This is a genomic window from Bradyrhizobium sp. UFLA05-125, from assembly GCF_059803515.1.
In genome coordinates this window covers 1-41,882 of sequence record NZ_JBANBJ010000078.1, presented here as the reverse complement: position 1 = coordinate 41,882, position 41,882 = coordinate 1, and the positions used below count along the sequence as shown (strand labels likewise).

General features: G+C 62.2%; 51 protein-coding genes and 1 tRNA gene. 34 read left to right on the top strand and 18 right to left on the bottom strand.

Features of this window, described 5'->3' with window-relative positions; genetic code table 11:
* The first annotated feature begins 155 nt into the window (after positions 1–155).
* The 6 genes from SO156_RS38525 (at position 156) to SO156_RS38500 (ending at position 9,737) form a co-directional block, all read left to right on the top strand.
* A complete protein-coding gene (locus tag SO156_RS38525; RefSeq protein ID WP_498538411.1) occupies positions 156–1,508 on the top strand; it encodes a transposase in 1,353 nt (450 codons plus the stop codon).
* 216 nt (positions 1,509–1,724) lie between these two features.
* Positions 1,725–3,032, top strand: coding sequence for a sensor histidine kinase (locus tag SO156_RS38520; protein WP_458148055.1), 1,308 nt, complete (start codon positions 1,725–1,727; stop codon positions 3,030–3,032).
* Positions 3,033–3,565: 533 nt separating this feature from the next.
* Complete coding sequence (locus SO156_RS38515) at positions 3,566–4,588, top strand: SphA family protein (protein WP_498538410.1); 1,023 nt, start codon at positions 3,566–3,568, stop codon at positions 4,586–4,588.
* A gap of 1,160 nt (positions 4,589–5,748) precedes the next feature.
* Complete coding sequence (locus SO156_RS38510; RefSeq protein WP_498538409.1) at positions 5,749–7,422, top strand: arylsulfatase; 1,674 nt, start codon at positions 5,749–5,751, stop codon at positions 7,420–7,422.
* A gap of 50 nt (positions 7,423–7,472) precedes the next feature.
* On the top strand, positions 7,473–8,102 hold the full coding sequence (locus tag SO156_RS38505; protein ID WP_458148058.1) for an alpha/beta hydrolase: 630 nt from the start codon (positions 7,473–7,475) through the stop codon (positions 8,100–8,102).
* A gap of 309 nt (positions 8,103–8,411) precedes the next feature.
* A complete protein-coding gene (locus tag SO156_RS38500; protein ID WP_498538408.1) occupies positions 8,412–9,737 on the top strand; it encodes a sensor histidine kinase in 1,326 nt (441 codons plus the stop codon).
* A gap of 247 nt (positions 9,738–9,984) precedes the next feature.
* Here the strand turns inward: SO156_RS38500 and SO156_RS38495 are convergent, their stop codons facing one another.
* From SO156_RS38495 to SO156_RS38445, 11 genes are all read right to left on the bottom strand, one after another.
* Positions 9,985–10,281 (bottom strand): hypothetical protein, encoded by a 297-nt coding sequence (locus SO156_RS38495; protein ID WP_498538407.1) that lies wholly within the window; start codon positions 10,279–10,281, stop codon positions 9,985–9,987.
* 76 nt (positions 10,282–10,357) lie between these two features.
* A complete protein-coding gene (locus tag SO156_RS38490) occupies positions 10,358–10,996 on the bottom strand; it encodes a hypothetical protein (protein ID WP_458148061.1) in 639 nt (212 codons plus the stop codon).
* Between the two features lie 9 nt (positions 10,997–11,005).
* The gene (locus SO156_RS38485; RefSeq protein ID WP_458148062.1) at positions 11,006–11,515 is read right to left on the bottom strand and encodes a hypothetical protein; all 510 of its coding nucleotides are present in this window, start codon (positions 11,513–11,515) and stop codon (positions 11,006–11,008) included.
* A 5-nt stretch (positions 11,516–11,520) separates the two neighbouring features.
* On the bottom strand, positions 11,521–11,766 hold the full coding sequence (locus SO156_RS38480) for an HNH endonuclease (RefSeq protein WP_458148063.1): 246 nt from the start codon (positions 11,764–11,766) through the stop codon (positions 11,521–11,523).
* Positions 11,767–11,823: 57 nt separating this feature from the next.
* Positions 11,824–13,338, bottom strand: a complete 1,515-nt coding sequence (locus SO156_RS38475; protein WP_458148064.1) for an AAA family ATPase — start codon at positions 13,336–13,338, stop codon at positions 11,824–11,826.
* A 92-nt stretch (positions 13,339–13,430) separates the two neighbouring features.
* Positions 13,431–14,372, bottom strand: coding sequence for a DUF1376 domain-containing protein (locus tag SO156_RS38470; protein ID WP_458148135.1), 942 nt, complete (start codon positions 14,370–14,372; stop codon positions 13,431–13,433).
* The gene (locus tag SO156_RS38465; RefSeq protein ID WP_498538406.1) at positions 14,372–14,920 is read right to left on the bottom strand and encodes a hypothetical protein; all 549 of its coding nucleotides are present in this window, start codon (positions 14,918–14,920) and stop codon (positions 14,372–14,374) included. The genes SO156_RS38470 and SO156_RS38465 overlap by 1 nt, the downstream gene beginning before the upstream one ends.
* Positions 14,917–15,423, bottom strand: coding sequence for a hypothetical protein (locus tag SO156_RS38460; protein WP_458148066.1), 507 nt, complete (start codon positions 15,421–15,423; stop codon positions 14,917–14,919). The genes SO156_RS38465 and SO156_RS38460 overlap by 4 nt, the downstream gene beginning before the upstream one ends.
* Positions 15,413–16,492 (bottom strand): MT-A70 family methyltransferase, encoded by a 1,080-nt coding sequence (locus SO156_RS38455; RefSeq protein ID WP_458148067.1) that lies wholly within the window; start codon positions 16,490–16,492, stop codon positions 15,413–15,415. The genes SO156_RS38460 and SO156_RS38455 overlap by 11 nt, the downstream gene beginning before the upstream one ends.
* 14 nt (positions 16,493–16,506) lie before the next feature.
* Entirely contained in the window at positions 16,507–16,875 is a 369-nt protein-coding gene (locus SO156_RS38450; RefSeq protein ID WP_498538405.1) for a GapR family DNA-binding domain-containing protein, read from the bottom strand.
* A 60-nt stretch (positions 16,876–16,935) separates the two neighbouring features.
* Positions 16,936–17,346 carry a GcrA family cell cycle regulator gene (locus tag SO156_RS38445; RefSeq protein ID WP_498538404.1) on the bottom strand — a complete coding sequence of 137 codons (411 nt, stop codon included), beginning with the start codon at positions 17,344–17,346 and terminating at the stop codon, positions 16,936–16,938.
* 385 nt (positions 17,347–17,731) lie between these two features.
* On the opposite strand from SO156_RS38445, the gene SO156_RS38440 reads away from it, so the two are divergent.
* The 24 genes from SO156_RS38440 to SO156_RS38325 all read left to right on the top strand — a co-directional run bounded on the left by SO156_RS38440 (position 17,732) and on the right by SO156_RS38325 (position 31,513).
* Positions 17,732–18,658, top strand: a complete 927-nt coding sequence (locus SO156_RS38440; RefSeq protein ID WP_498538403.1) for a PD-(D/E)XK nuclease-like domain-containing protein — start codon at positions 17,732–17,734, stop codon at positions 18,656–18,658.
* On the top strand, positions 18,658–19,602 hold the full coding sequence (locus tag SO156_RS38435; RefSeq protein ID WP_458148071.1) for a recombinase RecT: 945 nt from the start codon (positions 18,658–18,660) through the stop codon (positions 19,600–19,602). The genes SO156_RS38440 and SO156_RS38435 overlap by 1 nt, the downstream gene beginning before the upstream one ends.
* Positions 19,603–19,618: 16 nt before the next feature.
* Entirely contained in the window at positions 19,619–20,062 is a 444-nt protein-coding gene (locus tag SO156_RS38430; protein ID WP_458148072.1) for a helix-turn-helix domain-containing protein, read from the top strand.
* A complete protein-coding gene (locus tag SO156_RS38425) occupies positions 20,062–20,271 on the top strand; it encodes a hypothetical protein (RefSeq protein WP_458148073.1) in 210 nt (69 codons plus the stop codon). Before SO156_RS38430 ends, SO156_RS38425 begins: the two co-directional genes overlap by 1 nt.
* 112 nt (positions 20,272–20,383) lie before the next feature.
* The gene (locus SO156_RS38420; RefSeq protein ID WP_458148074.1) at positions 20,384–20,734 is read left to right on the top strand and encodes a hypothetical protein; all 351 of its coding nucleotides are present in this window, start codon (positions 20,384–20,386) and stop codon (positions 20,732–20,734) included.
* Positions 20,735–21,095: 361 nt separating this feature from the next.
* Positions 21,096–21,171 (top strand) — tRNA-Phe (locus SO156_RS38415).
* Positions 21,172–21,264: 93 nt separating this feature from the next.
* Positions 21,265–21,507 carry a hypothetical protein gene (locus SO156_RS38410; RefSeq protein WP_458148076.1) on the top strand — a complete coding sequence of 81 codons (243 nt, stop codon included), beginning with the start codon at positions 21,265–21,267 and terminating at the stop codon, positions 21,505–21,507.
* Positions 21,507–21,764 carry a hypothetical protein gene (locus SO156_RS38405; RefSeq protein ID WP_458148077.1) on the top strand — a complete coding sequence of 86 codons (258 nt, stop codon included), beginning with the start codon at positions 21,507–21,509 and terminating at the stop codon, positions 21,762–21,764. The genes SO156_RS38410 and SO156_RS38405 overlap by 1 nt, the downstream gene beginning before the upstream one ends.
* Positions 21,764–21,976: a hypothetical protein gene (locus SO156_RS38400; protein WP_458148078.1), complete on the top strand. Its 213-nt coding sequence runs from the start codon at positions 21,764–21,766 to the stop codon at positions 21,974–21,976. The genes SO156_RS38405 and SO156_RS38400 overlap by 1 nt, the downstream gene beginning before the upstream one ends.
* Entirely contained in the window at positions 21,976–22,170 is a 195-nt protein-coding gene (locus tag SO156_RS38395) for a hypothetical protein (RefSeq protein ID WP_458148079.1), read from the top strand. Before SO156_RS38400 ends, SO156_RS38395 begins: the two co-directional genes overlap by 1 nt.
* A gap of 27 nt (positions 22,171–22,197) precedes the next feature.
* Positions 22,198–22,383 carry a hypothetical protein gene (locus SO156_RS38390; protein ID WP_439372962.1) on the top strand — a complete coding sequence of 62 codons (186 nt, stop codon included), beginning with the start codon at positions 22,198–22,200 and terminating at the stop codon, positions 22,381–22,383.
* A 68-nt stretch (positions 22,384–22,451) separates the two neighbouring features.
* Complete coding sequence (locus SO156_RS38385) at positions 22,452–22,592, top strand: hypothetical protein (protein ID WP_458148080.1); 141 nt, start codon at positions 22,452–22,454, stop codon at positions 22,590–22,592.
* Positions 22,589–22,912, top strand: a complete 324-nt coding sequence (locus tag SO156_RS38380) for a TSCPD domain-containing protein (RefSeq protein ID WP_458148081.1) — start codon at positions 22,589–22,591, stop codon at positions 22,910–22,912. The genes SO156_RS38385 and SO156_RS38380 overlap by 4 nt, the downstream gene beginning before the upstream one ends.
* Entirely contained in the window at positions 22,909–23,577 is a 669-nt protein-coding gene (locus SO156_RS38375; RefSeq protein ID WP_458148082.1) for a hypothetical protein, read from the top strand. The genes SO156_RS38380 and SO156_RS38375 overlap by 4 nt, the downstream gene beginning before the upstream one ends.
* Positions 23,574–23,939 (top strand): hypothetical protein, encoded by a 366-nt coding sequence (locus SO156_RS38370; RefSeq protein ID WP_498538402.1) that lies wholly within the window; start codon positions 23,574–23,576, stop codon positions 23,937–23,939. The genes SO156_RS38375 and SO156_RS38370 overlap by 4 nt, the downstream gene beginning before the upstream one ends.
* The gene (locus SO156_RS38365; protein WP_458148084.1) at positions 23,936–24,127 is read left to right on the top strand and encodes a hypothetical protein; all 192 of its coding nucleotides are present in this window, start codon (positions 23,936–23,938) and stop codon (positions 24,125–24,127) included. The genes SO156_RS38370 and SO156_RS38365 overlap by 4 nt, the downstream gene beginning before the upstream one ends.
* A 10-nt stretch (positions 24,128–24,137) precedes the next feature.
* A complete protein-coding gene (locus SO156_RS38360; protein ID WP_458148085.1) occupies positions 24,138–24,317 on the top strand; it encodes a hypothetical protein in 180 nt (59 codons plus the stop codon).
* 56 nt (positions 24,318–24,373) lie between these two features.
* Positions 24,374–24,700 carry a hypothetical protein gene (locus tag SO156_RS38355; RefSeq protein ID WP_458148086.1) on the top strand — a complete coding sequence of 109 codons (327 nt, stop codon included), beginning with the start codon at positions 24,374–24,376 and terminating at the stop codon, positions 24,698–24,700.
* A complete protein-coding gene (locus SO156_RS38350; RefSeq protein ID WP_458148087.1) occupies positions 24,697–24,885 on the top strand; it encodes a hypothetical protein in 189 nt (62 codons plus the stop codon). Before SO156_RS38355 ends, SO156_RS38350 begins: the two co-directional genes overlap by 4 nt.
* A gap of 1,028 nt (positions 24,886–25,913) precedes the next feature.
* Positions 25,914–28,070 (top strand): TonB-dependent receptor, encoded by a 2,157-nt coding sequence (locus SO156_RS38345; protein ID WP_498538401.1) that lies wholly within the window; start codon positions 25,914–25,916, stop codon positions 28,068–28,070.
* Positions 28,071–28,116: 46 nt separating this feature from the next.
* Entirely contained in the window at positions 28,117–28,932 is an 816-nt protein-coding gene (gene exbB / locus SO156_RS38340) for a tonB-system energizer ExbB (protein ID WP_458148089.1), read from the top strand.
* Between the two features lie 4 nt (positions 28,933–28,936).
* Complete coding sequence (exbD, locus tag SO156_RS38335; protein WP_458148090.1) at positions 28,937–29,371, top strand: TonB system transport protein ExbD; 435 nt, start codon at positions 28,937–28,939, stop codon at positions 29,369–29,371.
* Positions 29,368–30,096: an energy transducer TonB family protein gene (locus tag SO156_RS38330; RefSeq protein ID WP_458148091.1), complete on the top strand. Its 729-nt coding sequence runs from the start codon at positions 29,368–29,370 to the stop codon at positions 30,094–30,096. The genes exbD and SO156_RS38330 overlap by 4 nt, the downstream gene beginning before the upstream one ends.
* A gap of 454 nt (positions 30,097–30,550) precedes the next feature.
* A complete protein-coding gene (locus SO156_RS38325; RefSeq protein ID WP_458148136.1) occupies positions 30,551–31,513 on the top strand; it encodes a hypothetical protein in 963 nt (320 codons plus the stop codon).
* 40 nt (positions 31,514–31,553) lie between these two features.
* Here the strand turns inward: SO156_RS38325 and SO156_RS38320 are convergent, their stop codons facing one another.
* The 7 genes from SO156_RS38320 to SO156_RS38290 all read right to left on the bottom strand — a co-directional run bounded on the left by SO156_RS38320 (position 31,554) and on the right by SO156_RS38290 (position 37,159).
* Positions 31,554–32,228 carry an aquaporin gene (locus tag SO156_RS38320; protein WP_458148092.1) on the bottom strand — a complete coding sequence of 225 codons (675 nt, stop codon included), beginning with the start codon at positions 32,226–32,228 and terminating at the stop codon, positions 31,554–31,556.
* Positions 32,228–32,752 carry an arsenate reductase ArsC gene (locus SO156_RS38315; protein WP_458148093.1) on the bottom strand — a complete coding sequence of 175 codons (525 nt, stop codon included), beginning with the start codon at positions 32,750–32,752 and terminating at the stop codon, positions 32,228–32,230. The genes SO156_RS38320 and SO156_RS38315 overlap by 1 nt, the downstream gene beginning before the upstream one ends.
* Positions 32,753–32,760: 8 nt before the next feature.
* A complete protein-coding gene (locus SO156_RS38310; protein ID WP_458148094.1) occupies positions 32,761–33,234 on the bottom strand; it encodes an ArsI/CadI family heavy metal resistance metalloenzyme in 474 nt (157 codons plus the stop codon).
* 12 nt (positions 33,235–33,246) lie between these two features.
* On the bottom strand, positions 33,247–33,591 hold the full coding sequence (locus SO156_RS38305) for an ArsR/SmtB family transcription factor (protein WP_458148095.1): 345 nt from the start codon (positions 33,589–33,591) through the stop codon (positions 33,247–33,249).
* 69 nt (positions 33,592–33,660) lie between these two features.
* Positions 33,661–34,203, bottom strand: a complete 543-nt coding sequence (locus SO156_RS38300) for a hypothetical protein (protein WP_498538400.1) — start codon at positions 34,201–34,203, stop codon at positions 33,661–33,663.
* A 27-nt stretch (positions 34,204–34,230) separates the two neighbouring features.
* Entirely contained in the window at positions 34,231–35,472 is a 1,242-nt protein-coding gene (locus tag SO156_RS38295) for a site-specific integrase (protein WP_458148137.1), read from the bottom strand.
* Between the two features lie 376 nt (positions 35,473–35,848).
* Positions 35,849–37,159: an ABC transporter substrate-binding protein gene (locus SO156_RS38290; protein ID WP_458148097.1), complete on the bottom strand. Its 1,311-nt coding sequence runs from the start codon at positions 37,157–37,159 to the stop codon at positions 35,849–35,851.
* Positions 37,160–37,614: 455 nt separating this feature from the next.
* Between SO156_RS38290 and SO156_RS38285 the strand changes: the two genes are divergently transcribed.
* From SO156_RS38285 to SO156_RS38270, 4 genes are all read left to right on the top strand, one after another.
* Positions 37,615–38,745, top strand: coding sequence for a sugar ABC transporter substrate-binding protein (locus SO156_RS38285; protein WP_498538399.1), 1,131 nt, complete (start codon positions 37,615–37,617; stop codon positions 38,743–38,745).
* Positions 38,746–38,809: 64 nt separating this feature from the next.
* Positions 38,810–40,357: a sugar ABC transporter ATP-binding protein gene (locus SO156_RS38280; RefSeq protein ID WP_498538398.1), complete on the top strand. Its 1,548-nt coding sequence runs from the start codon at positions 38,810–38,812 to the stop codon at positions 40,355–40,357.
* Positions 40,350–41,462: an ABC transporter permease gene (locus SO156_RS38275; protein ID WP_458148100.1), complete on the top strand. Its 1,113-nt coding sequence runs from the start codon at positions 40,350–40,352 to the stop codon at positions 41,460–41,462. The genes SO156_RS38280 and SO156_RS38275 overlap by 8 nt, the downstream gene beginning before the upstream one ends.
* Positions 41,459–41,882, top strand: a 424-nt coding sequence (locus SO156_RS38270) for an ABC transporter permease subunit (protein ID WP_498538397.1), incomplete at its 3' end; no start/stop codon positions are given. The genes SO156_RS38275 and SO156_RS38270, both read left to right, overlap by 4 nt.

Genomic DNA, 41,882 nt, shown 5'->3' with positions numbered 1-41,882 from the left:
CGGACACATGACTTGCACCCGACCGCAAGCCGAACGCCAGATTCTTCTTGCAACGCGGGCGTCGTCCACACATGACCGATTCCGTTGAAAAAGGCGGCTGTTGCGACTCAGAGATACCAGTGATTCAGTCTGCTTAGTTGGCAGGACTGAAGATCATGATGGGGCATCGGCAAGTCGAACAGGCTGCGTTGTTCTATGAGTTCTCGCTCGAGAAGCATATTCCCGCCGACCACCTGCTTCGGTCGATCGACAGGTTTGTCGACCTCGAAGAGGTCCGGCTGGGCCTGGCGCCTTTCTACAGTAGCATCGGTCGACCTTCGATCGATCCGGAGCTCATGATCCGGATGCTCCTGATCGGTTACTGCTGCGGCATCAGATCGGAGCGGCGCCTGTGCGATGAGGTCCACCTCAATTTGGCCTACCGGTGGTTCTGCCGGCTCGGCCTGAACGGTTCGGTGCCGGATCACTCGACTTTTTCCAAGAACAGGCATGGTCGCTTCCGGGAGAGCGATCTCTTCCGTCGAGTGTTCGAGAGCGTCTTGCGCCGCTGCATCGAGGAACGACTTGTCGGTGGTGAAGGATTTGCGGTCGATGCGAGCTTGATCAAGGCCGATGCCAATCGGCAGAAGGGGATCGAAGGCGACAAGGGTCTTCCACCGGAGGCCGCCGGCCGAGCGATCGATGAGTATCTGGCCGTCCTCGACGATGCCGCTTTCGGAGCAGCGACCGAGGTCACGCCGAAGTTCGTGTCGCCCTCCGACCCAGCGGCGCGCTGGACGGGAGCGCACGGCGGCCAAGCCTTCTTCGCCTACTCGACGAATTACCTGGTCGACGTCGAGAACGCGATTATCGTCGATGTCGAGGCAACCACGGCAATCCGACAGGCGGAGGTGTTGGCCGCCAAGCGCATGATTGAGCGCTCGCTCGACCGGTTCGATCTCTATCCGAGCCGGCTCCTCGGCGACAGCGGCTATGGCTCGGCCGAGATGCTCGGATGGTTGGTCTACGAGCACGGCATCGAGCCACACGTCACAGTGTTCGACAAGTCGGTCCGCACAGACGGGATATTCTCGCGCGAGGACTTCACCTATGACCACGCAGGTGACGTGTATCGCTGTCCTGGCGGCAAGGTACTCACCACGACCGGAGCGCTGGTGAACGATGGCGCCACGATGCTTTACATGGCCAGCAAGCGCGATTGCGATCGGTGCGCACTGAAGTCCCGGTGTTGCCCCAAGCAGCCCTCACGGAGGGTGCCGCGCTCAATCTATGAGGGCGCTCGCGACATGGCCCGCCAGATCGCAAGGTCGTGGGAAGGAGGCACCTCGCGTCGGCTCCGCAAAAAGATCGAGATGCTGTTCGCGCACCTCAAGCGCATTCTCAAGCTCGACCGTCTGCGTTTACGAGGTCCAAACGGTGCTCGTGATGAGTTCACCCTCGCAGCCACCGCCCAGAACCTTCGCAAGATGGCCAAGCTGATCCCAACACAATCCCTCAAACCCGTATAACGGCCGTTGGGCCCCATCGGCGCTGGCGCTAATACATCAGGACTACTGCCGCCTTTTTCAACGGAATCGACCCAAAGCGGACATTGTACGTTTTTGCCATTCGTGGAAAGCTGCGATAGCGGCAGGGCCAGCGCAGTGAATAGCCGCAACGCGGTGTTAGCTTCCGACCGCTCGCCGGGGAGAGGCGGCGCACCGAAGTCGACGGAACGACGCCGCATGACAAAAAGAGACACCCGCCGAGGGGAAAACGCGGCGACGCCAGGCGCTCTTTCCAGCTCCGAGCTACAGGTGCAGGTGACTGAACTCACCGCACAGCGGGCAGCTATCTCGGAGGTGCTGCGCGCCATTGCCTCCTCACCACACGACTTGCAGCCCATATTCCATGCCATCCTCGACAACGCCAATCGCCTCTGCCGGGCAGATGTGGGCTTCGTCCGCCTTGCCGAGGAAGCAGGCCTTCGTCTCGTTGCGCGCACACAGAGCCCCGGCACGTATTCACCGTCAAAGCTAATCGGACCCGGTAGCCTCTATGGTCCCCTCATCGCAAACAAGGCGCCGATCCACGTCCCCGACCTCGCCACGCATGAACTCTATCGCGCGGGAGAGGTTGGCGCAGTGGGTTTGGTTAAGGCGGGCTACCGGACGCTCCTCGTGCTGCCGATGCTAAGAAACGACGAGCTAATCGGAACGATTGGTCTTTCACGGCTGCGCCCAGAGCCCTTTACTCAGAAAGAGATCGAACTGGTCACAGACTTCGCCGCGCAGGCGACCATTGCCTTGGACATTACGCGTCGCGAGCGCCAGTATCGTGAGGTGCAGACCGAGCTGGCTCATGCAAACCGCGTCGCTGTTATCGGGCAACTCACCGCCTCGATTGCCCACGAACTCAGACAGCCCCTCGGTAGCGTTGACGTCAATGGAAGCGCCGGTCTGCGGTGGCTTGCAATGCAGCCGCCTGATCTCAGAGAGGCGAAGCTTTGTTTCGAGAGGGCCGTTGAGAGTGCGCGCCGTGGCGGCGATATCATCAGCGGCTTGATGGACCTTACAAGGAAGCAGCCGATAAAGAAGGAGCCGGTGGATATCAACGAGGCCATCCAAGAGGTGATCGTGTTGACCCATGGCGAGGCCGGGAAACACGGAGTGTCCCTCCGCACGCAACTGGCGCCTCGGTTGGCGCACGTCGAAGGGGATCGTCTCCAACTTCAACAAGTTGTGCTGAACCTGACCGTCAACGCCGTACACGCAATGAGCGCCACTGATGGTGGGCCACGCGAGTTGCTGATCTGCACCGAGAGCATCGAGAGTGAAGGCATTCGCGTTGGCGTCCGGGATACCGGTCCGGGGCTGAGCCCAGAGAGCCTTCCGCATCTCTTTGAACCATTTTACACGACCAAGGCTGGCGGCATGGGTATGGGATTGGTGATCTGCCGCTCGATAGTCGAAGCGCACGGGGGACGGCTGTGGGCCACTCAGTGCGAGCCAAGAGGAGCCCTTTTCCAGTTTGAGATTATTCCTGGCCGTTAAGGCGCAGTCCCGTGATCAAGCAATGTCGGCTATTGGCCCTTCGCGTCATTTACTGCGTCTGCTCAAAAGCGGTCGCTATCGGGACCGAAGCGGACATCGATTGGTAGCGAGCACGCCCGGCTCAGTCGCGAATGACCCAACTCGGAAGTGCTGTCTGCGAATCCCTAGGAGCCACCGCGCACGCTTGGTGGTCATCCGAACGGCGACCCCTCGCCACGAAGACTCGCCTCTAGTGTTCAACGAAGCCGACAGCCCGCGCGCGCTTTTTAGCCGTTGTTCTTGTCCGAGGCCCGGCTGGCAGGCTGTGGCGCTCCAGGCACAGTCTTCCGATAAACATCGAGCGAACGGGCGGCTTGCCGATTCTGCATACGAAAGAGTGGCGGTGCAAAATATGATTATCTCGAGTTGAGTCTCCTAAGCCGGCCGCCTTGGAGATCGCTGTAGGCAAAAAAATATGAAGGGGTGCCAAAATGCGATGGCTTCGATTGGGGTTGGAACCCAGTTTTTCTCGGCGGTATTTTCCTATTGGGGTATTGGCCGCGCTACTCGCGCTTCCCACTCAAACCGCTCGCGCTGATGAAGGCGGCGTCAGCTTTTGGATACCCGGATTCTTTGGCAGCCTCGCGGCTGTCCCAGCGCAGGCCCCGGGATGGTCAGTGACCTCGATCTATTATCATGACTCGGTCTCCGCCGGCGCTGACGTGGCGCGGGCACGCGAGATCACGCTTGGTCGCATTCCCGCGAATCTGAACGTCAACGTGAACGCGAACGTCAATGCGAATGTGAATCTTGGCTTTCTGGCCGGGACCTACACCTTTGCGACGCCGGTGCTGGGTGGTCAGGCCTCTGCCAGCCTGCTAGCGGCCTACGGTTCCAACTCCACGTCGCTGGCGGGATCGCTTGTGGGGACATTGACGACACCGGGCGGCGCTATCCCCTTCTCGCGCTTCGACAGCATCGACAGCTCGATCATTGCATTTGGTGATCTGGTCCCGCAGTTCGCGCTGAAGTGGAATGCCGGTACCAACAACTACATGACCTACATTACCGCCGACCTCCCGGCCGGCGCCTACCAGTCAACCCGCCTTGCGAATTTGGGGATCGGGCACTGGGCAATCGATGCGGGCGGCGGCTACACCTATTTCGATCCAAAGACCGGGCATGAATTTTCGACGGTGCTGGGATTCACATACAACTTCGTCAACCCGGCCACTCAATATCAAAGCGGCGTCGACATGCACCTCGACTGGGGCGCGTCGCAATTTCTGACCAAGCAGTGGCAGGTCGGCCTCGTGGGTTACCTCTATCAGGAGATCGGCTGCGACAGTGGCTCCGGCGATCGCGTCGGCTGCTTCCGGTCGCGGGTGCAGGGCATCGGACCGCAGGTTGGTTACATTTTCCCGGTCGGAGACATGCAGGGCTATCTGAACCTGAAGGCCTACGGTGAATTCGCCAATGCCAATCGCCCAGCAGGCTGGAACCTCTGGCTGACGTTCAATCTTTCGCCCGCGGCGGAAACGCCACCGACATCCTCAAGGCCGAGGTTCACGAAATAGGAGCGCCGGCGCACCAGCACTCTTGCACGCTGAAGTCGGCTTCCCGCTTGGCCAAAGGCTTGACCGCCGCCGGGGTCGGCATAGCCTTCACCACCGCCATCATTGGTCTTTACTGGAACTAGCTCGGTCGGATTTCATCACGCCAGTTTAGTCCAGTATGCCCAAGCAAGTGGGAGAATTGTGCCATGCCGAAGCGCTCTTCCATAGGCAAGCGTCGGAGCAAAGCCTTACCCGCTCTAGGGTTTGCCGCCATGTCTCTCTCGGCGGCAAGCGGTGCGTGCGCCTCAACTAGCGAAGCGTCGGCGAATACATCACCGCCCTCGCAGAAGCACGAACTCTTTCTTGGTGAGGAGGAAATCTCCGACGTTAGTTTGGCGACGTTCCATGTCTTCGACAAGGAAAATGCTGGACCACCACCGCTCTTCCAAAAACCAAGGCTGGCCAGAGGCTGTGGCTGTGCCTGTAGCTGTGCGCCTTGTGCCTACTGGCCGCAAGCTCCGCAGCCTCCAAAGGCAACGCAGCCGACACAGCATCGAAAGAAGAAGCCTCCACACCGCACGAACTAAATAGCGTCCGGCACAGCTGCCTCAGTCAAGCTTTGCGCGACAGGCTTACAACGTCCTAGAGTCCTCACCTTCAAAATTCGCAGGGGTAGAGCGGAAGTCGTCGGTATGCGGTTAGATCGACGCGAATGACCGCAAACCGACATCGTTCGTCCAAGCGACTTATGCGACCCGTTGGTGTCGCTTCATCAATTCGACGTCGCCAGGCTACCAGCTCTTGTTTAGGGTGGCTTTGGCGTCGCGCGCCTGTTGGTCGCTGACGGGCCGCGTGATCAGCCATGCCGAAAAGGCGCCGGTGACAGCCGGCGCCCTCGAAGGTGAGCATATTCAGAAACGCGCTAGCACCGTAACGGAAAAAGATCAAGAAGATCGGGTCCGCCGAGTGCTGCGAAGCCATAACGCCGTCAACTCCCAGCACCGGCGTTTCGCAGTTATCCTAGCGGCCGCGCCACGAAGGCTCGGCTGGCTTGTCTGGATGTCCGCGACCGTCTCTCTACCTCACAATTCAATTTGATCTGCCGAAAATGCATAGCATCGGACGTTCCTCTCCAGCTGAACTCCGGACCACTCGGTAACGTCAAACGGAGGAACCGACCCATGAAAATCGGACGAGCATTGCGGCATGGCCTGTTGGCAGGCGTCGCCGTCACGGCGCTTACGAACGTGCCGGTATACGCGCAACAGCAGAAGCGGCCCAACATCGTCATGTTGATGACAGACGACACTGGCTGGAACGATTTCGGTGCTTATTCGGGAGGCGGCACCGCCCTTGGCCATCCGACCCCGAACGTCGACCGGATCGCCAAGGAAGGCGCGGTGTTCACCAACTGGTACGGGCAAGCAAGTTGCACCGCGGGCCGCGCCTCCTTCATAACCGGGCGCGTCCCGATTCGTACCGCGCTCTCGATCGTAGTCGCTCCAGGCGACGAGAATGCGCTGAAGAAGGAGACGCCCACCATCGCGGAGTTCTTTAAGAAGAACGGTTATGGGACTTACTTCTCCGGTAAATGGCATCTCGGGGACAAGCCGGAGTCTTATCCGATCGAGCACGGCTTCGATGAGATGAAGGCGTTCGGCGCCTACTATCCGGGCGTCTACACCTACGCTGACACATCCCGGTACTTCCATCCCTGGTTCCCGTCGTATAACCCGGAGTTCAAGAAGGCCTACTTCGACGTCGTGAACATGTACGAATGGGAGGGCGTGGCCGGCCAACCAGCTAAGAAGGTCGCCGACATCAGCTACGAATACTTGGCGAACTTCGACGTCCGGCAAGCCGATTACGCGATCGACTACATCAAGAAGCACGCCAAGGACGACAAGCCGTTCTTCGTGGACGTGAACTTCATGCACATGCACAACCCCACTAATCCGGCAACCAGGTTCGCCGGGAAGTCGCGCCTCGGTGACTACTCGGATTCGCTCATGGAACTCGATGACGACATCGGCCGGATCATGGATGCAATCCGCGCGGAGGCGCCAGACACGATCGTCATCGTGACGGCGGACAACGGCGCCTGGCAGGATGCCTACCCCGACGCCGGCACCTCGCCGTTCCGCGGCGAAAAGGGTTCGGCGTTCGAAGGCGGCTGGCGGGTGCCGGGTTTGATGTGGTGGCCCGGACACATCCCGGCCGGCGCGAAGTACGACGAGATGATGTCGCATATCGACTGCTGGGCGACGCTCGCCAAGATGGTCGGTCTCACCCCGCCGCCGCACGGTGCGTGGGTCGATAACAACAACAAACCGATCTACTTCGACAGCATCGACAACAGCGAGTACATCCTCGGGCAGGCCAAGCATTCCGCCCGGAGATCGTGGATCTACATCGATGGCGAAAACTTCATGGGAGCACGCGCCGACGTCGCCGGCGATCCCGAGAACCCCAATCTCTCCATCGCGTGGAAATATTTGTGGACGGCCAAGGATACCTGGCTCGGGTCGGAGCAGAACCTCGGGTCAATCGGCGCGATTTACAACCTCACCATGGACCCGTTCGAGAAATATGACATGACGTTCAACGGCGCCATGTCGGCACGGCTGGCGCAGTCCTCACCGGGCAAATGGTCGGGACAGGACAACGGCTGGGTCCTTGCGCTGATTTCTGCGGTCGTGATGGACTTCAACAAGTCGATTGTTGATTTTCCGAGCATTAAACGGCTCCCCGGTGGCGCCTCGAACGACTGGAGACCCAATCTTCAGCAACCCGACAATCCGGTGCCATTAATCGACATGAAGCATCCGCCACAAGTCAAGGCCAGCGGCGGCTAGTCGAGGCGGGCCCAAGACGGAGCGGGGCGTGCGCAATCGCACGTCCCCGAGTGATCCCGCTGCTCTTGGCGGATGGCTTTCAAGTGATCTCGACGCAAAACCATCTCAACACCGTTGCTGACGACGCGGCCGCAGTTCGGACCTCGTTCGCCCGCGCCAGCGGTCCTGTCGTTCTCGTCGGTCATTCTTACGGTGGCGCTGTCATCACGGCAGCCGGGACTGACAGCCGGGTGGCAGCGCTCGTTTATATATGCGCGTTTGCACCGGAGGACGGCGACACAGTGCTTGTCGACCAAAACAAGTACCCGGCCACGCCGATTTTCCAGCACGTCGAAGTGACAGACGGGCGCATATGGCTTCGTCCATCCGGCGTTCCCGAATTTGCAGGCGACCTGCCGGCACCCGAGCAGCAACTGGTTTGGGCTACGCAAATGGCACCACTGGCTGATCTTTTCGGTCAACCCGTTCCGGGTGCCGCCTGGAAACACAAGCCGACATCTTACATTGTCGGTTCTGAGGATCGGACCATACAGCCCGAGCTGGAGCGCTTCCTGGCCAAGCGCATGAACGCCAAGGTTACCGAACTTGCATCAAGTCACGTGCCGATGCTTTCCCAGCCTCGGCGCGTGTATGAAGTTATTCGGGACGCAGCCGGCAACATCCAGCGACGGGCCGCATAGCAACGGCGAAGCCCTTGCTCTTGGCGTCCATGCTTCGCGACGTTTCCGTTGAGGAAGTCGTCGAGTTCGATGCTGCTTGTGAACGTCAGCTATTGTTGGCCCTCAGCAGTAGTTGGCGAAGCGTGGCGCCATGTCCGTAGTTGGTGCAAAACCGGAGCGTTCAGAGCGAAGGGAATGACCCAGGGCGGTCATGGACCAATGCAGTGAAATGGTCGTAACGCTGCGATAGCGGCGGGGCCAGCCTAGCGAAAGCCGCAACGCCGTGTTAGCTTCCGGCTGTCGCCATGGAACTCGACTGAATGATGCCGCATGACCAAAGGGGACGCCCGTGCGCCAGATCCTCTCTCCCGCTCGGAGCTGCAGGAGCGGGTAACTGAACTCCGGGGGCAGGTAACTGAACTCGCCGCACAGCGGACAGCTATCTCGGCAGTGCTGCGCGCCATTGCCTCCTCACCAAACGACTTGCAGCCCATATTCCAAGCCATCCTGGACAACGCCGCACGCGTGTGCCGGGCCGACGCGGGTGGCTTCCGGCTCGTCGAGGAAGCCGGCCTTCGTCTCGTTGCCCATAAAGGCTTGGTGTTAAAGCAGTATCCACCGCCAATGCTTCTGGAATACAGCAGCTTTATAGGTCGCTTCACCGCAAGCAAGTCGCCGGTCCACATCCCCGACTTAGCCGCACATGAAGTCTATCGAGCGGGCGAGGCCTATCTAGTGGCTTTGGTCAAAGCGGGCTTTCGGACGGGCCTTTACGTGCCAATGCTGAGAAACGACGAGCTAATCGGAGTGCTTAGTATTGGGCGGCGGCGCGTAGAGCCCTTTACGGAGAAAGAGATCGAACTGGTCACAGATTTTGCCGCGGAGGCGACCGTTGCCTTGGAGATTACCCGCCGCGAGCGTCAGTATCGTGAGGTGCAGACCGAACTGGCTCACGCAAACCGTGTCGCCGTTGTCGGACAACTCACTGCCTCGATTGCCCACGAACTCAGACAGCCGCTCACTGCCGTCAAGGGCAACGGAGACGCCGGTCTGCGGTGGCTTGCGATGCAGCCGCCTGATCTTGAGGAGGCGAAGCTTTCGCTAGAACGGGTCATTAACGATGCATGCCGAGGCAGCGATATCATCACCGGCCTGATGGATCTTGCCAAGAAGCAGCCGCCAAGGAAGGAGCCGGTGGATATCAATGAGGCCATCCAGGAGGTGACCGTATTGACCCACGGCGAGGCCTTGAAACACGGGGTGTCGCTGCGGGCACAACTGGCACCTGAGTTGCGGCATGTCGAGGCGGACCGGATTCAGATTCAACAGGTCGTGTTGAACCTGACCATCAATGCCATTCAGGCAATGAGTGCCGTGGATGGTGGACCACGCGAGTTGCTGATCAGCACCGAGGGCATCGTCGGCGAGGGCGTCCGCGTTGGCGTCCGGGATACCGGTCCGGGGCTGAGCCCAGAGAACCTTCCACGTCTCTTTGACCCATTTTACACGACGAAGGCTGGCGGCGTCGGTATGGGATTGGCAATCTGCCGCTCAATTATCGAAGCGCATGGTGGACGGCTGTGGGCGACTGCGTGCGAGCCAAGGGGGGCTCTCTTCCAGTTTGAGATTCCTGCACGTCAAGGCGCAGTCTTGTGATCAGGTGATGTCGCCTGTTGGCCCATCGCGTCATTTCGCCGCTTCGCAGCAACCGCGTCATTTTAGGAGCAAAGCGGACATGACGAGATTGGAGTGGACCCCTCGGTACGAAAAAACAACCGGCGTCCGTTAACCGGGGCCGGTTGATCCAAGTCTCTGTGCTAGATGAAACCACGGCCTCGACCCGAGAGCGCCGGGCTCTGGCGTCGAGCTGTGCTGCGATCAAGCGCAGGCCCGGACTTAGCCGTCAACGTAAATTTCTGGCGAGCCACGCATTCCAGTCGAGCGTCGGATCGGCGATGCGCTGCTGTTTGAAGCGGCTGGCCAGGCCCTGGCGCGCTGCTTTCGATAGCTGCCGGTAGAGAAAGCGAAGCTCGACCACAGTCTCGCGACGGTTACGTTTGGTCAGATTGCTGTCCGCCTCGCGGCGCTTCATCTTTCCGATCAATCCAATCGGCCCAGCGGGTGCAAGACGCTCTCCGCGTAGGAGCGCAGTCGCCTGCTTCTCCAGTTCTTTGCGCTTCTGGTGCTGGGTGATTGTCATTCGGGCAACCGATGGGCCCGCTCGCCGTCGCGCGATAGATGGGCGGGATTTTTTGCGGCGTCAACGTAAATCTTCATCAGCTAGTCGGACATTTTTCGGCTGGTTCTTGTCCGACGCTTCCAAGCAGCGGGAAAATGTCCGGCAACAGATGTTCGCTGCAATCGAGAACGTCCAACGTAATCAGCTGCTTGGTAACAGCCTTGCGCAGCCGCGCCCTCGCTTCAGCGTAGCTCATCCCCGCTCCGGTTTTTTTCGCATCGAGACGCCAGGCCCGATAGGCAGCGTTGAACCAGGCAAGCTCGCCGGTCGCGTTCGCCGCATCGATCACCTCCTGGACATGCCTGACCGCCGATTTCACGCGCGACATCGCTGCGTCGTGATTGGTCAGCGGGATATGCCAGGAGCGAGCGACTGCCTCGATCTGCCGCGCTGCGACTTCGGCGCGCACAGCGAGCCGACCGTCCTGGTCATGCGGCAGCACGCTGTCAACCTCAGCCGCGATTGCCTCGGCGGTGTCGCGGTCCTTGACCCAGTAGGCGCGCGAGATTTCCGACCGTAGCCATTTCCCCTGCATTGCGTGCAAGGTCAGATTGAGATCGCGGGTTGCGTCGACGATGCACGGCTCCCCAATCGGGCTGGTGCCTATATAGACCGCCGCCACGCCGAAGATGATCAGATACTCACGCTCCGCACCGTGAGGGATTTCAAATTCCATTAGGCACTCTCAGAACACCGGGACCAGCCTCTTGCGCAACTCGCGAGCGATGATCTCGCAGCCCTGGTCGTGGCGCTGCCGCCAAGTGTCCGCATAGCCGCCGCGCTTGGCCGCGACCCACCCCGCATCGCGATCCAGGGCGTGAGCCAACGCCACGGCATTCACGGCCGAGACCAGGTGCGCGAGCCGCCCGAGGTACTGGGCGGGCCAACAGATCGCCGCTTCCATGCGGGTCACATCGCGAAGCGACGGCAGCAGCCTGGTGCGGTTCTGCATCTGCTGCGTCCGCTCCAGCTCGCCCTGCTTGTGCTGCTCGACGAGGTCCTCGAACTCGTAGACGTAGGGCGGCCAGCCAGGCCGATGGCCGCAGACCCCAGGCATGGGCAGCAGCCGCAGGGTCTGCATCGCCTCGCACAGCCGCTTGCCGACATGGGGCCCATCCCAGATCGATGGCGCGTCGTCGTCGAGGACAATGTCCCCCAGCGGGTTGAAACTCATCGCCTCGCGCCGGATCAGCATGCAACTCATTTTCCAAGCCTCCCTTTCGGTGCATAGAGATCGCGCACGCGGCGCTCACCGTACTGCTGCCGCCGCCGCTCCTGTCGCTGGGCGTCCTTCAGCGACAATCGGCGGTGCTCCATCCGGTGACACGGGGCGCAGAGCGCTTCGAGATCGTCGTCGCGCTCGCAGAACAGTCGCTCGTAGGTCTTGTGATGAACCTCCTGCGCCGGACGCCCGCAGCGTTCGCAAAAGCCGCGCGCCCGACGCATTGCTGCGCCTGCTTTTGCCCGCCATTCCGGTGGATTGCAGGTATTCGGCGTAATCCATCATTCGTCCTCGCTGGACATCGCTGCCTGCTTCGGCTTCTTCGTTTGCAGATTGCAGGTTGTGTACCGGCCGCAGTCGGACTGAAATTCCAGGCCGAACTTCGTCGCGAAGCCCAGCTCATCGAAGCGCGCTTTCTTGTGATGAAGCTCGGCGTAGTACTCGCAGTTGCCTGCATCGTTGAACAGACGCGGCCGATGCACCACGAAACCCTGATCGACCATGTTGTCCCAGTGCTTTGAGCCATGGATGTGTTCAAGCTCGGGGGGATCGCTGCGACGGTAGCCGTCGCTCGCCTTCGCCGGATGCGCGATGATCTGCACATGGCAGTCGAGATCGACAGCGAAGCTGTACAGCTCGCGCAAACAACGGCCGATGTAGTCGGTCTCGCTCTCGCCGCGCTCGCGGCTTGCTTCAAGCCTGTTCCACGGATCGATCTGGAGGATTTTTGCGCCGTAGCGCCGCACGGCGACTTCCGCATTCATTAGCAACCACTGCAACGTCGGGCGACGTTCGGGATGCTGCAAGAACAGGTAGTGGTCCTCGATCCACCTGTCGGCGGCGGCGATCTCGTTGGCGTTAGCGTCCAAGGACTTTTCAAGCCTGCGCGCATGCAGCGTCCGCAGTTGCCGTCGCAGATGCGGCTTCGGACGGGTCTCGAAACTGGCGATGCAGGCGACGAGACCGTACCTTGCGATGGTCTGATACCAGAGCTGCGTCCACAGCGTGGTCTTGCCCATACCAGGATGGCCGGTCACGACCGACAGCGTACCGGCCGCGACATGGCAGCGATTTTTCCAGTCATCGAAGCCAAGGTGCCAGACCGTCATCGGCGGCGGGTCCGGAAGGTCGCTCATGCGGAACAGGCCATCGACAGGCCACGGCATGGGCGCGTGGAGAACCTTGTCGCGCAGGTCCGTCGCGCCGTCGCTGCGCAGGAAGTCGTTCGCGTCCTTCGTGCCCTCCGGCCACTCGATGAAGAAAAAATTCGAGAAGCCGAACAGTTGCGCCATCATTGCACGGAGCTTCAATCCGGCTTCGTCCTGGTCGCCGCACCAAACGATCTTCTTCGCTTTGGCCACGCCCTGCTGCTGCGCGTCGAGAACGTACTCGTAGGAGCCGCCGTTCGCTGCGGGCGCGGCCAGCACCTGATCAGCAGGCAAGCCCGCTTCCACCAGCGCACAGGCATCAAGCTCGCCCTCGACGATGTAAACCACTGTCATCGGGCCAGCGAGCACGGCCTCGATATTCCAGAACGTCAGCGTCGTGCCCTTGCGCGAGGTGAACGCTTTTTCGGGATAGGCTCGCGCCTTCCAGCCCTCCGGGTATCGGAAGAACAGCGCATCACTGCGCCGGTTCAGGTCGGGAAAAAACACGTTGCCGGATGCGACGGGCATCTTGCGCAAAGTCTCGACGCTGATCCCGCGCTCGACGCGCATCCACTCGATTGCCTGTTCGGACAGCCGGGTCTGCATAACCTGCAAATCCGCAGTGGTGGCATTTGAAAATGAAACCATCGCCGATGCTCGCTTCCTTCACGGAGAGACACTTTTGGTGCTTGTGATGCTTCCGGTGATCGCTGCACACCGGACATCGATACTTTCCGGGCTTAGTCGCACCCGTTCGGGCCAAGATGACCGCCGCTTCCGTTGGGCTCGGCTTGCCGTGCATTTGCTTCCTTCTCCATCCTCCGTTGTGCTTCCCTTCCGCGGTAGGCGGCCACGCGTGCAGCGTGGGCGTCGCGCTCCTTCAGCTTTTCGTTGAACGCAGCCTTCGTCGCCTGATCGGGCTTCAGCGAGGACGATGCGCTGCGCTGCAGGTTCTCGCGCTGCTTTTTGCGGAGAAACGCCAGCAGGGCCTGCTTGCGCTCGCTCGGCGCGATCTCCTTCAGCCAGGAGCGACAAGCGTTACGCACGATTGCGCGCACCGATTTGATTGTTGTGATTTCGCGTTCCAGTTCGGCGAATTCGTCAGCGAGGATCAGGACCGATCCGTCGTCGGACATGAAGTCGTAGTCCGACAGGACGCGCTTGCGATCCTGGGCGGCCTCGGGCTCGGTCTGTCGGTTGAGGGAAACAAACCCAAGCGAAGCGTCATCTTCTTCTTTCTTATCTTCTCTACTCTCTTCTTCTCTTCTCTTATGGTGTTGCTGATCGAACAGTGGACTTGACGGCTGGTCGTTATCTTTCAGAGAGTTATCATGCTGACCGCCGTTCAACCTCTTGCGAACCCCGGCACTAGCCTTGCCCCCTTTGGCCGAGGTCAGGCGGTGGTTGTGGACACGTTGAAGCTCGGTTGCAGCGCGGTCGTTCGAAAGTCGGCCGTCGATCAGGGACAGCTTTCCGGCGTCGAGCAGGGTCTTGAGGTTCTTCCGGAAAGCGAGGATGTGCTGGTTACAGCGACCTGCGATGCCTTGCTCGTGCAGCGCGATGGGCCCATTGTTCAAATAGATCAGCTGGCAGACGACGTGATAGGCGCGGTACGGACCATCATCGAGGCCTTCCGTGCCGTCCATCCAATCCGGGATGTTGTGCATGTACCATTCGACCATCACGCAATCCTCCGTCGAAAAAGTGGAGAGGCCTGCAGAGCGAGCTTGGGATCGAGGATTGACGCCTGGAAGTGCCAGAGCGCGAGCGCGTCGGCGGCGTTGTCGTCGGCCGGGGCCCAGCCGAGCCGATGGCAGGCGCTGATCGTCAGCGCCTTGGCCTGGTCGCGCTTGTGGCGGTTCGAGCCGATGAAGTGGGAGCGCACATCCGACACGCGCGCCTCCCGCACGTCGTAGCCGCCGCGTGTGCAGGCCAGCTCCTCGACCACCGCGCAAAGGCCGCTCAACCTCCGCATGATGTCGGCGGTCGTTCGGCCAGCCATCTGCTGCGGCGTCATTGGCGCTTCGAAGACGATCAGCTTGATGTCGGGCTCGATGTTGAGCAGATCGTCCAGCAACTGTCGGCAAGCGGAAAAGAGCGCTCCCATGCTCGCGCCCTCACGCGCCGGGCGGAACGATCCCGAGCGGGGCGCTTCGTCGTTCGGATAGCCGAGCGCCCAGCCAGTGCGCGCCGCCAGATCGAGAGCCAGGATGCGCGGCGAGTAGGTCATGAGAAATAGACCTCGCTCGACGCGATCAAGAGCGGCGGATGCGGCGGGAATGACCGGACATCAAACCATTTGAAGTGCGTGCCGTCGCCGTTGCTGCCATCGCCGTGGCGCAGCTCGGTCCCGTTCCGCGCCTCGCGGATCAACGCCGCGCGAAAAGCCGCGAGATCAATCAACCACCAAGGCGAAATCTCCAGCCCCTCGGGGCTGGCTGCGTGCCCGTAGAAGAACCAGTCGCCCCATCCGTTGATGATCTTCGACAGCTCAGTTTCGGTGCCGGTATCGCGCTGACACCTCAGGGTGAACTGATGCGGGTACCGCTCGGCATAGCCAAATGCACGCACACGGACGCCGATGCGAATATCGCGCCCGAGCACGGTCATCAAATCGGCGGCCTGCTTCTGGTCGATGAAGTCGGGAGTCGCGTCGAGCAGGTAAGGCGAGATCAGCCGCTTGACCTCGGGCAGGAAGCGGTCCGATGTCTGGCGGTCGGTTTCATACGGCATCCGCGACCTCCGGGAATTTGGAGATCTCTTTGCCGAACTGGGCAAAGCCGGAATGAGCCTCGCGGGCAAACACATCCAGCCGCGACCCCCCCGTCACTCGCGCAATCAGCTCATAGAACTCCGCTGGCTTGCGCGAGTGCTCGCGGCGCGGCCACGAGTTGCAAACGTTGAAGTCCTTCGTGTCGGTGAAGACCGGCGTGCCCCTGCGGGCATAGACGATGAACTCAGCGTTGTATTGCGGCAGATCGTGCGGCTGGAAGCCTCCGGGTTTGTGCCAGACCATCGTCAAGACGTAACGCAGGTCCCATTTTTCGAGGAGCGCCAGCGTTGCGGGCAGAAACTTCTCGGTGGTCCAGCAAAGGACGTGGCAGTCGTCCTTCAGGTGCGGTGCGATCTCGCTGGGCCAAAAGGCCTCGATCTGCTCCAGCGTCATCACGTCATAGTCAAAGGCGTCCTGGTTCGGCCGCTCGTTGCGGTCGATCTTCTGCATTGGCCAGGGCGGATCGATCACGACGACATCGAACGGCCCGGTCTCGGAAAAGACCGCCGTCAGCGCCGCCTGGCGCTTTTCGGCCTTCGCATTTTTGCGCGATGCCGCGAGCAACGCGGCGGGTGTGACCGCTTTGTCAGCCGCCTTAAGATCGGCCGTCAGCGCGGCGCGCTCGTCTTCGCCCATGTCGGCGAGCTTTTCCGCCCGGAGCAGGCGCTTCTTGTCGATCCCGAGTTCTAAGACGGTGGGGGCCGAGTCACGCGGGTCCACATAGGTCCCGCGTGGCCCGGTTTTCTTCCCGCCTGCGCGAGCACCCTTCGCCTTGCCGACCTTCTTCCGTTCCTCGCCAATCTTGACTTCGGCTTCGACCCAGACTTCGCCAGCGCGGTCGGCAACCGCCTTCACCGGCTTGAACATGCGCTGATAGCCAGCAGCCGCGTTCGCAGCTGCCTCGATGATATCGATGGAAGGTGCGTTCCTGATCTCGGCCGCCAGATGATCGAGTTCAGCCAGCGCCTTCTGCGCGGATGGGAAGAGTGCGAACTCGGTCGCGCGAGGGCCTGCAACGATGCTGTGCATGGACCGCCCCCCAATCAGTGAGCGGTGGCGCTTGCATCACCCATCATGGCGGCGGCCCGCCAGAGCGGCAGGTCCTTGACGCCTTCGGCAGTCGCCAGCATCGACAACGTCAGCTGCTGGTCGGCCTCAAGCTCCTCGTAAATCCTGCGGTTCTTCGCCTCGTTGAGCCTGATCTTGACCAGCGACCGCAGCTCCTTCTGCGGGATGCCGCGTGCCTTGGCTTCGGTGTAGACGTTGCTGATGCTCTCGCGGATGCTGCGGCAGGTCTTCATGAACGTGCCGCGCTCGCTCGCAAGGTCGGCGTGGTAGCCGTCGATCTTCCCCAGGAGTCCCTGCACGACTTCAGGTTCGAAATCGTTGGTCGTGTTCGCTGCTTTCGCCATCGGTGTCCCTTTGCGTTTTGCGGGGCCTCGGTGAAGCGGGAGGATCACCGGGCCGCGCTACTAATGGGGACCTCCTGGCCTGGTGGCGGTGAACGCGCGCCGATGCTTGGCGCACCAGGGCGAGCCGTTAGCCTTCGTCTGGCCGCAGAACAGCGCGAGGCCGTCCGTGCCGCGCTGATCGAGCACGGCGCGGCAGTGAAACCACTTCGCCTTGAGGAACGGCACGGGCTCGCCTGGACGTGCTACCGGCTTCGCCCTGGGGCGCAGCGGCACGACCTTGGACCTGATCGGCTGCTTCGCGGTCTTCGGCTTGCGCTGCGTGCGCGACAGCCCGAGGCGATGGACCTTGCCGATGACGGAATTGCGCGACGTGTGCAGGGCATCTGCGATGAGGGCCGCTGAGCTACCTTGCATCCACATCGCGCGAAGAACCTGTTCGGACTCGGGGTTGTCCCAGACGCTGAACCGCATCCGCAATTCATCATCCCTGATGATGCCTCGTGTCACGAGGAAATTTGCGCGCACCTAAAAAAAACGGGTCTGGCTCAACTTACAGGTAGCAGCGACGAGCGGCACTGACTCAGTGGTGCGTAGTTGTTACGTGTTGCAACACGCCGCGCAAAACTTTCCGGGTCTGCGCTGCGTCGAGCTGTTGACAGTCCAATATGCGAGATTGACAATCGATCACATCAGGCGGGCGCAAAGAGCAGCAAATCAACCATCGCCCCTCATGATCTCGAAACCACGGTGTCATCGCCTGCCGTGTAGCAGGTGACCCGCTTCCAAATCATCGCACTCTGCCGCCCTTGGCTCGCGCCAAGGTCGTCACTGCTTTGCGCCGGAGGTTCGTGTCGTCATGCAGTCTATCCAGTGGGACGGAAGCCAGATCACCACGCCCGGAATTTACCGTGGCATCCCGCTCGCCGATTATCATCGCCCTGATCTGTGCGTCGAGGTGAGCGTCTCGTCGTCCATTTTTCGGACGATCATCAACAAGTCGCCCAAGCACGCCTTCGACAAGTCGCAGCTCAATCCGGCTTACTCGCCCGATGACGAGCAGAACGAGTCGCTGTCGCTGGGCCGTTTCCTGCACAGCGCGGTCGCTGGCGAACCGTTCGAGCACGACTGCGTGCTGCGGCCTGCCACGGTTGGCGGCGTTGCGTACCAGGGCAACAGGAAGGAATGGCGCGACTGGAAGGCAGCCCAGATCGCAGCGGGCAAATTCATCATGTCGCCCGAGATGGTCGAGCACGCCAAGGGCATGATCATGACGCTCGGCAATTTTCCTCTCGTGCAGCAGGGGATGCTCAACGGTGCCCCCGAGCGGTCGCTGATCTGGCGCGACCCGCGCGGCTTCTGGAAGAAGGCGCGGCCGGACCAGATGCCGAACGACAGCGGCGATTTCGTCGACCTCAAGACGACCCGCTCGGTGCTCTATCGCGACACGCAGCGCTCGATCATCGACTATGGCTACCACCAGCAGGGCGCGATGGTGCTGGAAGGTGCCCGCGCGCTGGGCCTGCCCGCGAACTCGTTCACGCTGCTCTGGGTCGAGAGCAAGCCGCCTTATTGCGTGCGCGCCCAGACACTGAAGGAGGAGGACCTGGCGCGCGGCCATGCGCTCAACGAGCTGGCCGCGAAGATGTTCTGGGACTGCTACCGCAGCGGCGTGTGGCCTGGTCCTGGCGATGATCGGCCCGATGCCGAGTACGTCGATCTGCCCGACTGGTACCGGAAGTCGGTCGATGATCGCATCAAGTTCGAATTGCGGGAGGCTGCGTGATGACCGACGAGACTGTCACCACCGAAGCCCCGCATTCGCCGCCGCCCCAGCAGCACGCGCAAGCCCAGCCCCAGCGCGTCACTCGCGGTGACCTTGCACGCGGCGACGCCGAAAAGGTCGTCAGCGAACGCACGGAAGCCGTGACGCTGTTCAAGGGCGGCGGCGTCGATTACGCCAACCTGCGCGACATGGTCGATGCGGCCAAGCTGCTGTCCGCTGCCGGACCGATGATGCCGCCCTGGCTGCAGGGCAACGTCGGCGGAATGTTCGGCATCTGCATGAAGGCGCAGGAGCTGGATATCTCGCCGCTCTCGCTGGCGGGCTGGACCTACACCGTCGAGCAGTGGATCAACGGTCAGAAGGTCGAGCGCGTCGCTTACGAGAGCCAGTTCTTCCACGCGATCATCGAGCAGCGCGCCCCGATCACGACGCGCTTGCAGGTGGACTACGAGGGCGAAGGCGACAAGCGCCGCTGCCGGGTCTGGGCAACCTTCAAGGGCGAGAAGGAGCCGCGCTATTTCCCGCCGCTCGACGCCGATCCCGACCAGTTCACGCTCGGCAAGCTGCACCCCGGCCACAACGACAAGGGCAAGGTCAAGGGCTCGCCGCTCTGGGACAAGAAGCCCGATCTGCAGCTCTTTTACAACATGAGCCGCGACTGGGCGCGCATGTACTGCCCCGACATCATCGCTGGCATGTATGGCCGCGATGAGATGGAGGATGCCGGGTTCACCGTTGCCTCCGACGCCGCCAAGGACGTTTCGCCCCGTTTGGCGCAGCGCTTGAGCGGCAATGCTCCCCCGATTGGCCAGGCGGCCATCGCCGCCATCGACGCGCACGCCGCGACGCACGCGCCGAAGCCCAAGCCGCCGAAATCTGAGACCGAAGCACCTTCTGCACCTGCCGCCGACGCTGCGGGTGATCGACCGACCAGTGATGCGTAACGGGGAGTGACTGGGAATGGATAGGTTTGTTATCGACGCCTGCTGTGCCGAGCTGCTGAGCGAACGCCTGTGGGTTACTCGGAAGGTTCTCCACGCTGTTGGTGGCCAGCACAGCATGCTGGCAATGCCGTTCGCGGCTGACGGTGATCGCTATCGCAGAATGTTCGCCGAGTTCAAGGCGATCACCGGGACGCGCCCGTACCTGAACCACTGCACCATCGCATGTACGGTTGGCGCGCAGCATTTCGGCGTCACGGTCGCTGATCTGCAGACAAGACCCAATCGGGACATCGTCGCGACGCGGCAGAAGATCATGGCCTTCACGCGGGTCGTGACCGGGGCTGGCTATCACCAGATCGCCCGCGTCTTCAACATCGATCACAGCGCCGTCATCCGCGCCTGCGAGCGGCACGAGGATTTCATCCGCCAGGCCCTGGCTCGCAAGACCGAGGCCGAGTGATGCGGAAGGTGGTGCGCGATGCCATTGCCGCCATCCGCGACGCGGGCGGTTCGAACGTCCGCGTCTCCGAAGCCGGGAGGCACACGCGCATCCACTTCACCGGTCCGGACGGGAAACGATCCCTCGTGCTGCTCCATCGCGGCAGCGTCGTGAGCCGTTGGTTTCCGACGCAGGTCCGCTCTCAAATTCGAAGGAAGCTCGCGACATGAGTGCCAACCATCTTCGTCTTCTGATGCTGTTCGCCAACTTCGCCGTCTGGATCGTGCTGCTCTACGTCGCCGAGCTGCTCTGGACGCTGATCCGCTGAAAAAAGGAGTGACCATGAACCTCGCTAACGAAATTTCCTCGCTTGAGACCGAGCTGCAGTCCTTGCGCGCCGAGAACGAGGTGCTCAAGAGCAACAAGGCGATCATCGAGTTCGAGAACGACAGCCTGCGCCGCCAGGTCACCAAGGTGAACGCCGAGCGCGACAACCTGATGCGGCGCTCCGAGGCGATCAAGAGCCTGCTCGATCAGATCGGCGGCAGCCTGATGCTCGGCCTGCGCAAATTCCACGATAACGAGCGCGACGTTGCGGCAGCGCAGCTCATCGCCGAGACCGGTGAGATGCCGATGTTCCTGGCCCAGGCGCGCGGCAACGGCCACGCCGAGGCTGACCAGACCGAGCACTGATCATGAGCCGACCCAGCGACCTCGAAATTGCACAGGCGATCTGCTGCGGCGAGCACTGCCGCAGCGAGACGGCGCATTGCCATGCGGGCGATCACTTCGCCGAAGCCTATCGCGTTCGCAAGTTGCTGGATCGTCACTCCCCTGGGTCCGGTGGAGCTACGGAGGCGGCGTCTCGCACAGCGCCGTCGCGCGGCGAGGATATGAGCCAACGACCCGCGCCCCAGACCAAGCGCAAGCGGAGGGCTCGGGCATGATCGCGCGCCGCGCTCTCCTGCAATGCCTGGCCGCGACCCTGGCTTCGCCGGTCCTGGCCGACGACGAGGACTTCGATGCGATGTGGACGCGCCGCATCGTTGGCGATGCCGGGGTAGCTCAGCCGGTAGAGCGGCGGATCGAAAATCCGCGCGTCGGTGGTTCGAACCCATCCCCCGGCACCAATCGGCATGTGCGGCTCGCCCGTGATCCGGTCTGCGGCAAGCGCGGACGCCGCTACTTCCACATTGGCCGCCATCTGTCCTGGAGGTGCCGCCGTGCCGGTTGATGAAAACAAGATCGCCGACAACGTCTGCAGGCTGATCGAAACATTCCATCAGGCCAGCGAGGACATGGATTGCGACAGCGAGGGCGCGGCGCTGGCCTATCTGGTCGCCGAGTACGTCGCCTGCTTCGCGCCTTCGCACCAGCAGGAGATGCACGGGCTTTTCGACCGGTGCGTCGCCGACGAAATCAAACAGATCAACGCCTACCTGCATCGCCAGAAGGGAGCGCACTGATGATGTCCGCCGCGAAAGCGAACGCCAAACCGCGCGCCGAACGCAAGAAGCGCGAGCAGCAGCAGGTGGTCAAGCCCGACCTGCTTGCCTACTCGGTCCCTGAATTCTGTCGGGCGTTCCGCATCTCCGAGCGCCACTACCTCAATCTGCGATACGCGGGCAAAGCCCCCACCGAGATGCGTGTCGGTCGCAGGGTCTTGATCTCCGTCGAGAGCGCGCAGGCCTGGGTCAAGGCGCGCGAGCTGGAGGGGACCTGATGATCACCGCCGTCGACAAGCTGCGCTGCGTGCTGCGCGAGATCGGCTACCGCAAGCACGTCTATCGGCGGCGCGTCGCGGACGGCTTCATGAACGAGGCCCAGGCGAAGCGCGAGATCGAGCTGATGGAGGCCATTGCCCTCGATTACCACGCGATGGCCGCAGCCGAAGCGCCGCAGGCCGAGATGTTCACCGAAAAGGAGCGGCCCTGATGGAGGCGACGATCACCATCGACGGGCACAAGCTGACCGAAGGACAGGCCATGGCGGTCCGCGTCGCCATCACCGCGTTCCTGCTGGAGCTGAAGCACGACAAGAAGTTCGCGGACGGCCTCGGCGTGATCGGCATCGCCTACCAGGCGCGGCTGAACGAGGTCATGCACATCATCCTCAACGAAGCGTCTTAACCAACGCGCAAAAAAGGAGAGAAGACTATGCGTATTCCCAAGGGGGCCGATATCCAGCTGAAGACCGAGAACGACGCGCTCGAATTGCACATCACTGCAGCGATCACCACCAAGGCGCAGGCGAACGACCTGATCTCCTGCATCCGCCAGGTTGCCGGTGCGCTGGAGAGCGAGCGCCGGGTGCGCAAGCCGAAGATCGCCGAGGCGGCGTGATGGTTTGGCGGTGGCGTGTTTCGGCCTTCTATGGCATCGACGACCCCGACAACGGGAGGCGGCGCGGCATGTGCGCGATCGCGACGACGCACGCCACCGAACCCAGCCTGATGGTCGAGCTGGCGGCTTTCCGCCAGCGCCCCGACATCGGCTGGGTCGATATCGTTGACCTTCAAACCAGCGAACAGCGTCGGGGATACATGCGATGACGGACCGCCGCATCTTGCCGCTGCGCCGCCGCGCCGAGACCTTCGAGATCAGCTTCGGCGGCCTCAATCGTGGCTATGCCGTCACGTTGGGCTTCTACGACGATGGCGTGCCCGGCGAGGTCTCCATCTCGGGTGGCAGGTCCGGCGAGGCCGTCGAGGCTATCGCACGTGATGGTGCGGTCCTGTTGTCCCTCGCGCTGCAGTACGGCGCGCAGATCGAGAACATGGCGAGCGCCATCACCCGCGATAGCCAGGGGCAGCCGTTATCGATCATCGGCGCAGTGATCGACCGCCTGCTGCCGGAAGCGAGGGAAGGATGAGTAACGTCGCCTCGACCGTCTTTGAACACACCAGCGTCCCCTACGGCGAGGACGGCAGGCTGGTCCGTGGCATCATCGCGAGATGCGGCGCGCCTAACTGCGAGGCCGCCGTTCCGCTCCCGGTGAACCTGATGGCAAACGGTCGCGGCATGGACAGCAACATCGAGTGGCAGTTCATCGCTCGCAAGCTGGAGCAGAAGGGCTGGCGCATCGGCAAGACCGCGACGGCACACCGCTGTCCGAAGTGCTTCAGCGCGGCGAAGTTTTCAGCAATCCGAAAATCTGGGGAGAAACCCGTGGTGAACAAGACCGAGCAGCCGCTGCAGGTGGTGCAGGAGAACGCCAGGGTGATGACGCGCGAGGATCGGCGCATCATTTTCGAGAAGCTGAACGATGTCTATATCGATGGCAAGGTCGGCTACGGGCGCGGCTGGACCGACGAGAAGGTCGCCCTCGATCTCGGCGTGCCGCGCGCCTGGGTGAAGCTGCTTCGAGAAGAGAACTTCGGCGACGAAGTCGGCAACGAGGAAATCCACGAGCAGCTCGCAGAAGCGAAGACCGCGCTCGCCGAAATGCGTAAGCTGGAGCCCGACATGCGGCGGCTGCTGGCACTCGCCGACAAAATCGAGAAGTCGCTGGCCGAAATCCAGAAGGTGCTGAAGTGACCGAACCGAGCGAACTGGAGAACCTGCGGGCCGAGCTTGCGGCTGCCAAAGAACAGGCAGCCGAGCTGCAGGACATTTTCGATCTGCAGTGGGAGGCCGACATGCGGGCAGTCCGCCGCTGGCGCGCGGCGAACCCCGGCAACGAGCTGGTGCTGCCGGATCGCGCCAACCTGGTCATCTGGTTGCTCGGGCTCGTCGAGCGGTCAGCGCCTCCGCGCGGCAGCTGCGACGGCGAGCGCTGCTTCTGCGGCGAGCCCGCCGCGCACAAGGTCGAGGAAGTGGTCTTCGCCGACGATCCGCAGCCGATCAGGCATCCCCTGACGAGCTACGTTTGCCGCGAGCACTTCCGCCAGATCATGTGACCGGCAGCACCATGACCTTCCGAGTCATCAACCTGACCAGGGGTGAGATAGTGGCCGAGCTGCACCGGGCCGATCAGGCCATGCAGCTAGCCGACGCCCTGGCCGCAGACTGCCAGTACCAGGAGCAGTTCGCCGTGGTCGAACTGGTGACGATTTACGAAACATCGAGGCCGCTCAAGTCGAGTTGAGGAGTGAACGATGGCTGACAATCTCTGCCCCTGCGGGTCCGGCAAGCAGTCGTGGTGGGAGCACGACGCTCGCGGCATTCCGCTGTGCCGGGTCTGCGACAAGTGCAGGAAGGAGAAGCTCGGCCGCTATCGGCCCGATGTGCTGACCGACCCGAATTACTGGACCGACGAGCCCGTCGAAGAGGATTGATGAGGCGGCGCGGTTACATCTCGTTCAAGACGAAGCTCGCGGCGACGCTTTGCGAGATGCTGGCCGACGACGGCACTGGCAAGCTGGTGAAGATCATTCCGCACGAGGATGCGGTGAAGATGACCGAGGACCAGGTGCTTTCGCTGTTCCGGTTCGACCATGGGCTCTATCACGCGCAAGGCGGCTCGGACGAGTTCTGGAACCTGACGCCCATGCTGATTAAGGCGCACAACGTCAAGACGCGCCAGCGGGATCTCCCGCAGATGGCAAAGACGCGCCGGATCGAAAAAGCCCAGGAGGAATTCCGGGCGCGCCTCCTGGCTAAGGACCGAGGCGAGCCGCACCCGCCCAGCCGTTGGCCGAAGCGCAAGTTTGGAAAATGAGCACGATGAAGCTGGACGTTATCGCGACCAAAGTCTGCAAGGCATGCTGCAAGGAAAAGCCGATCAGCGATTTCTATGTGCAGGTGCGGCCTGGCCTGAGGGATGCGACCATGACGGTCTGCAAGGAATGCCACCGCGCTCGTGTGAAGCGCGCCACCGCAGAACGCAAAAAAAGCCCCACTTAAGCGGCGGAGAGCTGCCCGCAGCCGATGACATATTGGCAGCTAAGGAGCCCTAGCGGTGGAAGGGAGCCGCCCGTCCCCTGGCAGTCTCCAACCGGCACAGTAGGAGCGAGAGAATGGGCTGGATGAGGCGGACTACACGCCGCCGCGCTGATTACAGGCCGCAAGGTTCGATCAGCAGGCCTTCGTCGCCCGGCACTGATTGACCGAGCCGACAGGTCAGATAAAATGCTCAGGTGAGTGCCCATCCAGAATGGTGATAATTCGGTTTCGAATGGGCTGGTTCAGGAACAATATCAGACAGGGTTCGTGGGCGGCGCTGATTGCGCTCGCCATTAACTTTGCGTTGTCCTTTGGTCACGTTCATGCCATTGGCGGCACGGGCTCAGGTCTAAGCCAGGTTGCCCTCACAGCGCCAAACACGCCAGACGATCACGATCGGACGCCAAAACATCCTGCCGACGGGGTGGACTACCTCTGTCCGATCTGCATCGCCCACGCGGCGATGGGGAACGCGCTGGCGGCGACACCGCCTGCGCTACTCGCGACTCTCGCCGAGATATCGGTCGATCGTGCGGTCGAGCACGAATATGCAATCTCTCAGCCGCCATGCGCGGCCTTTCAATCCCGCGGCCCCCCGATTTCCTGACGCCGCTGCCTCGGTCGCGTAGCGCTGCACCAGAACTGTTGTCGCCGTCGGCCGAGGTTCCATCGCTCAGCATGGCTTGCGTTGTTTTGCCCCGCAGCCTTGCATCAGCTCAGTCAGGAATCTCATGTACTTCGCCCCTTTGCGCATCCCACGCAGCCTTCTCCTAACCGTGTCTACGCTTGCGCTGGTCGCAGCGTCAGATGTCCCCGCGCGCGCGCAAGCTGGCGCCGCCTCGCCGACGCCGCAACCATCCGCCTCCCCTTCCGCGCCCGAAACGCCGGCTCCGACTCAGCCGATACCGCAGCAGACCCCCCCTGCCACGGAACAGACCCCGTCGCCTCCGCCCCAAGCGCAGGGCGGCACTGTCCTGCCCGAAACGCGCGTGGTCGCACCCGCCGAGCGGCGGCCGCGAACGCCACCACCGCGCCAAGTGGTGCGCCGCCAGCCGTCCGCGCCAACACAGACCCAGGCACCGAGCGAGGCGGCGACCCAAGCGCAGGTCGTCGCCCAGCAGAACCAGAAGTTCGACGCGGCCCGCCAAAACATCTTCCCGCCGGTAGGGGCCGGCTCTTATGAGATGAGCCATCAGGCCATCGAGTCCTTGCCGCAGGGCAACAACACTACGCTGGATAAGGCGCTGTTGCAGTTCCCGGGCGTCCACCAGGATTCGGCCGCGAGCGGCGAGCTGCATGTGCGCAACGAGCACGCCAATCTGCAATACCGCATCAACGGCATTATGCTGCCCGACGGCGTCGGCGGTTTCGGACAAATCCTCGACACAGGTATCGTCGGCAATATGGCGCTGCTGACGGGCGCGCTGCCGGCGCAATATGGCCTGCGCACGGCCGGCGTGCTGGATATTACGTCCAAGGCGGACGCGTTCGACAATTCCGGCAAGGTCAGCGTCTATGGCGGCAGCCATCAGACCATCACGCCGTTCGCCGAATACGGTGGCACCGTGGGACAAACGCAGTATTACGTGTCGGGTCGCTATCTCTACAACAATCTCGGCATCGAGAATCCGACGCCCGCAAATGAGGCCATTCACGACCGCACGCAACAGGAAAAAGGCTTTGCTTACGTTTCGACGGTACTCGACCCCAACAGCCGCATCACCTACATCGGCGGCGTCTCAAACGCGCTGTATCAGATTCCCAACAATCCCGGTCAGCCGTCCAACTTCCAGTTGGGGAACATAACCAGCTTCAATTCCGCGCTTCTCAACGAGCGGCAGTCCGAACTCAATCAGTTCAACGTCGTGGCCTACCAGCACTCGGCCGAGGGAATTGACTACCAGCTTTCCTATTTCAACCGCTACAGCCAGCTCCACTTCTTCCCCGACCCGATCGGTGACCTGCTCATCAACGGGATTTCATCGAGCGTGTATCGTCAGAGCTACGTCAACGGCATTCAGGAGGATACCGCCTGGCGCGTCGCCGACGCGCATACGCTGCGGTTCGGCTTCACCGCCAGCGCCGAGCGGTCCCTGGTCACCGACATCAACACCACATTCCCGGCCGATCCGGTGAACGGTGGTCAGGCGTTCGACGCGACCACGGGCAATCCGCTTCCGCCTGTCACCATTTTTGATTCCAGTTCCAAGCTCGGCTGGCTGTTCGGCGCCTATGTGCAGGACGAATGGAAGATAACCAACAATCTGACCCTGAACGCCGGCTTGCGCTTCGACCAGATGTGGCAATATGTCGACGCCAACCAGTTCAGCCCGCGCATCAGCCTGACCTGGGTGCCTCAGGAGGGCACGACCGTCCATGCCGGCTACGCGCGAACCTTCACGCCGCCACAGCAGGTGATCGCGGCTCCGACCAACATTGCGCTGTTCCAGGGCACGGTGGCTGCGCCCGCGGTCACCCTGAACGATCCGGTGCTGCCGGAACGGGCCAATATTTTCGATGCCGGCGTGCTTCAGAAGATCTGGCCGATTCCCGGCCTCGAAGTCGGCCTCGATGGCTACGTCAAGCTGGCGCGTGATCTGCTCGATGACGGGCAGTTCGGCCAAGCCTATGTGCTCAGCGGCTTCAACTATGCCAAGGCGAATAATATCGGCCTCGAATTCAAGGCGAGCTACACCAATGGCAATCTCAAGCTCTACGGCAACGTGGCCTGGGCGCGCCAGCTCGGCACCAATGTCGTCTCGAACCAGTTCCTGTTCGATCCGGACGAACTGGCCTACATCGCGACCCACTACATCTTCACCGACCATAGCCAGTGGGTGACGGCGTCGGCCGGTGCCTCCTATAAGTGGTACGACACGAAGTTTACCGCATCCATGATCTACGGCAGCGGACTTCGTTCCGGCTTCGCCAATACCGACCACGTACCGTCCTACACTCAGGTCAATGCCGGCGTATCGCACGACTTCTATCTCGTCGCGCCGAACAAGCCGACCACGGTGCGGTTCGACGTCGTGAACCTTTTCGACAAGATCTACGAAATCAGGGACGGGTCCGGCATCGGCGTGTTCGCGCCGCAATTCGGACCGCGGCGAGGATTCTTCGTCGGTATCTCACAGAAGATATGAGCGGGAGCAGGGAGTGATCCAGAAGGACAACAGAAAAGAGAACCATATGCCTGATCGCAACTCACGGGCGAAGTCTGGAATTTTCGCCCGCATCGTCACGCTGACTATCGTGAGCCTTGCACCGCTCGCGATATCGACGGCTGCGCTGGCGCAGGCGGACACCTCAAATCCGCTGCTGCCCCGCAATCTCTCGCCATGGGGCATGTTCCTCAACGCCGACATCATCGTGAAGGCGGTGATGATCGGGCTTGCGTTTGCATCGTTCGTGACCTGGACGGTGTGGCTTGCCAAAACGATTGAGCTGGCGGGCGCGCGGCGGCAGGCCCGCCGCCGCACCAGGCTGTTGGAAAGCGGCGGCAGCCTCGCGGAGGCGGTCCGCGCCTGCCGTAACGACAGCGACGCCGTCGCCCAGCTCATCCTCACCACCGCGCGCGAGGCCGAACTGTCCGACGGCATCGTCGACGACGCGTTCAAGGAGCGCGTTGCCTTGCGGCTGGAGCGCGTGCAGGCGGCGATGACGCGGCAGATCTCGCGCGGCACCGGCCTGCTCGCCACGATCGGCGCGACGGCACCGTTCGTCGGCCTGTTCGGCACGGTCTGGGGCATTATGAACTCCTTCATCGGCATTTCAGAATCCCACACCACCAATCTCGCGGTGGTGGCGCCTGGTATCGCCGAAGCGCTGCTCGCAACCGCGATGGGACTCGTCGCCGCAATCCCCGCGGTCGTGATCTACAACCACCTGGTGCGGGTCATCGGCGGCTACCGCGTGTTGCTGGATGACGCCTCGGCGCAGCTCCTGTTGATGATCAGCCGCGGACAGCACGGCCGCGCCGCGATGCTGTCACGGGCCGCGGAGTGACAGCATGGCCATACGTCTTGGACAACGTTCGGGCAGCGACGATCTCGAAATCCAGCACGAGATCAACGTCACGCCGTTCATCGACGTGATCCTCGTGCTCTTGATCATCTTCATGGTGGCGGCACCGCTTGCCACTGTCGACATCGGCGTCAACCTGCCCGCTAGTACCGCGCCGGAGCAGCCGCGGCCGGACAAGCCCGTCTTCGTGACCATCAAGCCGGACGAGACCATTGCGGTTGGCGAGACCTTGGTGCCGCGCGGGGAGCTTTCGGCCGCGCTCGATTCCGCCACCAACAATCATAAGGACGAAACGATTTTCGTCCGCGGAGACAAGACACTCAGCTATGGCGCGCTCATGGAGGTGATGAACAGCCTGCGCGACGCCGGATATCTCAAGCTCGCTTTGGTCGGTCTGGAAACGCCGGCAGCCAAGCCATGAACGCGTTTGCACTGCATCTGCCAGAACGGCGCGGACTTTCCCGCTGGACATTTGCCGGCGTGACGATCCTGATGGCGCACGCGGCGATCGTGGCCACGGTTGCGTTGTGGTATGCCCGCAGGCCGGTCGAACCGAACATCCTGCCCGCCATCGCAGTGACACTGGCGCCGGTCGAAAGCAGTTCGCCCGAGATCCAAAACCAGGACATCGCCGTCGGGCCAACCATGCAGCAGGCCGAGGCCGCGCCACCGGAACCGCCCAAGGTCGAGGAGAAGCAGGAAGAGCCGGCGGTGCAGCCACCGCCGCCGGCACAAGAGGCGGAAGTCACGCTGCCAAAGGTCGAGAAGGAGGTGGACGAACCGAAGCCGGTGCCTCAACCGCCCGCGCCGGAAACCCGCGCGCCGCCAAAGAGCGAACATATCGGGCAGTTCACCGAAGCAGGCTCAAACGCCTATAACGCGCTGGTGTTCGGCCATCTGCAAAAGTTCAAGCGCTACCCGTCGGCCGCGCGCGGCAAATCAGGCACGGTCATCGTGAGATTTGTGCTGAACCGCGCAGGCGATGTGATCGGCAGCACTGTAACGAAGTCGTCGGGCAACGATGTACTCGATCGCGAGGCGATCGAGATTCTTCGACGCGCGAGTCCCTTCCCGGCATTCCCTGCGGCCAAGCCGGGCGCGCAGGATACTTACATCGCGCCGGTGAATTTCGCCCGGTCCAGTTGAAGGCGCCGGCACCGGGTCGCACTCGACGGGAGTGTCGAATGACAGTCCGGACCTTGTTGCTGGCTCTTTGCCTTCTGATTTGCAGTGAACTGCCCGCTGTTTCCAAAGGCAGTGCCGCAAATAAGGAGGATCCCTGGGATCCTCGCCATATAGACAATTTGCCCGCCGAGGTCCGACAATACATCACTGGAATCTGCAAAGGGCCGGCCCGCGCCCGGCATGACTTCGCAACCTACTCACCGCACGAAAAGCGCTGGCGAATAAACCTTGAGTACCTTCAATGCAACGGCCTTGGCGAATACCGTCGAGGAAACCAATGTCTGGACGTGGATTTCGTTGAAATAGGCTCGCACTTTCGTGTTGCCTCGAAACAGTACAGAGATTGCGGCTACTAAAAGCCCGCGAAGGGTAAGGTGGAGGCGATCCGTTGCGGTCAGGATTAAGCTTTCTCAAGATGGTTGGTCTCAGCATCACAACGGCCGCGTGGCTGGCGGCTGGATCCTTTGCAGCGGAGCAAACGTCGGACGTTCCGGCCTGGCTGCGAGGCCTTATTGGCGAAGGCGACGGGCAGATCGCGCAAGTGGTCCTACAGAGGGCGCGCGCCCTCTATCTGAGAAAGGTGAACGAAGGCGTCGTTAAAAATCCCTGCTATTTTGCCATGGACGCGACGCGCCCCAACGATTTAGGCAATGGCAGATTGGGCTCCCGGTTTTACGTTATTTGCGAAGCTGACCGGTCTTTTCGTGCGATTTCCGCAGGGCACGGCAGCGGTCGCAATTTGAAGGGCGTTGCTGATTTCGCAAATGGCAGAGAGTGCGCGAAGAATTTTGGCAATGCCATGGATTCGCACCTGACGACCGGCGGCGCCTACGTGACAGGTGAGACGAAAACGTCGTTCAAAGGCTATTATCGCGTGTCGACGAAACAAGATGCGGCCTTGACGCGCTCGTTTGTTCAGTTCGATGGCGAGGGCGAGACCGCCAACGCCAGACCGCGCGCCATCGGTGGACATGCGGCCGTCACACTGAAGGACATATGTCTTCGAAAGAATCCACGTAGTCCATATGCGAACCAGAACGGTTACGTTCCATTTGGGACTCTGGTGGACTACTCCGGAGGTCGCAGCGATGGCTGCACCAGTTGGTCGCCGTCTGACGCCCAGCAAATCGTTCCGCTGTTGAAGGACGATCCAACGACGGTCTACATTTATCCGGAATCCCACGACATCGAGGCGGTCGCGCAAGCCGCTGCAACTCGCCAGTCGCTGTCGCGAGCGGGGTTGTATTGGAACGCCCTCTGCTTGAAGCAGATGGGCACTCCGAAATTCTGGCCGAAAGAGGTTCTCGAACCGATCCTTGCTCGATACCATAAGGACCCGGAGCTGCCCGCACGGTCGCCTCCGGTTTGCAAGCCGTGAACTCGTTCCTTGTTTCGCCAAAGTTCCTTTGAAGGTTGGCCTAGCCCGCTGCGGAAGGCTTAGCTTCCCAAAGCCATCCGGCAATTGCCGTTGCAGCCAAGGCGCCCCCCAATTGCGCCACGATGAACGCTAGCACCCCAGCGGGAGCGATACCCGCGAACGTGTCCGACACGGACCGAGCGATGGTCACGGCGGGATTCGCGAATGATGTCGAGGCCGTGAACCAGTAAGCTGACGTGATGTAGAGACCGACCGCATACGGGATCGCGCTTGGCGCGCGAGCAGCGCAGCCGAAGATGGTCAACAGGAGCCCAAACGTTGCGACCGCCTCGGCCAGCCATTGGCCGGTCCCTGCGCGTTGGGTCATCGACAACTGCCATAACGGCAGATCGAACATCAGATGCGCGGTCCATACGCCTGCGATCCCGCCAGCGATCTGCGCGGCGATGTAGATCGCGACCAGCCGCCACGGCAACTCGCCCCGATAGGCCAACGCCAGCGTCACGGCGGGATTGAAGTGCGCGCCGGATACGGGTCCAAATATGAGGATCAGGACGACAAGGATCGCGCCGGTCGGGATCGTGTTGCACAGCAGGGCGAGCGCGACGTTTCCGCCCGAGAGCTTCTGCGCCATGATGCCAGAGCCGACGACGGCCGCCAGCAGGAACGCGGTGCCGAGCCATTCGGCAACAATTCGGCGCGCCAGCGACGGCATCAGGTGCGTTCCCGTACCTGCGTTGCGCCTTCCATCTCGCCGATTTCACGGAGCTTGGCCTTGAGGCTCATCTGGTCCAGCGCCCGCAGCGGCAGCGCGACGAAAGCGCTGATCCGCTGATTGAGCAGGCGGTAAGCCTCCTTGAACGCCAGCGCGATCTCGGCATCGGTGCCCTTTGCTTCGGCCGGGTCCAGTATGCCCCAGTGTGCGGTCATCGGATGACCCGGCCACACGGGACATGCCTCGGCCGCCGCGCTATCGCAGACGGTGAAGATGAAATCGAACTTGGGCTCGCCGCCCTTGGCGAATTCATCCCATGACTTTGAGAGAAAGCCGGATGTGTCGTAACCGAGACTTTCGAGAAGCTGGATCGTATGCGGGTTCACCTTGCCCTTCGGCTGGCTGCCCGCGCTGTAGGCGCGGAACTTGCCCGCGCCGATCTTGTTGAGGATCGCTTCGCCGATGACCGATCGCGCCGAGTTTCCGGTGCAGAGAAATAGGACGTTGTAGGGCTGGTCGGTCATGGTCGATCCTAATTGCAGCACGCAGTGGCTTGCTTCGGCTCAGCTTGTGGCGCGCAGCAGGCGCTCTGCTTCTCATGCGCGACCCGCGCCCCGTTCTCTCCAGTGCCGTCGCCGTAGTTCGTGCTCTCGCCGGTCGTGTGGAAGGTCTCCCACGCGATGCCCGCCGGGTCATCGATCCACGACTTCTCGGATTTGGCATAGCAGCAGGACGTCTGCCCCTGCTCGATGATATTGCCGCCAGCCTGCCGCAAGCGATCGTAGACTTCGTGCAATTCCTCGCTGTTCTCGACCTGAATGCCGAGATGATCGAGGCCAGGTTGGCGGCCTCGCGTTGAAATGGCGAAGTTGACGCGCGGATCATCGAGCATCCATTTCGCATAATCTGGTTTCACCACCGACGGCTGCGCCGCGAACAGCGCCGAGTAAAACCCGATCGAGCGCGACAGGTCTTCGACCGAGACGTGAACATGCAGTCGCTTCATGGCTTTTCCCTTTCAGGCTGGCGTTTTCGCCCGCTTCCGCGCAGGCTTGCACTCAGCGACGGGCGCACACGGCGCGCCGCCGCAGCAGTTCTCGGTCAGGAAGCAGAGCAGCCCATTCATCGTCTCGAACTGCGCCGCATAAATCATCGAGCGGCCCTCGCGCCTCACCGTAACAAGGCCCGCTTCCCGAAGCCGGTCGAAGTGGAATGTCAGCGTGTTGGGCGCGAGATCGAGCGCCTGCGCCACCGACCCAGCGGACATGCCCTCGGGACCGGCCTGCACAAGCAGCCGGAAAACGTCGAGACGATTGTCTTGAGCCAGCGCCGCCAAGGCGGCCACGACATCTGCCTTTTTCATATTTCAATAATCGTCGAAATAATCGACCCTCGTCAACTATCATTTCAGCAGCCATTGAAATGTTGTCGATCACCGTTGCGTGACCCCACCACTCGGGGCCCGCGCCAGGGGATGCCAAAGCAACGCCCGGACAATGAGCGGTGCCGCGACCGCAAGCGGCAGAAGCCAGTAGGTGATTGACGGAAGGTCCTTCCAGATCGGCAATTGCTTTCCATTGTCCACGTAGAAGGCGATCAGCATGAAAACGTAAGACATGCTCATTCCCGTGATGTGCAGCCTCACCCAATTGCGCCAACGCCGTCGCAGCGCGGTGCGACCAAACAAAGCGCAGGCGAAAGCAACGGCACCGAGAACAAACAGGTGGTAGTTCTCGGCCCAGCGCATGACCGAGAGCACGGTGGCCGAGGTGAAAAGCGCCAGTAGGCACCAGAAATAGACCAAGCCGAAGCTGGAGTGGCGTCCGCGTCCCTTCCGCGACAGCATTGCGCCAGCGCCGATTACAACGCACGCAATCCCGAGCGGGATGTGCACCCCGATGACCACGGCGAGGAAAACCGGGTCTGTTGAAGGGATGACGATGCCGCCAATCGTGGTCGCGTCTTCCACCGTCATGCGACCCGTCTCAACGGTGCGGCTCGATCAGGCCGCTGCCAGCTGCACCACGTTGTCAGGCGGCGTTGTTTCATGATCCAGGAGAGTAGCGCGGGTGATCGCATCGGTGTGGTCGGTGATGTATTTGGAATAGGTCCTTTCGATCTCGACCACGCTGGTGTCGTGGTTGGCGGCAACGACGCGGGGCGGAGTGCCTTTCATCAGCTGCCGCACGATGCTGGAATGCCGCAAGGCGTACATCGTCACCTCGTCGGGGTCGAGGCCGCTTGCTTTGACGACCTCGCGGAAATCATCGCCATAATCGTCGGCGACCCCGATAGCGTCCCGGCTCGGGTCCTTCGGATCGATGCGGCCCCAGGGCTTGCCGTTGCTCTGCAAGAGCAGCCTGTCATTCGGCTTGCGGCCTTCGGCGTGTTTGGCCAGCCGCGCCGCCAGAGCCGGAGTGATCGGGAGCGGGAAGCGCTCGACCCGCTTTTCCTTCGCCTTCGCGCCGCCGCCCTTGCTCGACTTCGGCATCATCAGCTTCGGACTGGTCCGATGGTTGAGCAGGTCGCGAACCCGGAGCCGCGCACTCTGCGAAGGCCGGTTGCCGCCCTGGGCCTGCACATCGGTAAACAGGCCAAGCTCGTGGTCGTGAGCATAGGCGTTGCGGACAATTGTGCGGACCTGATCATCGAGCAGGATGACGTTATTGCTTTCGGTCGCGCCCGGTATCCGCTTCAGACCGCTCTTCCAGGCCTGCGCATTCTGGATGCGGCCATCCTGCTCAGCCGCGAGGTTGAGGGCAGCGTTGATATTGCTCAGGTGGCGGTTGACGCTGGCGGGTGTCAGATCGTCGAGCAGACCGTCGCGCCACTTGCGCAGCTCGGTGGCATCAAGCAGTGGCACCGGCTTCGACAGCAGCGACGCGGGCAAATGCAGGCGCGGCCAGGTGGCGTTGTAAGGATTGCCGCCGCGCTTTTCCAAATCGGTCCCATAGTTGGTCAGAGCCTCGTCGAGGGTCACGAACCTCTTGCCCTGGTCGGCATCAATGTTATCGGCGTCGCCGCCGCGCACCAGCCTGCGGGCTTCCTGGGCCGCCTGTTTGTAGGTGAAGATCGTTTTGCCGTCCGCGACGGATTCGCCGTCGTCGGCGCTGCCGAAAGCTTTGAGCCACTCGCTGCCGTTGCCATCGGGAGCGATGACGCACCAGGTGCCTGGCCCCTGGTTTCGGCGATAGCCAAGGGTCAGGCCGCGTTCAAGGTGCTGGCGATAGGGACGCTTGCGCACGGCCAATTTGGCGCGAGCGCTCGGGCTTTTGAGATTGAAGGGCGACATCTTGCACATTCCGTTGTTTTGGTGTCGGGTTTGGTGTCGGTAAATGCGGGTGCGGGCCGGTGCGTCCGCTTTCCGGAACGTGCGTAATTTACTAAGGATATCAGGGGTTTGGAAGTCGAGTGGGTGCCGCAAGAAACCGCAAGGACCCGCAAACTTTTCCCCTTGCGGGAGAAGGTGGCGCGAAGCGCCGGATTAGGAGTTGTTTCCGAAAGCGCCAATCGCGAGAGGTTACTCGTGGAGAGAACCCCTCACCCGTCTCGCCGCTGAAGCGGCGAGCCACCCTCTCCCGCAAGGGGGGAGGGGAAGAGTCAGCGCAAAAGCTTTCCTCCTACGCCCCGTAGGTCGATCCCTTCGGCAGCGGAAAGACCGGGTCCTGCGTCCGGATATTCGTCGGCCACACCACCGAGATGTGCTCGCCGGCATTTTGCATCACGACCGGTGTCGAGCGCTCGTTCTGGCCGGAGAGCGGCGTGCCCGGTGGGAAGAATTTCACGCCATAGCCCTGGATCGTGCCTCCGGCGGGGATATCGACGTCGAGCGCGGCCTTGCGGATCGCATCGGGTTCGAAGCTGCCGTATTTCTCCTTCGCTACCGGCAGCACGTTGTTGAGCAGCACCCATGTCTGGTTGAAGCCCATCGAGCAGTGCGGCGGCACGTCGGTCGCGCCGGTCTTCGCCTGATAGCGCGAAACCATGGTCTTGATGAGATCGCCCATGCCGGGGGCGAGCTTCGACGGATCGAGCAGCTGCGCGGGCACCGGGTCGATGTTGCAGAAATTGTCGATGTCCGCACCGAACGTCGCGCGCAGCTTGTCGAGCTGGCTGTAGCCGGCCCCGGCCCCGAACAGCATCTTGAAGCGCAGCCCGCTCTCGCGTGCCTGGCGCAGGAACAGCGTGATGTCGGGATTGTATCCGGCATGCGAGATCACGTCGGCCTTGGCGCGCTTGATCTTGGTGACGAGTATCGAGAGATCGGGCGCGGAGGCCGAATACCCCTCTTTCAGCGCAACCTGAACGCCAGCCTCCTTGGCATAGGCCTCGTCGGCGGCGGCAACGCCGACGCCATAGGGGCCATCCTCGTGGATGAGCGCGACCTTGACGTCCTTCGGATCCATGCCGAGCTTTCCTTTCGCATGCTCGGCGAGGAAGCCCGCGAAGGCCTGGCCATACTGGTCGGAGTGAATCTGCGCGCGGAAAACGTATTGCAGGTTCTTGTCCTTGAACACGGCGGTCGAGACCGCGGTCGTGATCCAGAGGATCTTCTTCTGCTGCTCGACCTTTGCCGCGAGCGGCACCGCGTGTGCACTTGCATAGACGCCGATGATGATGTCGACCTTCTCCTGGTCGATCAGGCGGGTTGCCTCGTTGATCGCGACGTCCGGCTTGCTCTGGGAGTCCGCGGCGACAGGGACGATCTTGGTCTTGCCGCCGATGCCGCCCTTCTCGTTGACGAGGTCGATCGCGATCTGCGCGCCGATCGAGGAAGCGACCGAGCCGCCCGCCGCAAACGGGCCGGTCAGGTCGTAGATCACGCCGATGCGCAACGTTTCGGCTTGTGCTTGGGCGCGTGTCCAATCGAGGCTGAGTGCGGCGGCGGCAGCCGCCGAGGTCTTCAGCAGCATCCTGCGTGAAGTGGGCATCCTATCCTCCCATGGCCCGGCGTTTGCGACCGGCTCTACGCTTTTTTTGCCGAGTATTTGGAGGGGGTGGTGGAAAGTCAACATGCGCCGCACTAGGCAATTCGGACATGTGCGATGTGCCGCGCGATCGCGGTCGGGGTTTTCGGATCACGTGTCGCGTCGCACTGGAAGCTCGGCGCCCGCCGCGAACATTTTCCCCTGAGTATCATTCTTTTTGCGCCATTATCGGTGCCTCCTCGGGCGCGCTGTACGAGGCCGCACCGCCTCCCGTTTTTGTGATGGATTTTTGCTGGCTTGCTCGGTGCGAGCCGAGGGCGTCGGTGGGCCTTCGGCTTGTGCGCATCGCAGATTGCATGTCATCCTAGCCAGGCAAATTGCATGGGAAGCTCAATTCCCGGCATGGCCATCGCGCCAGTTTAAGGGTTGGAAACGCAAAACGCTCAAGGAGAAGGGACATGGAATGGACGCATCGTCTTGCAGGGCTGGCTTGCGCCGGTCTCCTGCTATCCCCGGTCAGTGCTTTGGCAGGCCCCAAGGTGGTGTCCGGTCCGGGCGCCGATCCCGGATGTTTCAAGCCTTGGTCCAGCCAGACCAAGTTCTTCCAGTGGGATAAGAAGCCGGGGCCCTACAAGATCGCCCTCGTCAACGGCTTCGTCGGCAACACCTGGCGCATCCAGATGGTGAAGACGGCGAAGGCATTTGCCGAGCAGCCCGGCATCAAGGAGAACATCAAGGAGTTCAAGGTGGTCTCCACCGGCACCGATGTTGCAGCGCAACTCGGCGCGATGGAGGACTTCATCAATCAGGGCTTTGACGGCATCGTCACCATCGCGGTGGCGCCCGACGGCTTCGACCGCATCATCCGTCTCGCCGACAAGAACAACGTGGTGGTCGTTCCCTTCGACAACATCCTCGATACCGACAAGGTGATGATGGTCAACGAGGACCAGAAGGAAATGGGCCGCATGTCGGCGAAATGGATCATGGATGAAAGCGGCAAGAAGTCCGGCGACATCCTGGAGGTTCGTGGCCTGCCCGGCAATTCCGTCGACCGTGACCGCCATCTCGGCTTCCGCGAGGTGATGGAAGCACCCGGCAACAGCTTCAAGATCACCGAAGTGGTCGGCAATTGGGATACCGGCACCTCGCAGAAGGTGACGGCGGACGCGCTTGCGGTGCACGGCCACTTCGATGGCGTGTTCACGCAAGGCGGCTCCGACGGCACCGTGCAGGCGATGATGTCGGCCAAGCATCCCTTCGTGCCGATGTCGGGCGAGGGCGAGAACGAGTTTCGCAAGCAGATCGCCGATCACGCCAAGGACGGCCTCAAGGGCATGTCCTACGGTCAGTCGCCGGCGCTGGTCGCCATTGCCATGAAAGCGGCGATCTCGGCGCTTCAGGGCAATCCCATGCCGCAGCTGATCTCGATCCCGATTCCGGTCGCGACCTACAAGGATCTCAAGCCCGGCACCAATTACTGGCCCGAGCTTAACGCCAACTTCTTCGCGCCGAACCAGTTCACGCCCTGCGGCGTGAATTTCACCGCGCCGGAGATCATGTCGCAAAGCGAAAAGAACACCCAGTGAGCTCACTGGGGATGCCTCGGTCACGGCCCGGCACCCGCCGGGCCGTCGTTGCGTGAGCCTCGCCATGCCGGATGCCGTCCTGACGCAAGAAGCCTTTCTCGAGCTGTCCGGCATCTCCAAGCGCTACGCCGGGGTGCGGGCGCTCGAGGGCGTCGACTTTGCCTGTGAGCGCGGCAAGATCCACGCCGTGCTGGGCGAGAACGGCGCCGGCAAATCGACGCTCATCAAGATCATCGCCGGCGTGGTGCAGCCCGACAGCGGCCGCATGCGGCTCGCCGGACATGACGTGAGCTTCGCGACGCCGTCGGCCGCCAATGCCGCCGGTGTGGTCTGCATCTTCCAGGAATTGTCGTTGATGCCCGACCTCTCGGTCGCGGACAACATCTCGATCGCCTCGCCACCGCGCCGGTTCGGCCTGATCGACGCACGGGCGCAGCGCCGCCGCGCCGAGGAACTGCTGGCCGAGATCGGGTGCGAGGACGTCAACCCCTTGATGCGCGTCCGCGACCTGCCGCTGTCGCGCCGCCAGATCGTCGAGATTGCCAAGGCGCTCGGCAAGAGGCCGCAGCTTTTGATCCTGGACGAGGCAACCTCGGCTCTCACCAGCGCCGACGTCGAGAAGGTCTACGCGATGCTGGCCCGGCTCAAGTCCGAGGGCGTTGCCATTCTCTACATCTCGCACCGCATGCACGAGGTCGAGGCGCTGGCCGACCGTGCCTCGGTGTTCCGCAACGGACGCCATATCGAGACCTTCGACAAGGGCAGGCGTTCGACCGCGGAGATCGTTCAGCTCATGATCGGGCGCGACATCGCGGCTCAATATCCTGCCAAGCCGGCCCGTACCTCGGTGAAGCCGATGCTGGCGCTCGACAACCTGTCGTGGGAAGGTCGTCTCGACCGCATTTCGCTGCGCGTCGGCGCCGGCGAGATCGTCGGTCTCGGCGGCCTCGACGGCCAGGGTCAGAAATCTCTCCTGCTGGCGCTTTTTGGCGTGCTGCGCGGCATCTCCGGGCGCGTCACGGTCCAAGACCGCGAGGTGCGGCCGGGCTCCCCCGCAGCTGCGAAGTCGGCTGGCATTGCACTGGTACCCGAGGATCGCAAGACGGAAGGCCTGATGCTGCCGATGTCGGTCGCCGACAATTTGGTGGTCGCCTCGCTCGACGCAATCTCGACCGGACCTCTGGTCGACCGTGCCAAGGAGAGCGAAGCCGTCAAGCGCGCCATTGCGCGGCTCCAGATCAAGATCGGCGCGCCCAGCGATGCGGTCTCGACGCTGTCCGGTGGCAATCAGCAGAAGGTGGTGCTCGCCAAATGGCTGATGACCGAGCCGCGCATCATCCTGCTCAACGATCCCACGCGCGGTATCGACGTCGGCACCAAGCAGGAGCTCTACCGGCTGATGCGTGAGCTCGCCGACCAGGGCGCCGCCATCCTGTTCTACTCGACCGACTATGACGAGCTGATAGGCTGCTGCGATCGGGTCGCGATCATGTATGATGGCCGTATCGTGCGCGAGCTCGAGGGTGATGAGTTGACCGAGACCAATATCATCGCGAGCGCGCTGAACATCGATGCCGCAGCGCCGCCCGGTCCCGGAGCCGTCCATGCTTGACGATGTTGCCATCCGTGTCCGCCAGAACGTCGGCATCGTCACCGCCATTGTGTTGTTCTGCGTCCTTTATCTGCTCTACAACCTCGCGCACCCCAAGGGCTTCTCCTCGGCCGTGCTGGTGCAGAACAGCGACGAGATTTTTGCGCTTGCCATGCTGGCCATGGCCCAGACCGTCCCTGTGCTGGCCTCGGGCCTCGATCTCTCGGTCGGTGCCGTCATGACCATGGTGGGATGCTTTGCGAGCTATCTGCTCACGGGGACGGCGGGAGGCGCGCCGCTGCATCTCGATATCTTCGGCCTGCATCTTTTCCTCGGCACCTTCCCCGGCGGCGTCAGCGGCATCCTGCTCGGGATCGTCGTCTGCCTCGCCATCGGCGCGCTGGCTGGCTTCGTCAACGGCTGTGTCGTCGTTTACGGACGCATCCAGCCGATCATCGCGACGCTCGCGACCGGTGCGGTCTATATCGGCATCGCCCTGTTCCTGCGGCCGACGCCGGGCGGCAAGATCGACGAGGATCTCAACTGGGCGCTGACCAATTCGCTCGGCGATTTCGCGGCGACCGTGCATATCTTCGACGATGGTGCCGCAAGCTGGTTTGCGCCGGTGGCCTGGATCCCGGTGCCCTTCGTGCTGCTGGTCCTGATCGCGCTCCTCGTCTGGGTGCCGTTCCGCCGCTCCGTTCTCGGCCGCGCCGTCTATGCGGTCGGCTCGGCCGAAGGCGCGGCCTACATGTCGGGACTGCCCATTGACCGCGCCAAGATCGCGGCCTTCACGCTCGCCGGCTTCTTCGCCGGCTGCGGTGGTCTTTTCCTGGCCATCCAGACCTCCTCGGGCAATGCCGACATTCCGCAGGCCGGCGCTTATACGCTCAACTCCATCGCCTCCGTTGTGATCGGCGGCACCTCGCTGCTCGGCGGCACCGGCAGTGCGATCGGCTCGATCTTCGGGGCCATGATCCTGCGTGTGATCTCATTCTTCTTTCGCATCTTCGATATTGCGCCCCTGCTGCAACCGCTGTTCGAGGGCCTGATCCTGCTGGCGGCGGTCAGCATCGGCGCGCTCGGCGTCTTGCGCGTCAGGAATACGCTGGAGCTCTTTCGATGACGTCGGCCTCTCTCAGCCTCTCGCGCGACGACCGCCCGATCCTGATTGCGGCGCTGTTCATCCTCGTGATCCTGGTGGCGGGCACCGTCTATACGTTCGCCCGTTTCGGCAGCGCGCCGCTGTTGTCGCCGACCTATCTGTTGCAGCAGCTTCAGATCGGCGCTTTCCTCGGCATCGTCGCGGCCGGCATGATGATCGTGATCCTGATCGCCCAGATCGACCTGTCGGTGCCGTGGACACTGGCCGCCGCTGCCATGATGGCGACGTCGATCGGCGGGCCGCTCGCCATTCCCGTCGGGCTCGCGATCGGGCTTCTGGTCGGGCTCGTCAACGGCATCGGCGTCGCGTACTTGCGCGTGCCCTCGATGATCTTCACCCTCGGCGTCAACGCGGTGATGCGCGGCCTGATGGTAGCCCATA

What these genes read in the sequence shown, in the direction of transcription:
- SO156_RS38525 (WP_498538411.1), top strand. Translation starts at nt 156, where the DNA reads ATGATGGGGCATCGGCAAGTCGAACAGGCTGCGTTGTTCTATGAGTTC.
- SO156_RS38520 (WP_458148055.1), top strand. Translation starts at nt 1,725, where the DNA reads ATGACAAAAAGAGACACCCGCCGAGGGGAAAACGCGGCGACGCCAGGC.
- SO156_RS38510 (WP_498538409.1), top strand. Translation starts at nt 5,749, where the DNA reads ATGAAAATCGGACGAGCATTGCGGCATGGCCTGTTGGCAGGCGTCGCC.
- SO156_RS38500 (WP_498538408.1), top strand. Translation starts at nt 8,412, where the DNA reads ATGACCAAAGGGGACGCCCGTGCGCCAGATCCTCTCTCCCGCTCGGAG.
- SO156_RS38495 (WP_498538407.1), bottom strand. Translation starts at nt 10,281, where the DNA reads ATGACAATCACCCAGCACCAGAAGCGCAAAGAACTGGAGAAGCAGGCG.
- SO156_RS38490 (WP_458148061.1), bottom strand. Translation starts at nt 10,996, where the DNA reads ATGGAATTTGAAATCCCTCACGGTGCGGAGCGTGAGTATCTGATCATC.
- SO156_RS38485 (WP_458148062.1), bottom strand. Translation starts at nt 11,515, where the DNA reads ATGCTGATCCGGCGCGAGGCGATGAGTTTCAACCCGCTGGGGGACATT.
- SO156_RS38480 (WP_458148063.1), bottom strand. Translation starts at nt 11,766, where the DNA reads ATGCGTCGGGCGCGCGGCTTTTGCGAACGCTGCGGGCGTCCGGCGCAG.
- SO156_RS38475 (WP_458148064.1), bottom strand. Translation starts at nt 13,338, where the DNA reads ATGGTTTCATTTTCAAATGCCACCACTGCGGATTTGCAGGTTATGCAG.
- SO156_RS38470 (WP_458148135.1), bottom strand. Translation starts at nt 14,372, where the DNA reads ATGGTCGAATGGTACATGCACAACATCCCGGATTGGATGGACGGCACG.
- SO156_RS38465 (WP_498538406.1), bottom strand. Translation starts at nt 14,920, where the DNA reads ATGACCTACTCGCCGCGCATCCTGGCTCTCGATCTGGCGGCGCGCACT.
- SO156_RS38460 (WP_458148066.1), bottom strand. Translation starts at nt 15,423, where the DNA reads ATGCCGTATGAAACCGACCGCCAGACATCGGACCGCTTCCTGCCCGAG.
- SO156_RS38455 (WP_458148067.1), bottom strand. Translation starts at nt 16,492, where the DNA reads ATGCACAGCATCGTTGCAGGCCCTCGCGCGACCGAGTTCGCACTCTTC.
- SO156_RS38450 (WP_498538405.1), bottom strand. Translation starts at nt 16,875, where the DNA reads ATGGCGAAAGCAGCGAACACGACCAACGATTTCGAACCTGAAGTCGTG.
- SO156_RS38445 (WP_498538404.1), bottom strand. Translation starts at nt 17,346, where the DNA reads ATGCGGTTCAGCGTCTGGGACAACCCCGAGTCCGAACAGGTTCTTCGC.
- SO156_RS38440 (WP_498538403.1), top strand. Translation starts at nt 17,732, where the DNA reads ATGCAGTCTATCCAGTGGGACGGAAGCCAGATCACCACGCCCGGAATT.
- SO156_RS38435 (WP_458148071.1), top strand. Translation starts at nt 18,658, where the DNA reads ATGACCGACGAGACTGTCACCACCGAAGCCCCGCATTCGCCGCCGCCC.
- SO156_RS38430 (WP_458148072.1), top strand. Translation starts at nt 19,619, where the DNA reads ATGGATAGGTTTGTTATCGACGCCTGCTGTGCCGAGCTGCTGAGCGAA.
- SO156_RS38425 (WP_458148073.1), top strand. Translation starts at nt 20,062, where the DNA reads ATGCGGAAGGTGGTGCGCGATGCCATTGCCGCCATCCGCGACGCGGGC.
- SO156_RS38420 (WP_458148074.1), top strand. Translation starts at nt 20,384, where the DNA reads ATGAACCTCGCTAACGAAATTTCCTCGCTTGAGACCGAGCTGCAGTCC.
- SO156_RS38405 (WP_458148077.1), top strand. Translation starts at nt 21,507, where the DNA reads ATGATGTCCGCCGCGAAAGCGAACGCCAAACCGCGCGCCGAACGCAAG.
- SO156_RS38400 (WP_458148078.1), top strand. Translation starts at nt 21,764, where the DNA reads ATGATCACCGCCGTCGACAAGCTGCGCTGCGTGCTGCGCGAGATCGGC.
- SO156_RS38395 (WP_458148079.1), top strand. Translation starts at nt 21,976, where the DNA reads ATGGAGGCGACGATCACCATCGACGGGCACAAGCTGACCGAAGGACAG.
- SO156_RS38390 (WP_439372962.1), top strand. Translation starts at nt 22,198, where the DNA reads ATGCGTATTCCCAAGGGGGCCGATATCCAGCTGAAGACCGAGAACGAC.
- SO156_RS38385 (WP_458148080.1), top strand. Translation starts at nt 22,452, where the DNA reads ATGTGCGCGATCGCGACGACGCACGCCACCGAACCCAGCCTGATGGTC.
- SO156_RS38380 (WP_458148081.1), top strand. Translation starts at nt 22,589, where the DNA reads ATGACGGACCGCCGCATCTTGCCGCTGCGCCGCCGCGCCGAGACCTTC.
- SO156_RS38375 (WP_458148082.1), top strand. Translation starts at nt 22,909, where the DNA reads ATGAGTAACGTCGCCTCGACCGTCTTTGAACACACCAGCGTCCCCTAC.
- SO156_RS38360 (WP_458148085.1), top strand. Translation starts at nt 24,138, where the DNA reads ATGGCTGACAATCTCTGCCCCTGCGGGTCCGGCAAGCAGTCGTGGTGG.
- SO156_RS38355 (WP_458148086.1), top strand. Translation starts at nt 24,374, where the DNA reads ATGCTGGCCGACGACGGCACTGGCAAGCTGGTGAAGATCATTCCGCAC.
- SO156_RS38350 (WP_458148087.1), top strand. Translation starts at nt 24,697, where the DNA reads ATGAGCACGATGAAGCTGGACGTTATCGCGACCAAAGTCTGCAAGGCA.
- exbB (WP_458148089.1), top strand. Translation starts at nt 28,117, where the DNA reads ATGCCTGATCGCAACTCACGGGCGAAGTCTGGAATTTTCGCCCGCATC.
- exbD (WP_458148090.1), top strand. Translation starts at nt 28,937, where the DNA reads ATGGCCATACGTCTTGGACAACGTTCGGGCAGCGACGATCTCGAAATC.
- SO156_RS38330 (WP_458148091.1), top strand. Translation starts at nt 29,368, where the DNA reads ATGAACGCGTTTGCACTGCATCTGCCAGAACGGCGCGGACTTTCCCGC.
- SO156_RS38325 (WP_458148136.1), top strand. Translation starts at nt 30,551, where the DNA reads ATGGTTGGTCTCAGCATCACAACGGCCGCGTGGCTGGCGGCTGGATCC.
- SO156_RS38320 (WP_458148092.1), bottom strand. Translation starts at nt 32,228, where the DNA reads ATGCCGTCGCTGGCGCGCCGAATTGTTGCCGAATGGCTCGGCACCGCG.
- SO156_RS38315 (WP_458148093.1), bottom strand. Translation starts at nt 32,752, where the DNA reads ATGACCGACCAGCCCTACAACGTCCTATTTCTCTGCACCGGAAACTCG.
- SO156_RS38310 (WP_458148094.1), bottom strand. Translation starts at nt 33,234, where the DNA reads ATGAAGCGACTGCATGTTCACGTCTCGGTCGAAGACCTGTCGCGCTCG.
- SO156_RS38305 (WP_458148095.1), bottom strand. Translation starts at nt 33,591, where the DNA reads ATGAAAAAGGCAGATGTCGTGGCCGCCTTGGCGGCGCTGGCTCAAGAC.
- SO156_RS38300 (WP_498538400.1), bottom strand. Translation starts at nt 34,203, where the DNA reads ATGACGGTGGAAGACGCGACCACGATTGGCGGCATCGTCATCCCTTCA.
- SO156_RS38290 (WP_458148097.1), bottom strand. Translation starts at nt 37,159, where the DNA reads ATGCCCACTTCACGCAGGATGCTGCTGAAGACCTCGGCGGCTGCCGCC.
- SO156_RS38285 (WP_498538399.1), top strand. Translation starts at nt 37,615, where the DNA reads ATGGAATGGACGCATCGTCTTGCAGGGCTGGCTTGCGCCGGTCTCCTG.
- SO156_RS38280 (WP_498538398.1), top strand. Translation starts at nt 38,810, where the DNA reads ATGCCGGATGCCGTCCTGACGCAAGAAGCCTTTCTCGAGCTGTCCGGC.
- SO156_RS38275 (WP_458148100.1), top strand. Translation starts at nt 40,350, where the DNA reads ATGCTTGACGATGTTGCCATCCGTGTCCGCCAGAACGTCGGCATCGTC.